At 61.5% G+C, this 56,481-nt stretch carries 57 protein-coding genes (1 of these 57 running past the window's edge); 39 read left to right on the plus strand and 18 right to left on the minus strand.

The features are described from left to right. Positions 1–641: 641 nt before the first annotated feature. Together dnaA and HGO38_RS03630 are read left to right on the plus strand one after the other, a co-directional pair. Complete coding sequence (gene dnaA / locus HGO38_RS03625; protein WP_250954574.1) at positions 642–2,198, plus strand: chromosomal replication initiator protein DnaA; 1,557 nt, start codon at positions 642–644, stop codon at positions 2,196–2,198. Between the two features lie 62 nt (positions 2,199–2,260). Next, positions 2,261–2,854 carry a class I SAM-dependent methyltransferase gene (locus HGO38_RS03630; RefSeq protein ID WP_250954575.1) on the plus strand — a complete coding sequence of 198 codons (594 nt, stop codon included), beginning with the start codon at positions 2,261–2,263 and terminating at the stop codon, positions 2,852–2,854. A gap of 6 nt (positions 2,855–2,860) precedes the next feature. Here HGO38_RS03630 and HGO38_RS03635 read toward each other — a convergent pair whose 3' ends face one another. The 5 genes from HGO38_RS03635 to rph are packed head-to-tail and all read right to left on the minus strand — an operon-like array spanning position 2,861 to position 6,631. Continuing rightward, positions 2,861–3,598 carry a class I SAM-dependent methyltransferase gene (locus HGO38_RS03635; protein ID WP_250954973.1) on the minus strand — a complete coding sequence of 246 codons (738 nt, stop codon included), beginning with the start codon at positions 3,596–3,598 and terminating at the stop codon, positions 2,861–2,863. A gap of 34 nt (positions 3,599–3,632) precedes the next feature. Then, entirely contained in the window at positions 3,633–4,814 is a 1,182-nt protein-coding gene (hemW, locus tag HGO38_RS03640; protein ID WP_250954576.1) for a radical SAM family heme chaperone HemW, read from the minus strand. Between the two features lie 6 nt (positions 4,815–4,820). Next, positions 4,821–5,465: an RdgB/HAM1 family non-canonical purine NTP pyrophosphatase gene (gene rdgB / locus HGO38_RS03645; RefSeq protein ID WP_250954577.1), complete on the minus strand. Its 645-nt coding sequence runs from the start codon at positions 5,463–5,465 to the stop codon at positions 4,821–4,823. A 12-nt stretch (positions 5,466–5,477) separates the two neighbouring features. Then, positions 5,478–5,891 carry a VOC family protein gene (locus HGO38_RS03650; protein WP_250954578.1) on the minus strand — a complete coding sequence of 138 codons (414 nt, stop codon included), beginning with the start codon at positions 5,889–5,891 and terminating at the stop codon, positions 5,478–5,480. Positions 5,892–5,914: 23 nt separating this feature from the next. Continuing rightward, positions 5,915–6,631, minus strand: a complete 717-nt coding sequence (rph, locus tag HGO38_RS03655; protein ID WP_250954579.1) for a ribonuclease PH — start codon at positions 6,629–6,631, stop codon at positions 5,915–5,917. Positions 6,632–6,800: 169 nt separating this feature from the next. Here rph and hrcA point away from each other — a divergent pair, with 169 nt between their 5' ends. Next, positions 6,801–7,886, plus strand: coding sequence for a heat-inducible transcriptional repressor HrcA (gene hrcA / locus HGO38_RS03660; RefSeq protein ID WP_250954580.1), 1,086 nt, complete (start codon positions 6,801–6,803; stop codon positions 7,884–7,886). A gap of 160 nt (positions 7,887–8,046) precedes the next feature. Next, positions 8,047–8,679, plus strand: coding sequence for a nucleotide exchange factor GrpE (gene grpE / locus HGO38_RS03665; protein ID WP_250954581.1), 633 nt, complete (start codon positions 8,047–8,049; stop codon positions 8,677–8,679). 34 nt (positions 8,680–8,713) lie between these two features. On the opposite strand, the gene ptsN is transcribed toward grpE, so the two are convergent. From ptsN to lptC, 6 genes are all read right to left on the minus strand, one after another. After that, positions 8,714–9,178 carry a PTS IIA-like nitrogen regulatory protein PtsN gene (ptsN, locus tag HGO38_RS03670; protein ID WP_250954582.1) on the minus strand — a complete coding sequence of 155 codons (465 nt, stop codon included), beginning with the start codon at positions 9,176–9,178 and terminating at the stop codon, positions 8,714–8,716. A gap of 66 nt (positions 9,179–9,244) precedes the next feature. Beyond that, a complete protein-coding gene (gene hpf / locus HGO38_RS03675) occupies positions 9,245–9,817 on the minus strand; it encodes a ribosome hibernation-promoting factor, HPF/YfiA family (protein ID WP_250954583.1) in 573 nt (190 codons plus the stop codon). A gap of 226 nt (positions 9,818–10,043) precedes the next feature. Further along, positions 10,044–11,606, minus strand: a complete 1,563-nt coding sequence (gene rpoN / locus HGO38_RS03680) for an RNA polymerase factor sigma-54 (protein ID WP_250954584.1) — start codon at positions 11,604–11,606, stop codon at positions 10,044–10,046. 155 nt (positions 11,607–11,761) lie between these two features. Next, positions 11,762–12,535 (minus strand): LPS export ABC transporter ATP-binding protein, encoded by a 774-nt coding sequence (gene lptB, locus HGO38_RS03685; protein WP_250954974.1) that lies wholly within the window; start codon positions 12,533–12,535, stop codon positions 11,762–11,764. A 54-nt stretch (positions 12,536–12,589) separates the two neighbouring features. Next, complete coding sequence (locus HGO38_RS03690) at positions 12,590–13,150, minus strand: LptA/OstA family protein (RefSeq protein ID WP_250954585.1); 561 nt, start codon at positions 13,148–13,150, stop codon at positions 12,590–12,592. 14 nt (positions 13,151–13,164) lie between these two features. Then, positions 13,165–13,830, minus strand: a complete 666-nt coding sequence (lptC, locus tag HGO38_RS03695) for an LPS export ABC transporter periplasmic protein LptC (RefSeq protein ID WP_250954586.1) — start codon at positions 13,828–13,830, stop codon at positions 13,165–13,167. Between the two features lie 61 nt (positions 13,831–13,891). Between lptC and HGO38_RS03700 the strand changes: the two genes are divergently transcribed. The 8 genes from HGO38_RS03700 (at position 13,892) to olsB (ending at position 20,341) form a co-directional block, all read left to right on the plus strand. Continuing rightward, a complete protein-coding gene (locus HGO38_RS03700; RefSeq protein WP_250954587.1) occupies positions 13,892–14,047 on the plus strand; it encodes a hypothetical protein in 156 nt (51 codons plus the stop codon). Between the two features lie 129 nt (positions 14,048–14,176). Next, positions 14,177–14,479: an integration host factor subunit beta gene (locus HGO38_RS03705; RefSeq protein WP_250954588.1), complete on the plus strand. Its 303-nt coding sequence runs from the start codon at positions 14,177–14,179 to the stop codon at positions 14,477–14,479. Between the two features lie 148 nt (positions 14,480–14,627). Continuing rightward, positions 14,628–14,972 (plus strand): lipopolysaccharide assembly protein LapA domain-containing protein, encoded by a 345-nt coding sequence (locus HGO38_RS03710; RefSeq protein WP_250954589.1) that lies wholly within the window; start codon positions 14,628–14,630, stop codon positions 14,970–14,972. A 104-nt stretch (positions 14,973–15,076) separates the two neighbouring features. Beyond that, entirely contained in the window at positions 15,077–16,246 is a 1,170-nt protein-coding gene (locus HGO38_RS03715) for a class I SAM-dependent methyltransferase (RefSeq protein ID WP_250954590.1), read from the plus strand. Continuing rightward, on the plus strand, positions 16,243–17,103 hold the full coding sequence (locus tag HGO38_RS03720) for a TrmH family RNA methyltransferase (RefSeq protein WP_250954591.1): 861 nt from the start codon (positions 16,243–16,245) through the stop codon (positions 17,101–17,103). The genes HGO38_RS03715 and HGO38_RS03720 overlap by 4 nt, the downstream gene beginning before the upstream one ends. Then, the gene (gene lspA, locus HGO38_RS03725) at positions 17,100–17,591 is read left to right on the plus strand and encodes a signal peptidase II (RefSeq protein WP_250954592.1); all 492 of its coding nucleotides are present in this window, start codon (positions 17,100–17,102) and stop codon (positions 17,589–17,591) included. The genes HGO38_RS03720 and lspA overlap by 4 nt, the downstream gene beginning before the upstream one ends. A 121-nt stretch (positions 17,592–17,712) precedes the next feature. After that, positions 17,713–19,359, plus strand: a complete 1,647-nt coding sequence (locus HGO38_RS03730; RefSeq protein WP_250954593.1) for a hybrid sensor histidine kinase/response regulator — start codon at positions 17,713–17,715, stop codon at positions 19,357–19,359. Positions 19,360–19,462: 103 nt separating this feature from the next. Then, positions 19,463–20,341 (plus strand): l-ornithine N(alpha)-acyltransferase, encoded by an 879-nt coding sequence (olsB, locus tag HGO38_RS03735; RefSeq protein ID WP_250954594.1) that lies wholly within the window; start codon positions 19,463–19,465, stop codon positions 20,339–20,341. Positions 20,342–20,359: 18 nt separating this feature from the next. Here the strand turns inward: olsB and HGO38_RS03740 are convergent, their stop codons facing one another. After that, a complete protein-coding gene (locus HGO38_RS03740) occupies positions 20,360–20,581 on the minus strand; it encodes a hypothetical protein (RefSeq protein WP_250954595.1) in 222 nt (73 codons plus the stop codon). A gap of 126 nt (positions 20,582–20,707) precedes the next feature. On the opposite strand from HGO38_RS03740, the gene HGO38_RS03745 reads away from it, so the two are divergent. Next, positions 20,708–21,655 (plus strand): LysR substrate-binding domain-containing protein, encoded by a 948-nt coding sequence (locus HGO38_RS03745; RefSeq protein ID WP_250954596.1) that lies wholly within the window; start codon positions 20,708–20,710, stop codon positions 21,653–21,655. Between the two features lies 1 nt (position 21,656). Here the strand turns inward: HGO38_RS03745 and HGO38_RS03750 are convergent, their stop codons facing one another. Then, positions 21,657–23,942: an NADP-dependent malic enzyme gene (locus tag HGO38_RS03750; protein WP_250954597.1), complete on the minus strand. Its 2,286-nt coding sequence runs from the start codon at positions 23,940–23,942 to the stop codon at positions 21,657–21,659. Between the two features lie 199 nt (positions 23,943–24,141). On the opposite strand from HGO38_RS03750, the gene mutS reads away from it, so the two are divergent. The 3 genes from mutS (at position 24,142) to murJ (ending at position 31,294) form a co-directional block, all read left to right on the plus strand. Beyond that, positions 24,142–26,793 carry a DNA mismatch repair protein MutS gene (gene mutS, locus HGO38_RS03755; RefSeq protein ID WP_502941500.1) on the plus strand — a complete coding sequence of 884 codons (2,652 nt, stop codon included), beginning with the start codon at positions 24,142–24,144 and terminating at the stop codon, positions 26,791–26,793. Positions 26,794–26,893: 100 nt separating this feature from the next. After that, the gene (locus tag HGO38_RS03760) at positions 26,894–29,722 is read left to right on the plus strand and encodes a [protein-PII] uridylyltransferase (RefSeq protein ID WP_250954975.1); all 2,829 of its coding nucleotides are present in this window, start codon (positions 26,894–26,896) and stop codon (positions 29,720–29,722) included. 3 nt (positions 29,723–29,725) lie between these two features. Further along, complete coding sequence (gene murJ, locus HGO38_RS03765) at positions 29,726–31,294, plus strand: murein biosynthesis integral membrane protein MurJ (RefSeq protein ID WP_250954599.1); 1,569 nt, start codon at positions 29,726–29,728, stop codon at positions 31,292–31,294. Positions 31,295–31,309: 15 nt separating this feature from the next. Here the strand turns inward: murJ and HGO38_RS03770 are convergent, their stop codons facing one another. Beyond that, a complete protein-coding gene (locus HGO38_RS03770; RefSeq protein ID WP_250954600.1) occupies positions 31,310–31,735 on the minus strand; it encodes a YcbK family protein in 426 nt (141 codons plus the stop codon). 383 nt (positions 31,736–32,118) lie between these two features. On the opposite strand from HGO38_RS03770, the gene trpS reads away from it, so the two are divergent. From trpS to trmB, 15 genes are all read left to right on the plus strand, one after another. After that, positions 32,119–33,183: a tryptophan--tRNA ligase gene (gene trpS, locus HGO38_RS03775; protein ID WP_250954601.1), complete on the plus strand. Its 1,065-nt coding sequence runs from the start codon at positions 32,119–32,121 to the stop codon at positions 33,181–33,183. 92 nt (positions 33,184–33,275) lie between these two features. After that, positions 33,276–33,767, plus strand: a complete 492-nt coding sequence (locus tag HGO38_RS03780; RefSeq protein ID WP_168471481.1) for a universal stress protein — start codon at positions 33,276–33,278, stop codon at positions 33,765–33,767. A gap of 115 nt (positions 33,768–33,882) precedes the next feature. Then, entirely contained in the window at positions 33,883–34,443 is a 561-nt protein-coding gene (locus HGO38_RS03785; protein WP_250954602.1) for a NifU family protein, read from the plus strand. Positions 34,444–34,462: 19 nt separating this feature from the next. Beyond that, positions 34,463–35,119: a tRNA (adenosine(37)-N6)-threonylcarbamoyltransferase complex dimerization subunit type 1 TsaB gene (gene tsaB, locus HGO38_RS03790; RefSeq protein WP_250954603.1), complete on the plus strand. Its 657-nt coding sequence runs from the start codon at positions 34,463–34,465 to the stop codon at positions 35,117–35,119. Between the two features lie 7 nt (positions 35,120–35,126). After that, the gene (locus HGO38_RS03795) at positions 35,127–35,624 is read left to right on the plus strand and encodes a GNAT family N-acetyltransferase (RefSeq protein WP_250954604.1); all 498 of its coding nucleotides are present in this window, start codon (positions 35,127–35,129) and stop codon (positions 35,622–35,624) included. Positions 35,625–35,664: 40 nt separating this feature from the next. Further along, entirely contained in the window at positions 35,665–36,093 is a 429-nt protein-coding gene (locus tag HGO38_RS03800; protein WP_168471477.1) for a Fur family transcriptional regulator, read from the plus strand. A gap of 30 nt (positions 36,094–36,123) precedes the next feature. Then, on the plus strand, positions 36,124–36,921 hold the full coding sequence (olsA, locus tag HGO38_RS03805; protein ID WP_250954605.1) for a lyso-ornithine lipid O-acyltransferase: 798 nt from the start codon (positions 36,124–36,126) through the stop codon (positions 36,919–36,921). A gap of 60 nt (positions 36,922–36,981) precedes the next feature. After that, a complete protein-coding gene (gene miaB / locus HGO38_RS03810) occupies positions 36,982–38,382 on the plus strand; it encodes a tRNA (N6-isopentenyl adenosine(37)-C2)-methylthiotransferase MiaB (protein ID WP_250954606.1) in 1,401 nt (466 codons plus the stop codon). Positions 38,383–38,424: 42 nt separating this feature from the next. Further along, positions 38,425–39,480 (plus strand): PhoH family protein, encoded by a 1,056-nt coding sequence (locus tag HGO38_RS03815; protein WP_250954607.1) that lies wholly within the window; start codon positions 38,425–38,427, stop codon positions 39,478–39,480. 18 nt (positions 39,481–39,498) lie between these two features. Beyond that, a complete protein-coding gene (ybeY, locus tag HGO38_RS03820) occupies positions 39,499–40,002 on the plus strand; it encodes an rRNA maturation RNase YbeY (protein WP_250954608.1) in 504 nt (167 codons plus the stop codon). A 12-nt stretch (positions 40,003–40,014) separates the two neighbouring features. Continuing rightward, positions 40,015–41,187 (plus strand): hemolysin family protein, encoded by a 1,173-nt coding sequence (locus HGO38_RS03825; protein WP_250954609.1) that lies wholly within the window; start codon positions 40,015–40,017, stop codon positions 41,185–41,187. 110 nt (positions 41,188–41,297) lie between these two features. Continuing rightward, positions 41,298–42,893, plus strand: coding sequence for an apolipoprotein N-acyltransferase (gene lnt, locus HGO38_RS03830; protein ID WP_250954610.1), 1,596 nt, complete (start codon positions 41,298–41,300; stop codon positions 42,891–42,893). Between the two features lie 153 nt (positions 42,894–43,046). Next, the gene (locus HGO38_RS03835) at positions 43,047–43,466 is read left to right on the plus strand and encodes a helix-turn-helix domain-containing protein (protein ID WP_250954611.1); all 420 of its coding nucleotides are present in this window, start codon (positions 43,047–43,049) and stop codon (positions 43,464–43,466) included. A gap of 181 nt (positions 43,467–43,647) precedes the next feature. Then, a complete protein-coding gene (gene metK / locus HGO38_RS03840) occupies positions 43,648–44,886 on the plus strand; it encodes a methionine adenosyltransferase (RefSeq protein WP_250954612.1) in 1,239 nt (412 codons plus the stop codon). A gap of 99 nt (positions 44,887–44,985) precedes the next feature. Then, positions 44,986–45,696, plus strand: coding sequence for a tRNA (guanine(46)-N(7))-methyltransferase TrmB (trmB, locus tag HGO38_RS03845; RefSeq protein ID WP_250954613.1), 711 nt, complete (start codon positions 44,986–44,988; stop codon positions 45,694–45,696). Positions 45,697–45,772: 76 nt separating this feature from the next. Here trmB and HGO38_RS03850 read toward each other — a convergent pair whose 3' ends face one another. Further along, positions 45,773–46,030 carry a BQ00720 family protein gene (locus tag HGO38_RS03850; protein ID WP_250954614.1) on the minus strand — a complete coding sequence of 86 codons (258 nt, stop codon included), beginning with the start codon at positions 46,028–46,030 and terminating at the stop codon, positions 45,773–45,775. 47 nt (positions 46,031–46,077) lie between these two features. After that, positions 46,078–46,506, minus strand: coding sequence for an Hsp20 family protein (locus HGO38_RS03855; RefSeq protein ID WP_250954615.1), 429 nt, complete (start codon positions 46,504–46,506; stop codon positions 46,078–46,080). Between the two features lie 164 nt (positions 46,507–46,670). Here HGO38_RS03855 and HGO38_RS03860 point away from each other — a divergent pair, with 164 nt between their 5' ends. After that, positions 46,671–47,615, plus strand: coding sequence for a nucleoside hydrolase (locus HGO38_RS03860; protein ID WP_250954616.1), 945 nt, complete (start codon positions 46,671–46,673; stop codon positions 47,613–47,615). Between the two features lie 99 nt (positions 47,616–47,714). On the opposite strand, the gene HGO38_RS03865 is transcribed toward HGO38_RS03860, so the two are convergent. Beyond that, on the minus strand, positions 47,715–48,614 hold the full coding sequence (locus tag HGO38_RS03865; protein WP_250954617.1) for a ribokinase: 900 nt from the start codon (positions 48,612–48,614) through the stop codon (positions 47,715–47,717). A gap of 46 nt (positions 48,615–48,660) precedes the next feature. Continuing rightward, a complete protein-coding gene (locus HGO38_RS03870) occupies positions 48,661–49,896 on the minus strand; it encodes a DNA recombination protein RmuC (protein WP_502941493.1) in 1,236 nt (411 codons plus the stop codon). 286 nt (positions 49,897–50,182) lie between these two features. Between HGO38_RS03870 and HGO38_RS03875 the strand changes: the two genes are divergently transcribed. The 7 genes from HGO38_RS03875 to arsH all read left to right on the plus strand — a co-directional run. Beyond that, positions 50,183–51,715 carry a methyl-accepting chemotaxis protein gene (locus tag HGO38_RS03875; RefSeq protein WP_250954619.1) on the plus strand — a complete coding sequence of 511 codons (1,533 nt, stop codon included), beginning with the start codon at positions 50,183–50,185 and terminating at the stop codon, positions 51,713–51,715. Positions 51,716–51,864: 149 nt separating this feature from the next. Beyond that, positions 51,865–53,370, plus strand: a complete 1,506-nt coding sequence (locus HGO38_RS03880; protein ID WP_250954620.1) for a globin-coupled sensor protein — start codon at positions 51,865–51,867, stop codon at positions 53,368–53,370. Positions 53,371–53,462: 92 nt separating this feature from the next. Beyond that, positions 53,463–53,981, plus strand: a complete 519-nt coding sequence (gene def / locus HGO38_RS03885; protein WP_250954621.1) for a peptide deformylase — start codon at positions 53,463–53,465, stop codon at positions 53,979–53,981. 68 nt (positions 53,982–54,049) lie between these two features. Next, positions 54,050–54,985: a methionyl-tRNA formyltransferase gene (gene fmt / locus HGO38_RS03890; RefSeq protein WP_250954622.1), complete on the plus strand. Its 936-nt coding sequence runs from the start codon at positions 54,050–54,052 to the stop codon at positions 54,983–54,985. Beyond that, positions 54,985–55,758, plus strand: coding sequence for a tRNA pseudouridine(38-40) synthase TruA (gene truA, locus HGO38_RS03895; protein ID WP_250954623.1), 774 nt, complete (start codon positions 54,985–54,987; stop codon positions 55,756–55,758). Before fmt ends, truA begins: the two co-directional genes overlap by 1 nt. Before the next feature lie 81 nt (positions 55,759–55,839). Continuing rightward, positions 55,840–56,265: an arsenate reductase (glutaredoxin) gene (gene arsC / locus HGO38_RS03900; RefSeq protein ID WP_250954624.1), complete on the plus strand. Its 426-nt coding sequence runs from the start codon at positions 55,840–55,842 to the stop codon at positions 56,263–56,265. After that, positions 56,262–56,481: the start of an arsenical resistance protein ArsH gene (gene arsH / locus HGO38_RS03905; protein WP_250954625.1), read on the plus strand. It continues 491 nt past the right edge of the window; only the first 220 of its 711 coding nucleotides appear in the window; it begins with the start codon at positions 56,262–56,264; its stop codon lies off the right edge, out of view. Before arsC ends, arsH begins: the two co-directional genes overlap by 4 nt.

Here is a 56,481-nt window from a genome sequence, read left to right on the forward strand (position 1 = left end):
GTGATTTTTTTCTTTTTTTCTTTTCGAGCCTGCCTCCGGGCGGCAAAAAGCCAAACTCCTTGATTCAAAAGCGATTCTTTTTTTGGCCTCTGTGACAGTCAAAAATGGGCGCCCGAGTCAATGGCCACTTCTTAATTTTGCGTAAAATTCACTGTTGATCTTGCCATTTGATCCTGCCTTAATGGCCTTCAACAAGAGGCGCGGGAAACATCCCCGGGGCGGTCTGTAACTGGCTACCAGACATCAGCGAGCCTTCACGTCTCTTGGGGCGGAGCATTCACTGTTCCGTTTTTTCTGACAGCGATTGCCGTTGTGCCGGAATCTTTGCGCGATTCCGGAGGGTGGAACAATGGGCCAATTTGTGCCGTGTAAGGCCAGTCGGAAACTGAAGCATTGGGGGGCGAGGCCGTATCTTTCATGACGAGGATGAAAGATGCGGTGGTGCGGAGAAATCCGCACGATGATCGGGTAACGGCCGATCGATAGCGTGTGGCGGCGACCCATTTGGCTTGGGATCTCTGCTGTACGCGAAGGGTATTGCATGGGCGACATTATGTGGCCGGTGTAGTGCGAAGCATTTTTAGGTGACGGGCAGCAATGAATGGCTGGCCGGCACAGGGACAATTTTGGAAGGCGGCGATATGCAAGTGACGACAGTGACGGCCGGTGCATTGGCTGACGGGGACCATGCACAAGCGGCGGTAAGTGCCGTTTTCTCCGAAGCGGCGGGAGACAATTCTGAAATGAGGCATAATGCTCTCTTTGAGCGCTTCAGCATCCGGCTGAAGGCTCAAGTCGGACAGGATGTGTTCGCGAGCTGGTTTGGTCGACTGAAATTGCATTCAGCATCGAAGAGCGTCGTACGTCTCACCGTCCCGACCACGTTTCTGAAATCGTGGATCAACAATCGTTATCTGGATTTGATCACCAGTATTTTCCAAGCCGAAGATCCCGACATTTTGAAGGTCGAGATCCTGGTGCGCACCGCCAGCCGCAATACGCGTACCCCGCAGGCGGATGAGCGTCAGCCGGCCGCCGAAACGCCATCTGCTTCCCCTGTGCGCAAGCTGGCCGCCCAGTCGATCGGCCAGATCGCCGCGTCGTCCGGCAGCGTCACCGCTGTGCGTCCGGCGACGTTCGGCCCCCTGTTCGGCTCTCCGCTCGATTCCCGCTACACATTCGATGCCTTCATCGAGGGCTCGTCCAATCGGGTCGCGGTGGCTGCGGCCAAGACGATCGCCGAAGCCGGTGCCGGTGCCGTGCGGTTCAACCCGCTGTTCATCCATTCCTCCGTCGGCCTTGGCAAGACCCATCTCCTGCAGGCCATCGCCAATGCGGCCATCCAGAGCCCGCGGGCGCCGCGCGTCGTCTATCTGACCGCCGAATATTTCATGTGGCGCTTTGCCACCGCGATCCGCGACAATGATGCCCTGACGCTCAAGGACACCCTGCGCAATATCGATCTGCTGATCATCGACGACATGCAGTTCCTGCAGGGCAAGACCATCCAGCACGAGTTCTGCCATTTGCTGAACATGCTGCTCGACAGCGCCAAGCAGGTGGTCGTTGCCGCCGACCGTGCCCCATGGGAGCTGGAATCGCTGGATCCGCGCGTGCGGTCCCGTCTGCAGGGTGGCGTGGCCATCGAGATGGAATCGCCCGATTACGAGATGCGGTTCGAGATGCTGAAGATCCGCCTGGCCGCTGCCCGCAAGGACGATGCCAGCCTGGATATTCCGGTCGAGATTCTCTCCCATGTGGCCCGCAACGTGGCCAGCAGCGGTCGTGATCTGGAAGGCGCCTTCAACCAGCTGCTGTTCCGCCGCTCGTTTGAGCCGAACCTGTCGATCGAGCGGGTCGATGAGCTTCTCGCCCACCTGGTGGGTGCCGCCGAGCAGAGGCGCGTCCGCATCGAGGATATCCAGCGGGTCGTGGCACGGCATTACAACGTGTCGCGCCAGGAACTGGTGTCCAACCGCCGCACCCGGGTGATCGTCAAGCCCCGTCAAATCGCTATGTATCTCGCCAAGACGCTGACGCCGCGCTCCTTCCCTGAAATCGGCCGTCGCTTCGGCGGTCGCGATCACACCACGGTTCTCCATGCCGTGCGCAAGATCGAGGAATTGATCGGCGGCGATACCAAGCTCAGCCACGAGATCGAGCTGCTGAAGCGGCTGATCAACGAAAACAACGCATGAAGCAAAGCGGCCGGCAGATTTGCCGGCCTCTTTCGTTTTAGATGTCAGGAGTGCCAATCCAAATGGCTGATGATCCGTCCGTGGCTTTCTATGCAGCCAATGCCGTGGACTATGCGGCGCGCGACCGGAAAATCCCGACCGTGCGCCTGGAGGCTTTCCTCGATCGGCTTGTCCCCGGCGCCCGTATTCTGGAACTCGGCTGCGGTGCGGGCGAGGACAGCGCCATGATGCTGGCGCGCGGTTTCGACGTGACGCCGACCGACGGCACAGCCGAAATGGCGGCCGAGGCCGCGCGGCGGCTGCAACGGCCCGTTCAGGTCCTGCGGTTTGACGAGATCGATGCGCTGGAGCTCTATGACGGCATCTGGGCCAATGCCTGCCTGTTGCATGTGCCGCAGGCCGATCTCCAGGCGGTTCTGGCGCGGATTTTCAAGGCGGCGGCTCCAGGCTGCGTGTTTTATGCCAGCTACAAAACAGGCGGCTCGCCCGGCACGGATCGGTTTGGCCGCTATTACAACCGGCCAACCGCCGCATGGCTGTCGGAAATCTATCGCGCTGCCGGCTGGCTCGACCCCGAGATCGAAAACGCCGCCGGTGGCGGCTATGACGGCGAGCCGACGGACTGGCTGTATGTTATGGCGCTGAAGAGCGCATAGGAAGGGTCAAGCCCGCGCCACGGTGATGATCTCTAAGCTTTCGGGGTAAAATGGGCCGCCGTCCCAGTCGCCAAGCCACTCGACCTGTGAAAAGCCAGCCTCTGCGAGTTGGCGTGCAATTGTTTGCCGGCTCGCAAAGCGCAGAGTGCTGGGGCTGGCCTTGGTCTCAGCCGTTGCCTTGAGCGTAAAGATCGCGTCGAACGTCACGAATTCGCCCGAGACATTGCGGACCTCATAGAAGACCTCGACCGGTCCAATCCCAGCAATCTCAGTTTGCTCAAGGGTTTGGTCTTTGGTCCAGCCTTCCCAGGCCTGGGCCAGCGGGTTGCGGCTCTCGAACACCAGCCGTCCGCCGGTCGCCAGATGCCGACGGGCATTGGCCAGCACCGCGATCGTTTCGGCATCGTCCAAAAACACCTGAAAGACATGACCGGTCATAATGATCAGGTCGAACCTTGTCCCAAGGGAAAAGTCGTGGCCTTGTCCTTCCACCCATGTCACGCTGTTCGGATTCGGCTTGGCGCGCGCCACGGCCAGCATGCCCGGCGCCGGGTCGACGCCTGTGACAGAATGACCGTTCTCGGCAAATCGCAGCGCCATGGACCCGGTGCCGCAGCCTATGTCGAGAATACGACAGGGTGTCCCCGCCAGACGCAGGTAGAAATCGCCGTCGGCGCCATGACGATTGAAGCTGTCATAAAGAAGTGCGAAGTCGTGGTGGGCAAAGGCTATATCGACCGGCATCACAATCTCCGTTCTGGAATGCTCGACAACAGTGTCAGCAGGCGAGATCCGCGACCACGGCATCCAGGATCAGCATGCCCGATGGCGTGCAGCGCAGGCGGGAATTGCCGATGCGCTCGATGAAACCGTGCTCCAGCAAGGTCGCCTCGCGTTTGGGATCGGGATCGCGGCCCGACAATTGCTGCCAGCGCGCGAGATCGACGCCCTCGCGCAGGCGAAGGCCCATCAGCAGCAGTTCGTCGGCCTGTTCCTCATAGCCCAGCATCTCCTGGTCCACCATGCCGTGACCATCGCGCTCGACCAGTTCCAGCCATCGCTCCGGATTGCGCTCCGTGGCGGTGGCGAGTTTGTCATGACCGCGGGTCAGGCGACCGTGGGCTCCGGGTCCAATGCCGGCATAGTCGCCATAACGCCAATAGGTGAGGTTATGGCGGCTTTCGGCGCCGGGCCGGGCATGGTTGGATACTTCATAGGCCGGCATGCCCTCTCGGGCCATGATGTCCTGGGTGGCTTCATAAAGTGTGGCGGATTGATCGCCGTCCGGCACGATCAGCTTGCCGGCCTTGTGCAGGCCGAAGAACGGCGTGCCTTCCTCGATCGTCAGCTGGTAGAGCGACAGATGGTCGACCGCATAGGAAATCGCCTGCTTCAGTTCCTGCTCCCAGGCGCTCACCTCCTGGCGCGGGCGGGCATAGATCAGGTCGAAGGACATGCGCGGAAAAATCTCGCGCGCCAGGCGGATGGCCTTCAGCGCGTCCTCGACATTGTGCAGCCGGCCGAGGAATTTCAGATCCGCATCGTTCAGCGCCTGAACGCCCAGCGAAACGCGGTTGACGCCCGCCGCCCGGTAGCCACGGAAGCGTTCCGCCTCAACGCTGGACGGATTGGCCTCCATGGTGATCTCGATGCCGTTGGGCATGTGCCAATGGCGGGATATGCCGTCGAGGATGGCCGCCACCGTCGCCGGGTCCATAAGCGACGGCGTACCGCCGCCGAGAAACACGCTGGTGACCGTCTTCGGGCCGCTCAGCGCCCGCATCTTGGCCATTTCGGTTAGGAAGGCGGCCGTAAAGCGCGGCTGATCGACCGGCTGATGGCGGACATGGCTGTTGAAATCGCAATAGGGGCACTTGGCCGCGCAGAACGGCCAATGCACATAGACGCCGAAACCCGGTTCACCCGTATCGGGAAGCAGAAGGGAAGAGGGCTCGGCCATCGGGGTTCAGGCTTCCAGGCAGGTTTCGACAAAGATCTTGAAGGCACGGGCCCGGTGCGACAAAGCTTGCGGATCGCCCGGCTTCCAGCCGTGCTTTTCCTCAGCGCTCATCTCGCCGAACGTCACGTCATACCCTTCCGGCTGGAAGATCGGGTCGTAGCCAAAGCCCTGGGCGCCGCGCGGCGGCCAGGCGACGGTGCCCTCCACTTCGCCGCGGAACAGTTCGGTATGGCCATCCGGCCAGGCAAGGCAGAGAACGCTGACGAAACGGGCGCTGCGCTGCGCTGCTTCAGTCGCGCCCTTGTCGGCCAAAGCCTTTTCGACCTTTTCCATCGCCATGACGAAGTCGCGGCTGCCATCCTCCCGTTCGGCCCAATTGGCGGTATAGACGCCGGGCGCGCCGTCCAGCGCATCGATGACGATGCCGGAATCGTCGGACAGTGACGGCAGGCCGGACGCCTTGGCAGAGGCAAGCGCCTTGATCGCCGCATTTTCCTCGAATGTGGTTCCGGTCTCGTCCGGCTCCTCGAAGCGCAGTTCGGCAGCCGACTTGGCCGAAAAGCCGAAAGGTCCGATCAGGTCGGCAATCTCGGCGATCTTGCCGGCATTGTGGCTCGCCACCACGATCGTCTTGGTCTCAAGCTTGCGCATGCATCATCCTCATCAAAGACCCCAGAGAGCGGGTTCGGCACATTCCAGGCTGTTGCCGGCCGGATCGCGGAAATAGATCGACCGCGCTCCGTTTGGCCAGCGGAAGTCCGCCTCCAGCGGTACGCCCGCAGCGGCCAAACGCTCGACCATCCGGTCCAGATTGTCGGCCGAGACGCGGAAGCACATGTGTCCCGCACCGCGGCTGCCGTGGCTCGGCACAGGCAAGGCACCGGCCGCGGCCGGCTTTTCGGTTTCCTGCGCATTGAAAAGCAGCAGAATGCCGGCCCCGCAGCGAAAGAACACGTGCCGGTCGCCGGCGCGCGACAGTGTTTCGAGGCCCAGGATACCCTCGTAGAAGGCCTGCGCTGCGTCGAGGTCGTCGACGTAGAGCGCAGTTTCCAGAATGCCTTCGATCGGGCGCGTCATGGTGGGCCTCGCTAGGGTCTCCGTCAGGCGATCGCCTGCTTCTGCAGGGCAACCAGTTCGGCAATGCCATGGGTGGCAAGGCCGAGCAGGGTCAGCAATTCGTCCTGGCTGAACGGCTTGCCTTCGGCCGTGCCCTGAACCTCGACGATACCGCCTGTGCCGGTCATCACGAAATTGGCGTCGGTCTCGGCGGCCGAATCCTCGAGATAGTCGAGGTCGATGACAGGCTGGTTGGCAAAGATGCCGCAGGAGATCGCCGCGACATGATCCTTCAGGACCCGGTCCGGCTTGATCATGCTGCGTGCTTCCATCCATTTCAGGCAGTCGTGCAAGGCAAGCCAGGCGCCGGTGATCGACGCCGTGCGGGTGCCGCCATCGGCCTGGATGACATCGCAGTCGATCGAGATCTGGCGTTCGCCCAGTGCTTCCAGATCGACGACGGCGCGCAGCGACCGGCCGATCAGGCGCTGGATTTCCTGGGTCCGACCGCCCTGCTTGCCGGCCGAGGCCTCGCGGCGCATGCGCTCGCCGGTGGCGCGCGGCAGCATGCCGTATTCGGCCGTGACCCAGCCCTTGCCGCTGTTGCGCAACCACGGCGGCGATTTTTCCTCAAGGCTTGCCGTGCAGAGCACATGGGTGTCACCGAACTTGACGAGACAGGAACCTTCCGCGTGCTTGGAAAAATTGCGCTCGAACGACACCTTGCGCATTTGGTCGGTTTTTCTGCCGGATGGCCGCATTGTTCTCTCCTCGAAATTGTTACCGCCTTCTAAGGTCGGTCGGCGTGATTTGCAAAGGAAAACCATGGAATGCAGGCGCCGCCGGGCGTTATTGACGAATTTCCCGTTTGTGATCGGCCGGCGAGTGATTATATTCATCTGATCCGAAATCCAACCACCAGTGCGCGCAATGAGTTTTCCGACTATACCGGTCAAAGAGGTCTCGACGGCGCTGGACGATCGCTCGAAGGAGATATTCAGGCGCATCGTTGAGACATATCTGGAATCGGGCGAACCGCTCGGCTCCAGAAACCTGTCGCGCATTCTGCCCATGTCGCTGTCGCCGGCATCGGTGCGCAATGTCATGAGCGACCTCGAAGATCTCGGGCTGATCTATTCTCCCCATATCAGCGCCGGACGCCTGCCGACGCAGCTCGGCCTGCGCTTCTTCGTCGATGCCTTCATGCAGGTCGGCGATCTCTCGGAGGAGGAACGCGGCACGATCGACCGGCATATGCGCGCCGGGCCGGATCAGCCGATGGAAAGCCTGCTGACCGAGGCAAGCCGCATGCTGTCCGGCATGTCGCGTGGCGCGGGGCTGGTGATTGCCGCCAAATCCGATCCGGTCTTGAAACATGTGGAATTCATTCGCCTGGAACCGACCAAGGCGCTGGCCGTTCTGGTCGGCGACCAGAACCAGATCGAAAACCGCATCATCGAGCTGCCGATCGGCATCACCGCCTCGCAATTGACGGAAGCGGCCAACTTCCTCAACGCGCATCTGGCCGGACAGACATTGACCGAAGTGCGCGGCCAGCTTGTGACGCTGCGCCAGCAGGTCGCCGGCGAATTGGACATTCTGTCCCAGGATCTGGTGGAACGCGGTCTGGCCGTCTGGTCGGGCGGTCGCGACGAGGAAAAGCCGACCCGGCTGATCGTCCGGGGCCGGGCGAACCTGCTGGAGGGGCTGGCCGGCGTCGAAGACATTGACCGGCTGCGGCTGCTGTTTGATGATCTGGAACGCAAGGAAAGCCTGATCGAGATATTGAGCCTTGCCGAGAGCGGGCCGGGGGTGCGGATTTTCATCGGTTCGGAGAACAAGCTGTTTTCCCTGTCCGGCTCGTCGCTGATCGTGGCGCCTTACCGGGATGGTGAAGATCGCATCGTCGGCGCCGTCGGCGTGATCGGACCGACCCGCTTGAATTACTCTCGGATCGTGCCGATGGTCGACTATACGGCCCAGTTGATGGCCCGCCTGTCGCGCAATTCCCACTGAGCCACCGGAGCGGCTGTCCCACCCGCATGGAGGCCGTCCGATACGACGGGGAATCGCTGTTCGGGCCTGATCGGTACTGTTCTTTCCACTCAAGCCTTGATTTTTCCACGCCAAACCCTGATATCGGGCTCGGATTGAAACCTTTATTCCGGAGAACGTCATGACCGACGAAACACACAAGAACGGACCTGACGCGGCGGGCTCTGAGAGCCAATCGGCCGACGGGCAGACCATGGACCAGAACGGCGAGACAGCACGGGAGCCGGATCCCCTGGAGGCGATCCAGGCCGAAAACAACGAATTGCGTGACCGCTTTCTGCGGCTGGCTGCGGAGATGGACAATCTGCGTCGTCGTACGGAACGAGAGGTCAAGGACGCCAAGTCCTATGCGGTCACCAATTTCGCCCGTGATATGCTCGCGGTCTCCGATAATCTGCGCCGCGCCATCGATGCCATTCCAGAAGACATGCGGGCGGCAGCCGAGGCCGGTCTCGCCGTGCTGATCGAAGGCGTGGAAATGACCGAGCGCGGCATGCTGTCGACGCTTGAGCGCCATGGCGTGAAGAAGATCGAGCCGGTCGGGCAGAAGTTCGACCCGAATTTCCATCAGGCGATGTTTGAAATTCCAAACCCCGATGTCGCCAACAACACGGTCGTCCAGGTTGTGCAGGCCGGCTACACCATTGGCGATCGGGTTTTGCGGCCCGCCATGGTGGGTGTGGCCAAGGGCGGCCAGAAAAGCGAAGCCAGCGCCGAGCCTGGCACAGTACCGGTCAATGAAAAGGACGCCTGAGGCGTCCTTCTCTAAATCTTTATGAAACGGACGATCAGGCGGCGTTGGACGCCTGGTCTTCATTCAGAAACGCGTAGATTGCCGAAGCCGCGTCGGTCGCTCTGAGCTTGGCAACCAGATCTTGATCCCGCAAGACACGGGCGATCCGCGACAGGGCCTTCAAATGGTCCGCTCCAGCCCCTTCCGGCGCCAGCAGCAGAAACACCAGATCGACCGGTTGCTCGTCAAGCGCTTCGAAATCCACAGGCGTTTCCAGCCGCGCAAAGACGCCGACAATCTTGGCAATGCTGTTGAGCTTGCCATGCGGAATGGCAATGCCGTTGCCCACGCCGGTCGAGCCAAGCCGCTCGCGCTGCAAAATGACGTCGAAAATCTCCCGCTCCGCAATGCCGGTCAGTTTGGAGGCCTTGGCCGCCAACTCCTGCAGCAGTTGCTTTTTGGAGTTTACCCTCAGGGCGGGTACAATCGCGTCTTGCTGCAGCAAATCTGCCAAGGCCATCTTCAAATCCTTCGTGCCGCCGAAACAAGGTTCTGGGGAGCGGCGCTATCGCCGCTCCCCATCATCTCAGCTTTTGATATTGGCGGAATCGATCCAGCCGATATTGCCGTCGTTGCGGCGGTAGACAATGTTCAGCTCTTCATTGCCCGGGCTCCGGAACAGGAGAACGGGCTCGTCGGTCATGTCCAGCGCCATCACGGCGGTCGCCACAGACATGGTCTTTAGCTTCTTCGAGCTTTCCGCCACGATGGTGGGCGCGAAATCCTCGGCAATTTCCTCGTCTTCGTCGGGAACGGCATCCATTACCGTGTAGAAGATCTCGGTATTGTTCGGCAGCGCATTGGCATGATGGTCCTTCAGCTTGCGCTTGTAGCGGCGCAGCCGCTTCTCGACCCTCTCCGCAGCCATGTCGAACGCGGCCTGCGGATCGTTTGCCTCACCGGCAGCGTGCAGATTGACGCCTGTGTCCAGGTGAACCATGCAATCGGCGCCGAAACGCGACGTCGACTTGGTCACGGTCACCTGACTGGAATACCCTCCGTCAAAATACTTGGTGACAGCTGCTTCTATCTGCTCTTCGATCCGCACGCGGAACGAATCGCCGATTTCCATATGTTTGCCGGATACACGCACACTCATGGAGTTTTCCCTTCTTATCGTGATTTGCGAGTATCAGTTTACGTCAAGCGCTGCGCGCATCCAAGCGTTTCAAGCAGCAATGTCTACAAGACCCGAATCCGTCGGTCGGATGTTGGGGATAAGCGGTTTCCATCGAAACCTTCCTGCATAGGTCGCGGCGGGCTTCTAACTCTGGCATGGCCAAAAGTCAACGGCGCGGCTTCGATGTCTGACGTCCGTCTGATGTCTATCCGTCGAAAGCGCGGGCATGGGCCCGCTTTTCCCGCCGCCGCTGCACAGAAGAGGGGATATTCATCGCCTCCCGGTATTTGGCGACGGTACGACGGGCAAGGTCGACCCCGCCACTCTTCAGGCTGTTGACGATGTCGTCGTCGGACAGCACCTCTTCCGGGCTTTCCTGGGCAATCAGCATGCGGATGCGATGACGAACGGCCTCGGCGGAGTGATTGTCGCCGCCTTCGGCCGAGCCGATGGAGACGCTGAAGAAATATTTGAGCTCGAACAGGCCGCGCGGCGTCAGCATGTATTTGTTCGACGTGACGCGGCTGACCGTCGATTCGTGCATCTTGATCGCGTCGGCGACCGTTTTGAGATTGAGTGGCCGCAGATGATCGACGCCATGCAGCAGGAAGGCGTCCTGCTGGCGAATGATCTCGCTGGCCACCTTCATGATCGTCCGGGCCCGCTGGTCGAGGCTGCGGGTCAGCCAGTTGGCGGTCTGCAGGCATTCCGACATGAAGGCTTGGTCGTCGTTACCGCCGGTGCCGCGTTTGGCAATGGCGGCAAAATAGGTCTGATTGACCAGCACGCGCGGCAGGGTTTCGGGGTTCAGCTCGACCAGCCAGCCGCCTTCGGTGGAGGGTCGCACGATAATGTCCGGCACGACGGATTCCAGCACGCTGCTCTCATAGCCGCTGCCCGGCTTCGGATTGAGCTTGCGGATCTCCGAAAGCATGTCGAGCAGGTCTTCTTCATCGACGCCGCAAAGCTTCTTCAGCGTCGCGAAATCGCGTTTGGCGAGCAGTTCCAGGTTGGCGACCAGCGCCGCCATGGCAGGGTCGAGGCGATCCTTCTGTTTCAGCTGGATCGCCAGACATTCGCTGAGGCTGCGGGCAAACACGCCGGCCGGCTCGAAGGTCTGCAACTTGGCCAGCACGCCTTCGACCTCGCCCAGCGTCGTGCCCATGCGCTCGGCCATGTCGGCAAGGTCGGCGCGCAGATAGCCGGCATCGTCCAGCTGATCGATCAGCGCCAGGGCAAGCAGGCGGTCGCGCGGCGTGGTGACCGCAAAGGGCAGCTGCTGATTCAACTGGTCGCGAAGGGTGATCTGGCCGGCGACGAAATCGTCGAGATCGTAGCTGTCTCCGCTTTCGGAAGAACTGCCCGGCATCGATTTCCACTGACCGAGCAGCTCCGGTGCATCGAGGCGCTGGGGCGAACCGTCGTCGGCAAAGGCATTGTCGAAATTGGTGTCGAGGCGATCGTTCAGCGTCCCGCCGTTACCGGACTCGTACCAGTCGCTGTCGAGGCTCTCCCCGCGCCCTTCGAAACCGTCGCCATCGCCGCTCTCCGCCTGAGACGCCTGTTCCGCGTCGGCGCGGCTGTTGTCATTGCCCGTTTCCCCATCATCTGGCGCAATTTCGAGCAGCGGGTTCTTCTCCACTTCCTGCGAAATGAAATGGACAAGCTCGATATGCGTCATCTGCAGCAGCTGGATGGATTGCATCAGCTGCGGAGTCATGACCAAGGACTGGTTCTGGCGTAGGAAAAGATTGGCTGAAAGTGCCATGGCGGACGAGAAACTCCCCTACAATTCCTCTTTGGACCTCTTTTGTTCCGTTTCGTGAAACGCAGAAATCCTAACTGGCCCAAAAATTGCTTTTTTATTTGGTTTGGTCAAGCGGGACTAGAGGAGCGGGCAGATTTTGTTGCGCTGCAAGCGCGTCAGAGGCTGAATTTATCGCCGAGATACAGACGGCGCACATCCGGGTTGTTGACGATGTCATTGGCCCGACCATGGGTCAGAACTTCACCCGCATGGATGATATAGGCCCTGTCGATCAACCCGAGAGTTTCGCGGACATTGTGGTCCGTAATCAAAACCCCGATACCGCGCGCCGTCAAGTGCCGAACCAGATTCTGGATATCGGAAACTGAAATGGGATCGACGCCGGCAAACGGTTCGTCGAGCAGCATGAAGGTCGGATCGGTCGCCAGCGCCCGGGCAATTTCCAGGCGCCGCCGCTCGCCGCCCGAAAGCGCAACGGCCGGCGACTTGCGCAGCTTCTCGATATTGAACTCGTTCAACAACTCGTTCAGCTTGTGTTCGCGCTTGGTCTTGTCACGTTCATGCAGTTCCAGCACAGCGCGAATATTCGCCTCGACCGTCAGCCCGCGGAAGATTGACGCTTCCTGCGGCAGATAGCCAACGCCCAGCCGCGCCCGCCGGTACATCGGCATGGAAGTGACGTCATTGCCATTGATGGCAATCGTCCCGGCATCGACCGGCACCAGGCCGGTGATCATGTAAAAGCAGGTGGTCTTGCCGGCACCGTTCGGCCCGAGCAGTCCAACGGCCTCGCCGCGTCGGACCACCAGCGAAACGCCGTTCACCACGCGCCGCGTATTATAGCTTTTGGTCAGCCCGTGGGCGATCAGCGTGCCCTCGTAGCGGCTCTTGTCGCGCACGGGCTCAGTCAGCGCAGGTTGGCGCGCCAATGACTTCGGGATGATGGATTTGAGAGAGGATATTTTCACGATCTGTTCGGAAACCTATGGTTTCTTGGCGGATTTGGGATCCAGCTGAATCTGCACGCGTCCGCCGCAGCTATCGAGCTTCGCCTCACCGGTGGTCATTTTAACCGTCAGCTTACAGCCGATAAACACATTCTGCCCTTCCGACAGGACGACGCGGTCGCCCTGGAGCGTAAAGACCTGGGCCGCCAGGTTGAATTCGCCGCTGTCGGCGGTGGCCTGTTGCGTTCCGGACGACAGGAACACCTTCTGCGACACGTCGATCTTCTCGATATCCGCATCGCCATTGGTGACCGAGGTGCCTTCACCGCGATAGTAGACCGTCATCAGTCCGGCCTGCAGCGTGGTCGTGCCCTGAACAACCTTCACATTGCCGGTGAAGACCGCAACTTTGTCCTGCTCGCGGATCTCCAGCTGGTCGCTTTCGATCTGGATCGGCTGGTCGTTGGACAGCTTCATGCCGTCCATGTTTTTGCTGGTTGCCTGGGCCATGACCGTTGATGCCAGCCCAAGCGCCAGCCCGCTTGCCGCAAGCAGCGAGAAAGCCCTGTAAAACGATGAACGGCAGATGGTTTTCATGGCGGGCCGGCTCTTCAGTTGTCCGTGTTGCGAATAGCGGATGGTTCGATATTGACGCGAACGGCACCCGCAAAGGTGATGATGCGTCCCTTATCCGTCATCTTGAGAGACTGTGCAACAATCGAAGCTTCTTTGGCGGTAATTGCGATGGGGTCGGTCGTATTCATGGTTCCGCCCTTGATGTCGAGATGGGCGGACTGGAAATGCGCCTCAAGGCCGGTGCTCAATTTGATGACGAAAGGTTCTTCCATGTCGAGCCGATCATTGGCGCGATCGAAGATGCCGCTGGTTGCCTCGATCCGGGCAATGATCTTGTCGTTGACCGGCACGGCAGCCTTGATGGTTTCAAGAGTGATGATGTTGGGGTTCTTGATATCCTGCAGCGCCCGCAGCGCACTCATCGAATAGCTGATACCGTCGGCATTGCGCCCGGAGACGGCCGGCTTCTCCATGACGACCTTGCCGTTTTCGATCCGGGCCGATTCAAGCTTCAGGTTTTCCGGCAGATAGGCGCGGACCACGGAAACCCCGACGAAGGCCAGCGAAATCAGCAGCGCGGCCAAAGGCAAAAGCACTTTCAGCCGGCGCACTCGTCCCGAATGCTCCATGGCCCGCCGGTAAAGATCGCCGGCAGGCGCCGCAATGGCTCCTGCCTTGCTATTGTCCAGGCGGTTCAGCATTCGTTTGGCCTGTTTGAAGTCGGTCCGATCACACTAAGGGTCCGTAAAGAGGAGGCTTCCCATGGTGGGACGTTTCGCATTATTGCCTTGGCTTGCCAATATGGATTTTTTTAGCCGCGATACAAGACGAGGTCGAAAAGAGGCCTTGGCCTGCGTTTATCCCGACTGCCCGGCCGCTACGGCATATTTGATGCGGCGGATTGGCTTAAGCGATTGATTCATTCAAGTGTTTGTGATGTTTTACGCCATGTCGCCGGGCTTGGTCCGGGTCGGGACCTGTTCTTGACGACCTTTTTGGGGTTTGGCACTTTCTACCATCCGACGACAAAGTTTTCAGGGGGCGACCGTGATTAAATCGGAACTGGTGCAGATTGTTGCGGCAAGGAACCCGCACCTCTATCACCGTGACGTTGAAAATATCGTCAATGCCGTTCTCGATGAAATCACCGATGCGCTTGCAGGGGGCAATCGTGTCGAACTGAGAGGTTTTGGTGCCTTCTCGGTCAAGAACCGCCCATCGCGATCGGGGCGCAATCCTCGAACCGGCGAAACCGTCTTCGTCGAGGAAAAATGGGTGCCGTTCTTCAAGACCGGCAAGGAATTGCGCGAGCGCCTGAACCCCGGAATGGATGACGAGGCGGACGAATAAGCCCTGTTTTGACCTGATCCGCGCCACCAGGCATGCGGATGATGATCCGGGCGCGGCAATCCTGCCCTTGATTGCCATGCATTTGCTCCTATTCTGAGGGACAGCAAAGCATGAAGGCGGCCGCTGCGGCCGCGAAGGAGAATGCACGATGATGAAAAAGATCGTCAACCTGGTCATTCTGGTGCCGCTCGGAATTGTCTTGATCGTCCTTTCCGTCGCCAACCGGCAGACCGTCAGCCTGGCGCTCAATCCGTTTCAACCGGGCGACCAGGTTCTTTCGGTCGCAGCACCGTTCTTCGTCTTTCTGTTTCTGGCCTTCCTGCTCGGACTCTTTGCCGGCTCTCTGGCGACCTGGTGGTCGCAGGGCAAATACCGCAAGCGCGCCAAGCGCGAATCGCGCTCCGCCATGCGCTGGCAGGCCGAAGCCGACCAGCACAAGAAGCGTGCCGAACAGATCGCAGGGCAGGGCCTGGCACAACTGCCGTCGAAGTAATTTAGTCTGCCGCGTCCGGATCGCCTGCCGGAAAGCGCTTTTCGCGCTGGCCCGGCAATGCTAAGGGCTGACATCGACGAAAGCCATGGAAAGCCGATCAAGCCGTGAAGAACAAGATACGCCGGTCTCCGCCAAAGGTGACCGAACCCGGAGCCTTAAAGCCGCGCCGCCCTGAAAAGCGTGTCTTTGCGGGCAAGCCCGATGGCGCGCAGCGGCCAGATGGCGCAGAGCGGCCCGATGGTGCAGAGCGGGTTGAGCGCGCTTCGGGGCGAGCCGTCGGTGGGCGTGATGAGCCGGTGAGATCCGCCAAGGCGGAAGCATCCGCGCCGCCACCGGAGCGCCTTGAACTGCGTGCCGGCGAGCGCCCCGGCGAACGGGTGCCGCTCATTCTGGAATCGGCCGGTGCCGGCGATTTCCATCTGATCGACAGCGGTCACGGGCTCAAGCTCGAACAATATGGTCCCTATCGCATCATCCGGCCGGAAGCCCAGGCGCTCTGGCCGCCGGCTTTGCCCGCCCATGTATGGGAGCGGGCCGATGCGGTATTTTCCGGCGATACGGATGAGGAAGGCATGGGCCGCTGGCGCTTTCCGCGCGAGGCGCTGGGCGAAACCTGGCCGCTTGCTCTGCTCGGCGTCGATTTCCTCGGCCGTTTCACCGCCTTTCGCCATGTCGGCGTCTTTCCCGAGCAGATCGCCCATTGGACCTGGATGAAGGAGCGCATAGAAGCGTCCAAGACGCCGCTGAAAGTCCTCAACCTGTTCGGCTATACCGGCGTCGCCTCGTTGATCGCCGCTCGGGCCGGCGCGGAAGTCACCCATGTCGATGCGTCCAAGAAGGCCATCGGCTGGGCCCGCGAAAATCAGGCGCTGAGCCGCATGGACAAGGCGCCGATCCGCTGGATCTGCGACGACGCCATGAAGTTCATCCAGCGTGAGCAGCGCCGCGGCAGCCACTACGACATCATCCTCACCGATCCGCCGAAATTCGGCCGCGGACCGAATGGCGAGGTCTGGCAACTGTTCGACCATCTGCCGGCCATGCTCGACATTTGCCGCGATATCCTGTCACCGAGGGCCGAAGGCCTGGTGCTGACGGCCTATTCCATTCGTGCGAGCTTCTATTCGATCCACGAACTGATGCGCGAGACCATGCGCGGCAAGCGCGGCACCGTGGAATCCGGCGAACTGGTGATCCGGGAGACCGGAGTGGATGGCAAAACGCCCGGCCGGGCGCTTTCGACCTCTCTTTTCAGCCGCTGGGTGCCAAAATGACGGACGATTATCGCGACCACGGACCCCGCCGGGTCGGCCAGGTCAAGGAAGTGACCAGCCTTGCCAATCCGATTGTCAAGGATATCAAGGCGCTGTCGCAGAAAAAGACGCGCGATGAGACCAGAACCTTCATGGCGGAAGGGCTGAAACTGGTCATCGATGCCCTGGAACTCGGCTGGACCATTCGCACCCTGATCTATTCGAAAGCCGCCAAAGGCAAGCCGCTGGTCGAGAAGATCGCCGCCAAGACGGTGGCGTCCGGCGGCCTGGTGCTGGAAGTCAGCGAAAAGGTCATGGCATCGATCACCCGCCGGGAAAATCCGCAGATGGTGGCCGGCGTTTTCGATCAGCGCTGGATGCCGCTGCGTGACGTCAAACTGTCGACCGGCCAGACCTGGATCGCGCTCGATCGGGTGCGTGATCCCGGCAATCTCGGCACGATCATCCGCACCGCCGATGCTGCCGGCGCCTCCGGTGTGATGCTGCTCGGCGACTGTACCGATCCGTTTTCCATGGAAACCGTGCGCGCCACCATGGGCTCGATGTTTGCCCTGCCGCTGGTGAAGGCCACCGTCGCCGAGTTCCTGGCGTGGAAGGCTTCGAGCGGTGCACAGGTGGTCGCCACCCATCTGGCCGGCGCCATTGACTATCGGACAGTCGATTATCGCCGCAAGCCGGTGGTCCTGATGATGGGCAATGAGCAGTCCGGCCTCCCGGAGGAGCTTGCCCGCCAGGCCGATGTGCTGGCCCGCATTCCGCAGTCCGGCCGCGCCGACTCGCTCAATCTGGCGATTGCCACGGGCGTGATGCTGTTCGAGGCGCGCCGCGACCTTTTGAAACTCGACGAGCCGACATGACCGACAGACCTGCGCTTTTCTCCCGCCCCCTGCCGGCCGTGCTGCTGATCCTGGCGGCTCTTCTCGTCGATCAGGCGGTCAAGACGGCGGTGGAAGCCTATCTGCCGATGCACGAGGCCGTGCCGGTGATGCCGATGCTCGCCCTCTACCGCACCCACAATCTCGGCGTGGCCTTTTCCATGCTCTCCGGCATGGATGGCTGGTTCATCGTCGGCATGCGGCTGCTCATCGTCGCCTTCGTGCTCTGGCTCTGGAGTCAGACGGACGCCACCCATCGTTTTGCCCATCTGGGCTATGCGATGATCATTGCCGGGGCGATCGGCAATCTGGTCGACCGTTTCGTTTACGGACATGTGATCGACTACGTGCTGTTCTACACTCAGACATGGTCTTTTGCCGTGTTCAATCTCGCCGATAGCCTGATCACCCTGGGTGCAGGCCTCATTCTCCTCAACGAGATCCTCGGGAAGAGACAGCCAAAACCGTAAAACTTGAGCATTTTGGCACACGTTCTCGAAATCAGCTGTCTGATACTGTCCACCAATGGCTACGCGTGCGCGACTGCAGAAATGGCTGAGATTTGTCCCCGGCCTTGCGTTCGGATGGGACATGATGGCCGCTGCGCGGCCGCCGGCACAGCGCGGCGGCGGTGAGGATGCGGTTGAACTTCTAGCCCGCGCCGAACGGGTCAATGCCGCCAAGACTCGCCTGCTGGCGACCGTCAGTCACGAGATGCGCACGCCGCTGAACGGTATTCTCGGCATGAGCCACCTGCTGGAGCGAACCAGCCTGACCGCCGAGCAGAAGAACTATCTGGCCGGTATCGTGCAATCGGGCGAAGCCCTGCAGCAGCTGGTGGCCGATCTGCTCGATTTTTCCACCCTCGATGCCGGGCGTTTTTCCCTTCACAAGGAAATCGTCAGCCCAAGGCGGCTGGTGGAGAGCGTCATCGAGATGCTGGCGCATCGCGCCCATGAAAAAGGCGTGGAGATTGCCGCAACGATCAGTGCCGATGTTCCTGATATGCTCGATGTCGATGCGGCCCGCCTTCGCCAGGTTCTGTTCAATGTCATCGGCAATGCGGTCAAGTTCACGGCAAAGGGCGGCGTGCTTGTTAGTGCCTGCCTGGATGGCGATGCGCTTCTCATCCAGATCCGCGACAGCGGGCCTGGCATGGACAGCGAAGAGCAGTCGCGCCTGTTTCTCGAATTCTCCCAGTCCGGCGATTCCACGCAGAAGAGCGGCGGCACGGGTCTCGGCCTGGCGATCTCCGAACGGCTGATGCGCGCCCAGGGCGGATCGCTCTCTCTGGCTCACAGCCGCCGGGGCGAGGGCAGTATCTTCGAGATCCGCTTGCCGACCGGCAAGCATGACGACGGCGGATTTTTCGAACGCTGCATGGCCTTGACGCGCTCTGCCGTCCTGCTGCTGGCCCCGGATGGACCTTCCGCCGAAGCAACGGCGGCCACCATCCGTGCACTCGGCGGCGTATGCCGCCACGCCATGGATGCCGGCTCAGTGCTGGCCGCCATCGACAGGGCAGCCGATGAAGCGCGGCCGTTTACCGACATCATCGTCGATCACCGTTGCGTCGGCGAATTCAGCAGGGATGTCGCGGCGCGGCTGGACCGCTACGGGCCGGTTCGCAAGATCTATCTGGTCAGCCCCGAGGAACGCTCGGGACGGCCGCATCCGGGCTTTGATGCCTGGCTTATCCGGCCGCTGCGGGAGCAGACCCTTGTCGATGTTCTGCTGGGTGTCATGCGGGGCGTAGAAGTTCGCGAACCGCCTCAGGCGCCGTCTGTGCAATCCGACGAGCCAGCCCCGACGGAGGGCCTGCATGGCAAGGCGCTTCGTGTTCTGATGGCCGAGGATGACCCCATCAATGCGACGCTGCTGCTGGCCGTGCTGAGCAAGGCCGGCCACAAGGTCGTGGCGGTCACCGATTTCGATGCCCTGCGCCGCGCGGTCTCGGCGGAGGACGGCGTCAGTTTCGATCTTGTTATCACCGATCTCGGCATGCCGGGCGGTGATGGGCCGGCCGTTATCCGCTATATCCGCATGGTCGAGCAATTGCGGCGCCAGAGCCGCACGCCGGTCATCGTTCTGACCGGCGACAGCCGCGACCATATCCGCACCGAGGTGCTTGCCAACGGCGCCGACCTCGTGCTGGAAAAGCCGGTCAAGCCCAATCGCTTGCTGAAGGAGGTCCAGACTTTGGCGTCCTTTCAGTCGAAAGCGTCACAAACCGGCTGATCTGGGCTGGCAAGTGCTGCCCGGATGTGACAAATGCTGTCACGATCCTGTCGTACATCCATGGTTTATGGCCTTAACCTGAACAGGTTCCGGACGAATCGCCATGACACTTGAATTGTTAGAACGCTCTGGCCTGCTTGACGGCAATAAGGCCTCGCCGCGCGCTCCGAGCGCGGAGAACAGCGACATCCTCGGCCGGATCGGCACACTGGAAACCCGGCTTGCCCGCACCCAAAGCGAAGTTGATGCGGCCCAGTCGGTGCGGTTTCGGGTCTTCGTCGAAGAGATGAAGGCCCAGCTGGCGCCGGACGCCATGCGTTGTAAGCGCGATATCGATGGCTGGGATGCGATCTGCGATCATCTTCTCGTACTCGACCGCGCCATCGAGGGCGATCCGGAAGACCAGATCGTCGGCACCTATCGCCTGCTGCGCCATGATGTGGCGCTGGCCAATGGCGGTTATTACTCGTCTTCGGAATTCGCGATCGGTGATCTGCTCGCCCGCCACCCCGACAAGCGCTTCATGGAACTCGGTCGCTCCTGCGTGCTGCCGGAATATCGCACCAAGCGGACCCTGGAACTGTTGTGGCAGGGCAATTGGGCCTATGCGCTGCGGCACGGTGTCGATGCCATGTTCGGCTGCGGCTCGTTTCCCGGCGTTCGCCCGGAGGCCCATGCCCTGGCGCTGTCTTTCCTGCACAACAATTCCCTGGCGCAGGGTGACTGGGCCGTCGAGGCCCGCCCCGAACTGTTCCGCACCATGGATCTGATGCCGGAGGAAGCGATCAGCGCCCGCAAGGCACTGTCGGCCATGCCGCCGCTGATCAAGGGCTATCTGCGCGTCGGCGCCATGGTCGGCTCCGGGGCCGTCGTCGATCATGCCTTCAACACCACCGACGTGCTGATCATCCTGCCGATCACCAGCATTTCGGATCGCTATCTCAACTATTACGGCGCTGACGCCGGCCGCTTCGCCAGCTGATTTTCTTCCGTCCAGTCCTCAGCCCGCCCTCTGTTCGTGAGTTGGCGGGTTCTTTTTGACGGGTACCTCCCGTTCGGGCTCGGCGAGGAAACAGCGCGGCTCCATCGGCAGATCGGCCAGCTCGCGCTCCGTCATCACCCTCAAGGCCGGATGGCTGAGCGGATCCCGTCGCCAGACGTCGTCGCCTTGCGAAATACGGTCACCCCGATGGCGAGCCTTGCTCCAGAAAAACTTGAACATGGATCCGTGCCTTTCTCGTGACGGATGCTATCCTGCCGTTTGCAGAGATTAATCCTTGGCGCACGGTCGCTCTTCCGGGACCAGTCTTCAATTGAGATGTGCACGCATTTGCTATAGAGAAACTATATGCAAAACCTCAATCTCGTGCATCTGAACGGCCTGCGCGCCGTCGAAGCGGTGGGCCGGCTTGGATCGCTCCAGGCCGCTGCCGCAGAGCTGGGCGTGTCGATCGGCGCCGTCAGCCAACAGGTCATCAAGTCGGAACAGCAGCTTGGCCGCCAGCTGTTCGAGCGCACGCCGAAGGGCATGGTGGCAACCGAGGTCGGGCAGGTCATTCTCACCCGGCTTGGCGAAGGCTTCCGGCTCGTGTCGAGCGCGGTGGCCGCGGCCCATCGGCGCGACGAGAATGTGCTGACCATTTCGGTGGCCCCTGTCTTCGCCGCCCGCTGGCTGGTCAACCGTCTTGGCAGTTTCTCCGAACGCTGCCCGGATATCAGCCTCCGGATCGACGCATCCTCCAACCTGACCGATCCGGCAACATCGGATGTCGATCTGTGCATTCGTGTCGGACGGGGTAAATGGCCGGGCGTTCGCTCCGAACTTCTGCTGGAACAGTTGGTCTTTCCGGTCTGCACGCCGGCGCTTGCCGCGCGACTGAAAGAGCCGGCCGATCTCTTGGACCTGCCGGTCATCCGCGACGGCAGGGCGATGTTCTCCTGGGATGTCTGGCTGCGGGACGTGGGCCTTGCCGGCCGGCCGGTGGAAAGCCGGCACGTCTTCAACGAGGCATCGCTTTGCCTGGATGCCGCAATCTCCGGTCAGGGTGTCATGCTCGCCTGGCAGACATTGGCCTCCCATGCCATCCAGGCCGGACAATTGGTCGTGCCCTTCGGCCCCTGGGCAGAGACCGGCGACGGACATTATTTCGTCACGGCCGAAAATGCCCGCCGCAGCGAGCGCATCGACGCGTTCAAGCGCTGGCTGCGCGAAGAGCTTAGCGCCGACATGGCCAAGTTGAAGCAGGTGGTGGCGACCGGATGCGAGCAGCCGCCGTGGCAGCCCGCATCCGACTGAGCTATTCGCCGGCGTTATAGGCGGCAATCGTCGCCATGTTGACGATATCGGTATCCTTGGCGCCCATCTGGGCGATCTGCACCGACTTGTCGAGGCCGACCAGCAGGGGACCGATCACGGTCGAGCCGCCGAGTTCCTGCAGCATCTTGGTGGAAATCGAGGCCGAGTGGAAGGCCGGCATGACCAGCACATTGGCCGTGCCCGACAGGCGGCAGAACGGATATTGCTCCATGCGATGCACGTTGAGCGCCACATCCGCGCCCATCTCGCCGTCATATTCGAAATCGACCTGGCGGTTGTCGAGGATCTTCACCGCCTCGCGTAGCCGCTCGGAGCGCTCTCCCGTCGGATGACCGAAGGTCGAATAGGCCAGGAGCGCCACGCGCGGCTCATAGCCCATGCGCCGGGCAAGACCGGCAGCGCCCTCGGCAATATCGGCCAGTTCTTCCGCCGTCGGCATGTCGTGCACGGCCGTATCGGCCACCAGCACGGTGCGGCCGCGCGACAGCACCAGCGATACGCCGATCACCCGATGGCCGGGTTTTGCGTCGATGCAGCGGCGCACGTCTTCCAGAGCGGTGGAATAATTGCGCGTTGTGCCCGTCACCATGGCATCGGCATCGCCGAGCGCCACCATGCAGGCCGCGAAATGGTTGCGGTCTGTGTTGATCAGCCGCTGGCAGTCGCGATGCAGGTAACCCTTGCGCTGCAGACGGGCGTAGAGATAGTCCGTATAGGCCTCGACACGGGTCGACACGCGGGCATTGACCAGTTCGATGCCGGGACGGTCGAGGTCGATTCCGGCGCGCTCGGCGGTCGCCTTCAGCGGTTCGTCGCGACCCAGCAGAATGGCGGTGCCAAGCCCCTGGGTGGCAAACGAGATGGCCGCCCGCATCACCTGTTCTTCCTCGCCCTCGGCAAAGACCACGCGCTTGGGATGGGTCTTGACCCGCTCATAGAGCCGCTGCGTCGTCGCCGCGATCGGGTCGCGCCGGGCAGACAACTCGCGGGCATAGGCGTCGAGATCGGGGATCGCCTTGCGGGCCACGCCGCTCTCCATGGCAGCCTTGGCCACGGCCACCGGAATGGCCGAGATCAGCCTGGGATCGAAGGGTACGGGAATGATGTATTGCGGCCCGAAGCGCGGCCGGTTGCCCTGATAGGCCGCCACCACGTCGTCCGGCACGTCTTCGCGGGCAAGGCTTGCCAGCGCCTGCGCCGCAGCGCTCTTCATCGCCTCGTTGATCGACGAGGCCCGCACGTCGAGAGCGCCACGGAAGATATAGGGAAAGCCCAGCACATTGTTGACCTGGTTCGGATAATCCGACCGCCCGGTTGCCATGATCGCATCGCTGCGGATCTGCGCGACCTCTTCCGGCGTGATTTCCGGGTCGGGATTGGCCATCGCGAAGATGATCGGATTGGGCGCCAGCGAGCGGATCATCTCGGCGCTGAAGGCGCCTTTCTGCGACAGGCCGAGCACGACGTCTGCTCCGGCCATGGCCTCCGCCAGGCTGCGGCGGTCGGTCCTGGCCGCATGCGCCGATTTCCACTGGTTCATGCCCTCGGTGCGGCCCTGGTAGATGACGCCCTTGGTGTCGCAGAGAATGATGTTCTCATGGGGAAAACCCATGCTCTTGATCAGTTCGATGCAGGCGATCGCCGCAGCACCGGCGCCGTTGCAGACCAGCTTGGTGGTCTTGAAATCGCGCCCGGTCAGTTCAAGCGCATTGATCAATCCGGCGGCGGCAATGATCGCGGTGCCATGCTGGTCGTCGTGGAAGACCGGAATGTCCATCAGTTCGCGCAGGCGCTGCTCGATGATGAAGCAGTCCGGCGCCTTGATGTCTTCCAGATTGATGCCGCCGAACGAGGGGCCGAGATAGCGCACGCAATTGATGAATTCCTCGACATTCTCGGTATCGACTTCAAGGTCGATGCTGTCCACGTCGGCAAAGCGCTTGAAGAGCACAGCCTTGCCCTCCATCACGGGCTTGGAGGCCAGCGCGCCCAAGTTGCCGAGGCCGAGAATCGCCGTGCCGTTGGAGATGACGGCCACCATGTTGCCGCGCGTCGTGTAGTCGTAGGCCGTGGCCGGATCGGCGGCGATCGCCTTGACCGGCACCGCGACGCCGGGCGAATAGGCAAGCGACAGGTCGCGCTGCGTGGCCATGGCCTTGGTGGGGGTGATCTCCAGCTTGCCGGGGCGTCCCTGCGAATGGAAATCGAGCGCTTCCTGCTCGGTGACGGACGTGCGCGTCCGCTCGGCTTTGTCCTTGATCGGCATGTTTCCTCAAACCTAGTTGTGGGCAGCCATGCGTGTGGCAGCCCTTTGTTATTGTCTTTGGCGCGTTGACGTCGTTAGTGTTGCACGACTTTTCGCCCAAGAAAATATGAGGATCGTGACAATCGAAAACGCGCCTGCTGCCGAGGTTTTGAACGTCGCCGAACTCGCGTCGGAGGAGAGCCGTGCCTCCGCCACGCCGATGATGGAGCAGTATATCGAGATCAAGGCGAACAATCCCGGTTCGCTGCTGTTCTATCGCATGGGTGATTTCTACGAGCTGTTCTTCGAGGATGCCGTCGAGGCGTCGCGCGCGCTCGGCATCACGCTGACCAAGCGGGGCCAGCATATGGGCCAGGAAATCCCCATGTGCGGCGTGCCGGTGCATGCCTCCGACGACTATTTGCAGCGGCTGATCGGGCTCGGTTTCCGCGTCGCCGTGTGCGAGCAGATCGAGGACCCGGCGGAAGCCAAGCGGCGCGGCTCCAAATCGGTGGTCAAGCGCGATGTCGTGCGGCTGGTGACGCCCGGCACAATCACCGAGGAAAAGCTGCTTTCGCCATCCGAATCCAACTATCTGATGGCGCTGGCCCGCGTGCGTGGCGGTTCAGAGCCGCAGCTGGCGCTGGCCTGGATCGACATTTCCACCGGCGTTTTCCGGCTGGCCGAGACGGATGCCGCGCGGCTGCTCGCCGATATTTCGCGCATCGAGCCGAGCGAACTGATCGTCGCCGACGCGCTGTTCCAGGATCCCGAGATTCGCCCGGTCTTTGACGTGCTAGGCCGTGTCGTCGTGCCGCAGCCGGCCGTGCTGTTCGACAGTGCCGCGGCGGAAGGCCGGATCACCCGCTATTTCGGCGTGAAGACGCTCGACGGTTTCGGAAGCTTTTCCCGCGCCGAAATGGCCGCGGCCGCCGCCGCCGTCGCCTATGTCGAAAAGACCCAGTTCGCCGAGCGCCCACCGCTTGGCCTTCCCGAGCGCCAGTCGGCGTCCTCGACTCTCTTCATCGATGCGGCGACGCGGGCCAATCTGGAACTGGTCAAGACATTGTCGGGCAGCCGCGACGGCGCGCTGCTGAAAGTCATCGACCGCACCGTGACCGGCGGCGGCGCGCGGCTGCTCGCCGAGCGGCTGATGTCACCGCTGACCGATCCGGAGGCGATCGCCGACCGGCAGGATGCCATCGCCTTTCTGCTGTCGGAACCGTCGTTGGCCGATCGTCTGCGTGCAGTCCTGAAGCGCGCGCCTGACATGCCGCGGGCCTTGTCGCGGCTGGCGCTCGACCGTGGTGGCCCGCGCGACTTGCTTGCCATCCGCCAGGGACTGGCGACAGCCAGGGATATCGGTGTGCTGTTCCAGAATGTCGATCTGCCGGCAGAGTTGCGCGCCGCCGCGTCGGAGCTCCAGGCCTTGCCAGATCCGCTGGAGGCCATGCTGACAAACCTGCTGGCCGACGAATTGCCCTTGCTGAAGCGCGACGGCGGTTTTCTGCGCGATGGTGCGGATGCGGATCTGGACGAGGTACGGGCGCTGCGCGACCAGTCGCGCCGCGTCATTGCCGGCCTGCAGCTGCAATATTGCGAAGAGACCGGCATCAAGTCGCTGAAGATCAAGCACAACAATGTGCTCGGCTATTTCATCGAGGTGACGGCCAGCAATGCCGGGCCGATGATTGACACCGACGCCGCCAAGGCCCGCTACATCCATCGCCAGTCCATGGCCAATGCCATGCGCTTCACCACCACCGAGCTGGCCGATCTCGAAAGCCGCATCGCCAATGCGGCGGCCCGGGCGCTTGAAATCGAGCTGAAGGCCTTCGCGCGCATGGTGGAAGCTGTCGTGACGGAGGCTGAGGCGATCAAGGCCGCCGCGCGGGCGCTGGCCGCCATCGATGTCGCGGTGGGTCTCGCAACGCTTGCCGAAGAGCAGGGCTATTGCCGGCCGATCGTCGACGACAGCCGTATGTTTTCGATTGTCGCCGGCCGCCATCCGGTCGTCGAGCAGGCACTGCGCCGCCAGTCCTCCGGTCCGTTCATCGCCAACAATTGCGATCTGTCGCCAACCGATGGGGCGGCCGACGGGGCGATCTGGCTGCTGACCGGCCCCAACATGGGCGGTAAATCGACCTTTCTGCGACAGAATGCGCTGATCGCCATTCTCGCCCAGATGGGTTCCTTCGTGCCGGCCGGATCGGCCCATATCGGCATTGTCGACCGGCTGTTCTCGCGCGTCGGCGCATCCGACGACCTGGCCCGCGGCCGCTCCACCTTCATGGTCGAGATGGTCGAAACGGCGGCAATCCTCAACCAGGCCGGCGACCGCTCCCTGGTCATCCTCGACGAAATCGGCCGCGGCACGGCAACCTTCGACGGCCTGTCGATCGCCTGGGCCACGGTCGAGCACCTGCATCAGGTCAATCGCTGCCGCTCGCTGTTTGCCACCCATTTCCACGAGCTGACCGTCCTGTCGGAAAAGCTCGATCGCCTTTCCAATGTCACAATGCGGGTCAAGGAATGGGACAATGACGTGATCTTTCTGCACGAGGTAGGCCCCGGCGCTGCCGACCGGTCCTACGGCATCCAGGTGGCGCGTCTGGCCGGGCTGCCGTCTTCGGTTGTCCTGCGCGCCAAGGATGTGCTGTCGCGACTGGAAGATGCTGACCGGAAGAACCCGGCAAGCCAGCTGATCGACGACCTGCCGCTGTTCCAGATCGCGGTGCGTCGGGAAGAAGCCCGCAAGGCCGGCCCGTCGAAGGTCGAGGAAGCGGTTCGGGCATTGGACCTTGACGATCTGACGCCGCGTCAGGCGCTTGATGCGCTCTATGACCTGAAGAAACAACTTGGCAAGTCTTGATGGCTAAGATGGTTGTCGAGCGCGCTTGAAACGCGTTATAGCGCGCCAAACCGTCAACGCCTTCGACAGCAGGCCAGACAAGGGAATATCCGTAAAGACCATGGCCAAGCTCGATGACGACTATCGCGACGTTCTGGATGTCGCGGACCTGAAGGCGCAATGCGAGGCCGCGGCCAGAAGCAATAACGGCAACCTGCTGGATACGCGCGCCGCCCTGCTGCCTATCCTCAAGAAAGCCAGTGCCGAGGGCCGAGAAGTGGCGCATCGACGCCTGTTTCAGGACGGCAGCGGGCTCAATTGCGCCCGGACGATTTCCTGGCTTCAGGATCAACTGATCGGCATTCTGCATGGAGTGATCGTTGATCAAATCTATCGCGACCGAAGCGGTGAAGTGGCCGTGGCGGCCGTCGGCGGCTACGGCCGCGGAACGCTGGCGCCGGGCTCCGATATCGATCTTCTGTTCCTGTTGCCGCCGAAATCCGAAGGCGATGGGCGCAAGGCCGTCGAGGCCATGCTTTACGTGCTGTGGGATCTCGGCTTCAAGGTTGGCCACGCCACCCGCACCGTGGAGGAATGCCTTCGTCTCTCGAAGACCGACATGACCATCCGCACGTCCATTCTCGAGATGCGCTACATCTGCGGCAACGGCGCATTGGTCAGCGAACTGGAGAAGCGCTTCGATACGGAAGTGGCGGAAAAGACGGCGCCGGAATTCATTGCCGCCAAGCTTGCCGAGCGCGACGAGCGCCACCGCAAGGCCGGCGACACGCGCTATCTGGTCGAGCCGAATGTCAAGGAAGGCAAAGGCGGCCTGCGCGACCTGCACACGCTGTTCTGGATTGCCAAATACAATTACCACATTCGCGATTCCGCCGAACTGGTAAAGCTCGGCGTTCTGTCGCGTCAGGAATGGCGCCTGTTCGAAAAGTCCGACGATTTTCTCTGGGCCGTGCGCTGCCATATGCATTTCCTGACCGGCAAACCGGAGGAGCGGCTGTCCTTCGATATCCAGCCGGACATCGCCCAAAGCCTCGGCTACCAGCCCCGTCCGGGTCTGTCGGCCGTCGAGCGCTTCATGAAGCACTATTTTCTTGTCGCCAAGAATGTCGGCGACCTGACGCGGATCATCTGCGCCACTCTGGAAGAGCAGCAGGCGAAAGCAGCACCCGGCCTCTCCGGCGTTTTGGGGCGTTTCGCCAATCGTCCGCGCAAGATCCCCGGCACCATTGAATTCATCGATGACCGCGGCCGCATCGCGCTTTCCAATCCCGACGTGTTCAAGAACGACCCGATGAGCATCATGCGTCTGTTCCATGTTGCCGATATCCATGGCCTGGAATTCCATCCGGATGCGGTCAAGCGGGTCAACCGGTCGCTCTCGTCGATCGACAATGATTTTCGCGAAAGTGCAGAGGCCAACCGCCTCTTTCTGTCGATCCTGACCTCCAGGCGCGATCCGGCGCACATCCTGCGCCGCATGAACGAGGCCGGGGTTCTCGGCAAGTTCATCCCCGATTTCGGGCGCATCGTCTCGATGATGCAGTTCAACATGTACCATCACTATACGGTCGACGAGCACCTGATCCGCACGCTGGAAGTGTTGTCGGATATCGACAAGGGCAAGACGGAGGAGATCCATCCGCTGGCTGCCAAGCTGATGCCGGGCATCGAGGACCGGCAGGCGCTCTATGTCGCCGTGCTGCTGCACGATATCGCCAAGGGCCGGCAGGAAGACCATTCGATCGCCGGCGCCAAGGTGGCACGCAAGCTTTGCCCGCGGCTTGGCCTCTCGCCGAAACAGACGGAACTGGTCGCCTGGCTGATCGAGCAGCATCTGCTGATGTCGATGGTCGCCCAGACCCGCGACCTGCATGACCGCAAGACGATCACCGACTTTGCCGAAAAGGTGCAGTCGCTGGAGCGGCTGAAAATGCTGCTGGTGCTCACCGTCTGCGATATCCGCGCAGTCGGCCCGGGTGTGTGGAACGGCTGGAAAGGCCAGCTGCTGCGCACGCTCTACTATGAGACGGAGCTGCTTCTGTCCGGTGGCTTTTCGGAAGTATCGCGCAAGGAGCGCGCCAAGCATGCCGGCGAGCAACTCGGCAAGGCTTTGGCCGACTGGAGCCAGAAGGACCAGAAGACCTACACGAAGCTGCACTACGAGCCCTATCTCCTGTCGGTCGCCCTTGAGGACCAGGTTCGCCACGCCCATTTCATTCGCCAGGCCGACAAGGCGGGCCAGGCGCTGGCGACCATGGTCCGGACCCATTCCTTCCATGCCATTACCGAGATCACGGTGCTGTCGCCCGACCATCCGCGCCTGCTGTCGATCATCGCCGGCGCCTGTGCCGCGGCCGGCGCCAACATTGCCGATGCGCAGATCTTCACCACCTCCGACGGTCGGGCGCTCGATACCATTCTCGTCAACCGGGAGTTTCCGATTGACGAGGACGAGATGCGCCGCGCCGCGACCATCGGCAAGATGATCGAGGACGTGCTGTCGGGCAAGAAGCGCCTGCCGGAAGTCATCGCCACCCGCAGCAAGGGGCGCCGCAAGAACAAGAATTTCCCCGTCACTCCGTATGTCACCTTCTCCAACAGCCTGTCCAACAAGTTCTCGGTCGTCGAAGTCGAATGCCTCGACCGCATCGGCCTGCTGGCGGAAGTGACCGCGGTGTTGTCGGATCTGTCGCTGGACATTCATTCGGCCCGCATCACCACGTTCGGCGAAAAGGTCATCGATACCTTCTATGTGACCGATCTGGTCGGGCAGAAAATCATCAATGAGAACCGCCAGGTCAGCGTCATGGCACGGCTGAAAGCGGTCATGAGCGAGCAGAGCGACGAATTGCGCGACCGGATGCCGTCCGGCATGATCGCGCCATCGCCGCAACGAACGGTCTCACCGCCGAAGAAAGCCAGGGCCTGAACCATGAGCCTGGTCAAGAAGTTCATGACGGTCGGCGGTGCGACGCTCGGCAGCCGCATCTTCGGGTTCGCCCGCGAAACGCTGATGGCGGCGGCCCTTGGCACCGGGCCGATGGCCGACGTCTTTTATGCCGCCTTCCGCTTCCCGAACTTGTTCCGCCGGCTGTTTGCCGAAGGCGCCTTTAACGCCGCCTTCGTCCCGCTGTTTTCCAAGGAGATCGAGGCGCACGGCATCGACGGCGCCAAGCGCTTCTCCGAGGAAGTGTTCGGCGTGCTGTTCTCGGTGCTGCTGCTGATCACCATCGCCATGGAACTCGGCATGCCCTGGCTGGTCGCCTGGGTCATCGCACCGGGTTTTGCCGACGACCCGGAAAAGCTGTCGATGACGGTGAAGCTGGCCGTTGTGATGTTTCCCTATCTGATGTGCATGTCGCTGACGGCGATGATGAGCGGCATGCTCAATTCGCTGCACCATTTCTTCGCGGCGGCCATTGCCCCTGTCTTCCTCAACGTCGTGATGATCGGTGCCCTGTTCTACGCGATGTATATCGGCGCCGATCCGGCATTGACGGCATGGTACCTGTCCTGGTCCGTGCTGGTGGCGGGCGTCCTGCAATTGGCGGTCGTCTATGCCGGTGTGCGCCATGCCGGCATGAGCATCGGTCTGAAACTTCCGCGTATCACGCCCAATGTGAAGCGCCTGTTGATCCTGGCCGTGCCGGCTGCCGTCACCGGCGGCATCACCCAGATCAACCAGCTCATCGGCCAGGCGATCGCCTCCAGCAAGGAGGGCGCGATCGCCGCCCTGCAATATGCCGACCGGATCTACCAGCTGCCGCTCGGTGTCGTCGGCGTGGCCGTCGGCGTCGTCCTGCTGCCGGAACTGTCGCGGGCGCTGAAAGGCGGGCAGATGAAGGAAGCGGCGACGATCCAGAACCGCTCCATCGAATTCGTGCTGTTCCTGACCCTGCCGGCGGCAGCCGCCCTCTGGGTGCTGTCGGACGAAATCATCCGCGTCCTTTATGAGCGCGGTGCCTTCTCCGCCGCCAATACCGAAGTTGTCGCCTCGATTCTCGCCCTTTACGGCATAGGCCTGCCGGGCTTCGTGCTGATCAAGGCGCTGCAGCCAGCTTTCTATGCGCGCGAAGACACCAAGACGCCGATGCGCTTTACCGGCGTGTCGGTCGTGGTCAACTCGGCGCTGGCAATCTCGCTCTTTCCGCTGCTGGCCGAGCGCGGCATCGCGATTGCCGAAGCGACGGCCGGATGGATCAACACCGTTCTGCTGTTTTCCACGCTGCTGTGGCGTGGCGACCTGAAATGGGAATGGGCCATGGCCGGCCGCACCGCGCGGCTGTTGATCGCATCCGCCGCCATGGCCGGCGTGCTGGTCTATCTCTCAGGGCTCTGGAGTTCATGGCTGTCTCCGGCAACGCCGCTCCTGCAGCAGATCGGTGCGCTCGGTGCGCTGGTGGGCGTCGCTATGATCGTCTATTTCGCCATCGCCTTTGCCATCGGCGGCGCGGATCTCGGCATGCTGCGGCGAAATCTCAAGCGCAAGCCCAAAGCCTGAGCCAGGCAAAGCCCGCTATTGGCAATGGGACCATTTGCGCCTCGGACCGATATCGACATGCACGATGCCGTTACAATAGCGGCCGATGCCGCCGATTCCGGGCGCTGTGGCCGCTGCCGCGAGGATGGTCTTTTCCGATACGCCGGGAACACGGATATCGGCAGCATAGCAATGGCTGTGCTGCGATCCGCCGGACCGCGGCCGGTGGCCTGACGTTACCATGGGCTTTCGCCCGGTCTCGCTGGCGATATGGGCCAGGATCGCCTTCAGCTTGGTCGGAAAGCAGCCGGCCTTCACGCTGACCCGTTGCAGCGTGTAAGCCGCGGTGTAGTCGTGCTTGAAGCTGGTGGTCCGGCGTTTCTGGCTGTCGCCGGCATGGGCGGTGGCGTGAAGGCTGAGCGTCAAAAAGCAGGTGAGCGCGACGCGAAAAAGTTGGCGCATGGTATCCCCCGAACAGGGCCTTATCATCATGAAAGGCCTTCGTCGTTTCGATGGGGTATTTCATTCCGAAAAGTGGGGTGAATAAGGAGCAAATTGCTCAAAACTATGATTTCTGCTGCCTCAATTGCTAAGATCCGTTAACACCCGTGGTCCCGTTCGGCTGGTTCGAGCCAATGCGAAGGCCGTTTCCGCCGACGCAAGGCAACGGGGGGAATCGGCGGCCCATCTCAACAAGACCGGTGCCCACGGAGGGAAATCGGAGCTGTTGCGGCCGGCCGGCGGCCCACCCCCTTGATTGCCGCTTGGCGGCGGTGCATAAGCCGCCGCGTTAGCTACATGGCCCGTTCGGGCCTGGGGCCCTCCACCAGCCTATTGAGGACGATATGAACACGTTCAAACCGCTTGTCTTTTCCGGCGTCCAGCCGACCGGCAACCTCCATCTCGGCAACTATCTCGGCGCCATCCGCAAATTCGTGGCGCTGCAGGAAAACAACGATTGCATCTATTGCGTCGTCGACCTGCACGCGCTGACCGCCCAGCTCGTCCATGACGACATGGCGAGCCAGATCCGCTCGATCACCGCGGCTTTTCTCGCCAGCGGCATCGATCCCAAGAGCCATATCGTCTTCAACCAATCGGCCGTGCCGCAGCATGCGGAACTCGCCTGGATCTTCAATTGCGTGGCGCGCATCGGCTGGATGAACCGCATGACGCAGTTCAAGGACAAGGCCGGCAAGGACCGTGAGAATGCCTCGCTCGGTCTGTTCGCCTATCCGAGCCTGATGGCCGCCGACATTCTCGTCTACCGCGCCACCCATGTACCGGTCGGCGACGACCAGAAGCAGCATCTGGAACTGGCGCGCGACATCGCCATGAAATTCAACATGGACTTCATGGAAAAGATCCGCGCCTCGGGCTACGGCGTCGACATCACGGTTGGCGAAGAGCCGGTGCATGCCTATTTCCCGATGGTCGAGCCGCTGATCGATGGCCCGGCGCCGCGCGTCATGAGTCTCAAGGACGGCACCAAGAAGATGTCGAAGTCGGATCCCTCCGATCTGTCGCGCATCAACCTGATGGACGATGCCGAGACGATCGCCCGCAAGATCCGCAAGGCCAAGACCGATCCCGACGCGCTGCCAAGCGAGGTCGACGGCCTGAAGGGCCGGCCGGAAGCGGACAATCTGGTCGGCATCTTTGCCGCCCTGGCCGACAAGACCAAGGCCGAGGTTCTCGGCGAGTTCGGAGGACAGCAGTTCTCGGTGTTCAAGCCGGCGCTGATCGAACTGGCCGTTGACGTGCTGGCACCGGTAAACGCTGAAATGCGCAGGCTGATGGCGGATCCGGGCCACATCGATGCGGTCTTGCGCGACGGTGGACAGCGGGCCCGCGAAAGGGCAGAAAAAACCATGAAGGAAGTCCGCGACATTATCGGTTTCGTGCAGTAAAGTTGCCCCTCCTGGGGAGGAACCCAGTCCCCCGCTCGATTCGGGCGGAGGGCTGACATGGACGGCAATATAATCTGGCGGCGGGCTATCGAATGGTTTCTAAACGTCTATCGCGTCTGGAAGGTCACCGGCGGAAATTCATGGCGGTGATCGATGGCACACCGGAATGCTATCGTGCTGTTCATTATGCCGGACGGCGTGCCAAGAATTCCAACGGCGGCCTTGTCCTTCTTTACGTCATCCCCGAAGGGGATTTCCAGCAATGGCTGGGCGTAGAGGAAATCATGCGGGCCGAGGCGCGCGAAGAGGCGGAAGCGGCTCTGGCCAAGGCGGCCCAGACCGTGCGGGAAACCATCGGCACGGAGCCGGAAATCGTCATCCGCGAGGGAAGTGCGGCGACCCAGATCCACGCGCTGATCGAGGAAGATCGCGACATCGCCATCCTGGTGCTGGCCGCCGGCTCGACCAAGGAAGGGCCAGGTCCTCTGGTCTCGATGATCGCCGGACGAACGGCGGCCTTTCCTATTCCCGTCACGGTTCTGCCCGACAGCCTGACCAATGAAGAGATCGACGCACTGTGCTAAAGGCTGCCGCCGGATGACAATCATCATTTCGTGACTTGTCGGCGGGAGCCAATGCTCCTATTTTGGAAATATTCTAAAAAACCGATGCGCGCCTCAGCGCCGCAAGGAGAGATCAATGTTCATTCAGACCGAATCCACGCCGAACCCGGCAACGCTGAAGTTCCTGCCCGGCAAGGTGGTCATGGCGACCGGAACCGCCGATTTCCGCGGCGCCGAGGGCGCAGCGGACTCGCCTCTGGCCCAGCGCCTGTTTGCCATTCCCGGCGTCAGCGCCGTGTTTTTCGGCTATGACTTCATCACGGTCACCAAGGATGGCCCGGAATGGGCACATCTGAAGCCGGCCATCCTCGGCACGATCATGGAGCATTTCATGACCGGCGCGCCTGTCCTGCAATCGGCTGTCGCCAATGACGAGGAATCCGACGAGGAATTCTTCGATGCCGGCGACGAGACCATCGTCCAGACCATCAAGGAGCTGCTGGAGACGCGGGTCCGGCCTGCCGTCGCCCAGGATGGCGGCGACATCACCTTCCGCGGTTTCCGCAACGGCAAGGTCTTCCTCAACATGAAGGGCGCCTGCGCCGGTTGCCCGTCTTCGACAGCGACCTTGAAGCACGGCGTGCAGAATCTGCTTCGTCATTTCGTGCCGGAAGTGCAGGAAGTCGAAGCAGTCTGAGCAAAGGCGGGTTGGGGGGATGATCGTTCTGGCGATCGATACGGCCGGCGTCGATTGCGCCGCCGCACTTTACGATAGCGACAAAGATAGCCTGCTGGCCAAGGTCAGCGAGACGATCGGCCGTGGCCATGCGGAAAAGCTGATGGCGATGATCGATCAGGTGCTGGACGCCGCCGATTTGTCCATGCAGGCCGTGCAGCGCGTCGGCGTCACCATCGGCCCTGGGTCGTTTACCGGCATAAGGGTCGGGTTGGCAGCAGCCCGCGGCCTCGCCCTCGGGCTCGACGTGGACATTGTTGGGATCTCGACGCTGCAGGTGATGGCAGCCGCCTATCGCCAAACGGCAGGTGCCAACGCCGTCCTGTCGGCGATCGATGCCAAGCGCGGTGAAGTCTATGCCCAGGCCTTCGGCGGCGATGGCGTGCCGATCAGCGAACCACAGCTTCTGAAGGCCGATTTTGCCGCGGATCTGGTGCGACAGGATGGTCTCGCCGTGACGGGATCGGCAGCCTCGCTTCTGCTGTCCGGCGAACCGGACGACCGTCCCGTTCATTTCCCGATCGACATCGTCGCAAGGCTTGCAGCGAAGGCGATTGTCGGCGACAAGCCCAAACCGCTCTATCTCCGCGGCCCGGATGCCAAGCCGCAAACCGGCTTTGCCGTCGCAAGAATGTGAACTATCGATGCGTGATACGATCTTTAGCCGAAAGCCCGAATTCGAAATCTTGCCGATGACCGCCGACGATTGCGCCGAGGTATCGCAACTGCACGGCCTGCGCTTTGCGCGGCCTTGGAACGATGGCGAATTCCTGAGCCTGCTGCTGCAGCCCAATTCCTACGGCTTCGTCGCCCGCCAGACCAATGCGCTGATCTTCAAGCCGCCGCTCAGCGGCTTCGCGCTGGCCCGTGAAGTGGCCGGCGAGGCGGAAATCCTCACGATCGCCGTTCATGACAAGGTTGGTCGCGCCGGGCTCGGCTGGCGCCTGATGCAGGCGGCGATGCGGGAAGCCCACGCGCGGGGTGGCGAGGCGATGTTCCTTGAGGTCGACGATGGCAATGCCGCGGCGATCGGCCTCTACAGGAAGCTCGGATTCGAGAAGGCGGGCGAACGCCCGGCTTATTATGCGGACAACCAGGGCCGCAAATCCGCAGCGCTTGTCATGAAGCGCGTTCTTCGGTAACTGCCTGTAGTGAAACGAACGGCATTGAACCCGGATTGCCATGAACGAGATCGTCAAATCGCTGGAGGAATTGTGCGCCGAGCGCGGCATGCGCATGACCGAGCAGCGTCGTATCATCGCGCGCATTCTGGAAGAATCGGATGATCACCCCGATGTCGAGGAATTGTATCGCCGTTCGGTGAAGATTGATGCCCGCATTTCGATCTCCACCGTCTATCGCACGGTAAAGCTTTTCGAGGATGCCGGCATTATCGAGCGCCACGATTTCCGGGATGGCCGCTCGCGCTACGAGACGGTGCCCGAAGAACACCACGATCACCTGATCGACCTGAAGACCGGCGTGGTGATCGAATTTCATTCGCCTGAAATCGAGGCCCTGCAGGAGCGCATCGCCCGCGAGCATGGATTCCGCCTGGTGGATCATCGGCTTGAACTCTATGGCGTTCCCCTCAAGAAGGACGATCGCTGAGTCGATGGGCAGCGTCCGGGAAAGACACGATTGATCACCTGGATAAGGATCGTTCTGGTTCTGTCGGCCATCGCCCTGATGACCTTCGTGCTGGCGCCGCTGCAGATTGTCGGCCTTGTCTTCGATCTCAAGCTGCGCCGCCGGCTGCCGCGCCTCTGGCACAGGATGGCCTGCTGGCTGCTCGGCATTCGCATTCATGTCCACGGCGAGCTTGATCGTCGCCGCCCGCTGATGATTGCCGCCAATCACGCCTCCTGGAAGGATATTCTGGTGCTGGGCGCGTTGGCCGATGTCGTCTACATCGCCAAGGCGGAAGTGGCGGATTGGCCGGTCTTCGGCACACTCTCCAAGCTGCAGAAGACGATCTACGTGGTGCGCGAGCAGAAGCGCACGACCGGCGACCAGGTCGGCGAGATCGCCCGGCGCATGGCCGATGGCGAGATCGTCGTGCTGTTTCCCGAGGGAACCACCTCCGACGGCAATCGCATGCTGGAGGTCAAGTCGTCGCTGTTTGGTGCCGCTGCCGCCGCCCTGCCGCTGGCCCCGGATGGCATCGTCTATGTCCAGCCGGTGGCCATCGCCTATATGCGCGTTCAGGGCATGCCGATGGGGCGCTATCACCGGCCGATCGCCGGCTGGCCGGGTGACGTCGCACTGCTGCCGCATCTGCTCGGCGTGCTGAAGGCCGGCGCGCTGGACGTCGATGTGACCTTCGGCCGTTCGATCGAATATGACAAGACCAGCAAGCGCAAGGAGGTCAGTTCGCGCATCGAGGTGATGATCCGTCATATGCTTCTCGAGCGGTTGCGCGGCCGCCACAAGCGGTAACGACGGCGCTTGCTTAATTTTTTGATTTTATATCCGGCAGAAACCCACTAAATAGCCGCCATGACCCAGGATATCCTCACTCTTCCCGAGACTGTTGTGCCCCTTAGCGCCAAGTCGAACAGCCGCAAGGTCTTTATCAAGACCTATGGCTGCCAGATGAACGTCTATGACTCCGGCCGCATGTCCGATGCGCTGGCCGGCGAAGGCTATGAGTCGACAGACGATATGCAGCAGGCCGATCTGGTTCTGCTCAATACCTGTCACATTCGCGAGAAGGCCGCCGACAAGGTCTATTCGGCGCTTGGCCGCCTGCGCGACATGAAGAAGGCCCGCGAAGCCGAAGGCCGCGAGTTCATGATCGGCGTTGCGGGCTGCGTGGCCCAGGCCGAGGGCGAAGAAATCCTGCGCCGCGCCCCGGATGTCGACGTGGTGATCGGGCCGCAAACCTATCATCGCCTGCCACAGGCGCTGCGCAAGGCGCGCGGCGGCGAGCGGGTCGTCGATACCGACTATGCGGTCGAGGACAAGTTCGAGCACCTGCCGGATGCTCCCAAGCGCAGCGGACCGCCCATCGTCACCGCCTTCCTCACGGTCCAGGAAGGCTGCGACAAGTTCTGCACCTTCTGCGTGGTGCCCTATACGCGCGGCTCCGAAGTGTCGCGTCCGCTGGCACAGATCGTGACGGAGGCCGAAAAGCTGGTCCAGGCCGGCGCCCGCGAAATCACCCTGCTCGGGCAGAATGTCAACGCCTGGCACGGCGCCGGCCCGACGGGCGAGGATCTCGGCCTGGGTGACCTGCTCTACCGGTTGTCGGAGATACCGGGGCTCGCCCGGCTGCGCTACACGACAAGCCATCCGCGCGACATGGACGACCGCCTGATCGACGCCCATCGCGACCTGCGCACCCTGATGCCCTATCTGCATCTGCCGGTGCAGTCAGGCTCCGACCGCATCCTCAAGGCCATGAACCGCCGCCACAAGGCAGCCGAATATGTGGCCCTCGTCGAGCGCATCCGCACGGCCCGGCCGGATATCGCCCTGTCGGGCGATTTCATCGTCGGCTTTCCCGGCGAGACGGATGAGGATTTCGAGGCCACCATGGCGCTGGTTGAGACCGTTCGATATGCACAGGCCTATTCGTTCAAATATTCGACCCGGCCGGGAACGCCGGGAGCCGATCTTGAGGATCAGGTGCCGGAAGGCGTAAAGGCCGAACGGCTGGCACGGCTTCAGGATTTGCTGCTGAAACAACAGCGCGAATTCGCCGAATCCTGCATCGGCAAGACCATCGATCTGCTCTTGGAAAAGCCGGGACGCATGCCCGGACAGCTGATTGGCCGCTCGCCTTGGCTGCAATCTGTGAATGTTGATGCAAAAACATCGCAAATCGGTGACATTATCAATGTACGAATCACCGCAGCCGGCCCAAACAGCTTGTTTGCCGAGGTGGCAGAGAGCTAGAGTAGGGGCCGGACCACTGATTGAAACAGGAGCCTGACCCGCTTGAACGCACAAGAATTGGTTTCTTCATCCTCGCGCACCGCCAAAACCGCCGCGACCGACGCCAATCATTTTATACTGACGTTCGAGAACAACAGGTTTGCCAGTGAGCTTTTTGGCCAATTCGACCAGAATTTGAAGCTTCTCGAAGAACGACTGCAGATCCATGCGCGCGCGCGCGGCAATTCTGTTTCCATTTCCGGAGACTTGCTGGCGACCAACCAGGCCCGCCGCGCGCTCGATTTCCTCTATGCCCGGCTGCAAAGCGGCGGCACGGTCGAGACTTCGGATGTCGAAGGCGCGATCCGCATGGCGGTTGCCGCCGATGACCAGTTGACCCTGCCGACGCTGGAGCGCAAGGCCAAGCTGACCATGGCGCAGATTTCCACCCGCAAAAAGACCATCGTCGCCCGCACGCCGACCCAGGACGCCTATATGCGGGCGCTGGAGCGCTCCGAACTCGTGTTCGGCGTTGGCCCGGCCGGCACAGGCAAGACCTATCTGGCGGTGGCCCATGCCGCGCAATTGCTGGAGCGCGGCGTTGTCGACCGCATCGTCCTGTCGCGGCCGGCCGTTGAGGCGGGCGAGCGGCTCGGCTTCCTGCCGGGCGACATGAAGGAAAAGGTCGATCCTTATCTGCGGCCGCTCTATGACGCGCTCTATGACATGATGCCGGGCGACAAGGTCGAACGCGCCATCACCGCCGGCGTCATCGAAATTGCGCCGCTGGCTTTCATGCGCGGCCGTACGCTCGCCAATGCGGTCGTCATTCTCGACGAAGCGCAGAATACCACGACCATGCAGATGAAGATGTTCCTGACCCGCCTTGGCGAGAACGGCCGCATGATCGTTACCGGTGACCCGAGCCAGGTGGACTTGCCGCGCGGCGTCAAATCCGGCCTTGTCGAGGCGCTGCAGATCCTGCACGACATCGAAGGCGTTTCGGTGACCCGTTTCAAGGACGTCGACGTGGTGCGCCATCCGATGGTAGCGCGGATCGTTCGAGCCTATGAAGCGCAGACCGCCGTTCCGGATGAAAGCGAGCATATCGGTCGCTAAGGCCGGCGCATAAAAGCCATGCAGACACTGGATATACAGATCGCGGTCGAAGACGAGGAATGGCCGGCAGAAGACAAGCTTCAGGCCATGGCGGAGCGCGTGTTGGGCGAGGCCGTTGGTCACTTGTCGAAACTCGGCCAGCCATTTCCCAAGCAGGCGCCTGAACTCTCCCTGGTCTTCACCGACGATGATGACATCCGCACCATCAATGCCGAATGGCGCGACCAGGACAAGCCGACCAATGTGCTGTCCTTTCCAGCCTATCCTTTGGCGCCGGGCGATCCTCCGGGGCCGATGCTGGGCGACATCATCATTGCCAGGCAGACCGTCGAGCGCGAAGCGATCGATCTCGGCAAGAGTTTTGACGATCACCTGACCCATCTGATGGTCCACGGTTTCCTGCATCTTTTCGGCTACGATCACCAGCAGGCGGACGAAGCTGAAATTATGGAAGGCCTGGAGACTGGCATTTTGGCTTCACTTGGCTTATCTGATCCCTATGCGGGCAGCGACCCGGTATAACAGTTTGGAAAAATGACCGACTTTACGACACATACGGCCGCAGAGGCCAAGGAGGGCTCGGAGAGTTCCTCATCGGAGGAGGGCTCTAGTCCCTTGCGGCAGGCGGTGTCCGCCAGGCCGCAGTTTTCTCTCTGGTCGCGCGCTGCGCGCATTCTGCGACCCGGAAACGGATCGAGTCTCCGCGAAAACCTCACCGACGCCCTGATGGCTGCCGATGCTGGCGGCAGTGAAGCCTTCTCGCCCGAAGAGCGGGCCATGCTCAACAATATCTTGAGTTTTCGCGAGGTTCGCGTCGAAGACATCATGGTGCCGCGTGCCGATATCGAGGCGGTCGATCAGACAATCAGCATTGGCGAATTGATGACCGTGTTCGAGGAATCGGGCCGCTCGCGCATGCCGGTCTACAGCGAAACGCTCGACGATCCCCGCGGCATGGTACACATTCGTGATCTTCTGTCCTATGTGGCCAAGCAGGCGCGCAACAAGCGCCGGACCGGCACGAAGGCCGTGGCAGACGGAACGACGACGAGCGACAAGCCCGAAAAGCAGAGCCGCGCCGCCAAGGCAAATTTCGATCTTGGCCGTGTCGATCTCGACAAGACGGTCGCCGAGGCCGGCATCACCCGCTCGATCCTGTTCGTGCCACCCTCCATGCATGCCTCCGATCTGTTGAGCCGCATGCAGGCGGCCCGCACCCAGATGGCGCTGGTGATCGATGAATACGGCGGCACCGATGGACTGGTATCCCATGAGGACATCGTCGAGATGGTCATCGGCAATATCGATGACGAGCACGACGACGAGGAGGTCATGTTCAGCCGCACCTCCGACGACATTTTCCTGGCCGATGCCCGCATCGAGCTTGAGGAAATTGCCGCGGCCATCGGCTCGGATTTCGATGTGCGCGACCAGCTCGATGATGTCGATACGCTGGGCGGTCTGATCTTCTCGGCCCTTGGACGGATTCCGGTGCGCGGCGAAGTGGTGCAGGCTCTGGCCGGGTTTGAATTCCATATCCTCGATGCCGACCCACGACGCATCAAGCGGGTGCGCATCATACGAAAGCGCCCCGCCGCTCGCCGCCGCCCCGCCAAGGGCGAAGTGGAGGGTGTGCCGGTTGTTGCCAAGCGCAGCGGCCCCGCCGCGAACGGCCGGCATGATCCGGCCGAATCCGTCGGCGATTGATCGCGTCAGCTAGATCTCGTCGCCGGGGGGCTTGCAACCGCAGGGGACAAAGCCGGCATTTTTTGAAAAGCTAGCCCATCTGATTCGATCGGCATGGGAAAGGACGACGCATGGAGCGCCTTGCGGGCAGGATAATTCTGGTCTGGGGCGCGCGTCGCGCCGCATTGGCCGTTCTTGCCGGTGCATTTGGGGCGTTGGCGCTTCCACCGGTCGGCTTCTTCGCCGCCCTTTTCGTCTCTTTCACGATATTGGTCTGGTTGCTTGACGGGGTTAGCGGCAATCCGGACAACAGCTATTCGCGCGGTTTGCGCGGCGCGTTCCTGACCGGTTGGCTGTTCGGCTTTGGTTACTTCGTCGCCGGGCTCTGGTGGCTCGGCAATGCGCTGCTGGTCGAAGGTGACGAGTTCGCCTGGGCGCTGCCTCTGGCAATCCTCGGCCTTCCGGCCGTCCTGGCGATTTTCTATGGGCTGGCAGCGATGCTGGCCAAGTTTCTCTGGTCCGACGGCGCGGGCCGAATTGCCGCGCTCAGTGCCGCCTTCGGTCTGGTGGAATGGTTGCGCAGCGTCGTTGCGACCGGTTTTCCCTGGAATGCCATCGGCTACGGGGCCATGCCGATGCCCTTGATGATGCAGTCAGCCCATGTCATCGGGCTATTCGGCGTGACGACGCTGGCCGTCTTCGTCTTCGCCTCGCCGGCCCTTATCGGCACGCGCCGCGGCGCATTGCCGGGCCTTGCCGTGGCTGCCTTGCTTTTCGTCGCCCATATCGGCTACGGCGCTTATGTGCTGCTACTGCCCGAAACACCGCAGGACAATGCCAAGCCGGTGTCGGTTCGGCTGGTCCAGCCCGTCATCGACCAGGCCGCCAAACTGGAGAATTCGGATCGGGCGGCGATCTTCGAAAAGCACCTTTCCCTGTCGGCGCTACCGCCCCGACCTGACGAAAAACGGCCCGACGTGATCGTCTGGCCGGAAACATCGGTGCCCTTCATTCTGACGGAAAATCCCGATGCGCTGCTGCGGATCGCCGATCTCCTTGAGGAAGGACAGGTGCTTATCGCCGGTGCCGTCCGTTCCGAGGAGCAGGGGGCCGGTGCGGCGCCGCGCTTCTACAATTCCGTCTACGTCATTGACGACAAGGGGCAGATCATCGCGGCGTCCGACAAGGTGCATCTGACGCCCTTCGGCGAATATGTGCCCTACGAAGACGTGCTGCGGCGGTTCGGGGTCGAGAATCTGGTCAACCTGCCCGGCGGATTTTCGGCGGCGGCCGATCGGTCGCTGCTGCCTTTGCCAAATGGTGTCAAGCTCTATCCTCTGATCTGCTACGAGATCATCTTTCCCGACGAAATGACGCCGGTGCTCGCGCAGGCCGGTGCCATCCTCAATGTGACCAATGATGCCTGGTTCGGCTATTCTCCGGGCCCCTATCAGCATCTGCTGCAGGCCCGTGTTCGCGCTGTCGAAAACGCTCTGCCGGTGATCCGCAACGCCAATAGTGGGATTTCGGCGGTCATCGATAGCAAGGGGCGAATTATTTCAGGGCTTGATTTTAACGTCGAAGGGATTGTTGATTCAACCCTCACGCTAGAACCTGTTCCGAAACGACACAGTTACCCGCTCAATTTAAACTTTTGGTTGATCTTAGCGACAGTCATGGGCTGCGCTGCAATTTCCCGCCTAGGTTTTATTATAGCGAAGAATTGACCGAAAACCCCTAAAATTGCATAGTGGTTTCAGCCATATGTCTATGAGTATGCTTCCGTTTGGATGGAGGTTTGCACAACGCCACGTTATTGACGGCTTGCACCCAGCAAGGGCATTGGACTGAATTCGCTAACCATGTGTCAGGACCACATCATGATCGAAAATAAGAAAAAGCCGAATCCGATTGATATTCATGTCGGCAGTCGGGTTCGTCTTCGCCGGACAATGCTCGGAATGAGCCAGGAAAAGCTCGGAGAGAGCCTTGGCATCACCTTCCAGCAGATCCAGAAGTATGAAAAGGGTACCAACCGGGTTGGCGCCAGCCGCCTGCAGAACATTTCCAGCATCCTCAACGTGCCGGTCTCGTTCTTTTTCGAAGATGCGCCGGGCGATCACGCCAACGGCCCGAGCGGCATGGCGGAAGCCAACAGCTCCAACTATGTCGTCGACTTCCTGTCGTCGTCGGAGGGCCTGCAGCTCAATCGCGCTTTCGTGAAAATCTCTGATCCGAAAGTGCGTCGCAAACTCGTCGACCTGGTCAAGGCCTTGGCTGCCGAGGCAGAGACCGAGTAATTCCGCAGTCTGGCGAACCGTCAACCTTGAAGAGAGCGGCCGCAGGGCCGCTTTTTTTTGCCTTGTTGTCAAAAATGCAAGGAATGCTGACATAAAGATATATTTATGTCGTTGTGCGCTTGTTTTTCAGGCGCGAACTGACTAACACAATTCGAAACTGGTTCTTCGAGGGGAATCCCGCATGCGTGCCAATTATCTGTTTACCAGCGAATCCGTAGCTGAGGGTCACCCGGACAAAGTCTGCGACCGTATCTCCGATGAAATCGTCGATCTGGTGTATCGCGAAGCGGCCAAGACGAATGTCGACCCCTGGACCGTGCGCATTGCCTGCGAGACCCTGGCGACCACCAACAGGGTGGTGATTGCCGGCGAGGTTCGCCTGCCGCCGAGCCTGATGAAGAAGGACAAGGATGGCAAGGACGTCATCAATCCTTCGAAGTTCAAGGCCGCAGCCCGCAAGGCCATCCGCGACATCGGCTACGAACAGGCCGGTTTTCACTGGAAGACCGCCAAGATCGACGTGCTGCTGCATTCCCAATCCGCCGATATTGCCCAGGGTGTGGACAATGCCGCAGACAAGCAGGGCGACGAGGGGGCCGGCGACCAGGGCATCATGTTCGGTTATGCCTGCCGCGAAACCCCGGATCTTATGCCGGCACCGATCTACTATTCCCACAAGATCCTGCATATTCTGGCGGCTGCCCGCAAGAAGGGCGAGGGCGATGTCGGCAAACTTGGCCCGGACGCCAAGAGCCAGGTGACCGTGCGCTACGTCAATGGCAAGCCTTTCGAAGTGGCGTCGATCGTCCTGTCGACCCAGCATCTCGATGAGACCTGGGATTCGGCCAAGGTCCGCTCGGTCGTCGAGCCTTATATCCGCGAGGCACTGGACGGTCTGCCGATCGCCGACGACTGCAACTGGTACATCAACCCGACCGGCAAATTCGTCATCGGCGGCCCTGATGGCGACGCCGGCCTGACCGGCCGCAAGATCATCGTCGACACCTATGGCGGTGCTGCACCCCATGGCGGCGGCGCCTTCTCGGGCAAGGACACCACCAAGGTCGACCGTTCGGCCGCCTATGCGGCGCGTTACCTTGCCAAGAATATCGTGGCTGCCGGTTTTGCCGACCGCTGCACCATTCAGCTCGCCTACGCCATCGGCGTAGCGCAGCCGCTGTCGGTCTATGTCGATCTGCATGGAACGGGTAAAGTCGATGAAGACAAGGTCGAGGATGCCGTCCGCAAGGTCATGGACCTGTCGCCATCGGGCATTCGCCGTCATCTCGATCTGAATAAGCCGATCTATGCAAAGACCTCGGCCTACGGCCATTTCGGCCGCAAGCCTGGCCGGGACGGTTCCTTCTCCTGGGAACGTCTCGATCTCGCCAAGGCCCTGAAGGACGCGGTCAAGGCTTGACGGCGCAGCCAAGGACGGTCAGAGAACGGTCTGTTTGAAGCTTTTGAAGCGGATGTTCCTGAATGGAGCATCCGCTTTCATCGTTGAAGGATTGACGACATGACTGAGGAACGCCGAGGCCGCGGCACGGAAGCCTTTTTCGGACGCCGCAAGGGCAAGCCTCTGCGCCATCTGCAGGCCGAGCATCTCGAGACCGTCCTGCCGGCCTTCAAGCTGGACCTGTCGACCCCCGCACCGGCCGATCTTCGCGAACTCTTTCCGGGAAGGGTTGAGCGCACGCGGATGGAAATTGGCTTCGGTGGCGGAGAACATCTCATTCATCGCGCCGTTGAGAACCCCTCGACCGGCTTTATCGGCGTCGAACCCTTCGTCAATTCCATGGCAAAGCTTGTCGGCCAGATCGTCGAAAAGGGGGCCGGTAATATTCGTCTCTATGATGACGATGCCACGCAGGTGCTCGACTGGCTGCCGGACAATTGCCTGGACCAGATCGATCTGCTCTATCCCGATCCCTGGCCGAAGAGGAAACACTGGAAGCGCCGCTTCGTCTCCGAGGTCAATCTCAAGCGGTTCCATCGTGTGCTGAAGCCGGGCGCGCTGTTCTGCTTCGCCTCCGACATCGACACCTATGTCAACTGGACGCTCTCCCACTGCCGCGCCCATGGCGGCTTCGAATGGACAGCCCGCAATGACAGTGATTGGAAGACGCCCTATGCGGGCTGGCCGGGAACGCGATATGAGGCCAAGGCCAAGCGCGAAGGCCGATCAACCGCCTATCTGACCTTCGTGCGTAGCAACCTTACGGCCTGACGTCAGGCGCTCGGCTCGCATTGGTGGCAACGGGTCGAGAAAGGCGGCGCAGGTCAGGCGCAAAATGTTTGGCTGATCAATGCAGGCTGACGGTCTTCAGATCGTCTTCCGCTGCCTTGTAGAACGTGCTGGATCGGTTGTCCGTCAACAGGATCGGCGTGCCGTCAGCGCCAAACAAAGCCCAGAGATCCAAGGTCGGATCAATGTCGGGCGCATCCGGGAAACAGCGAGACACCTCTTCTGAGCGTATCTTGCGGATGTAGCCCACTTCCCCGGCACCCAGATGGGCGAGTTGGGATTTGGTCAGGTGGGTGTTGGCTTCTTTCAGTAACATTCCGATCTCCGTCGATGAGGGAGCAACGGCAGACAGGGCCGTTAACCCTACTTTGAAGTCGAAATGTTAATTTTTCTCACCCTCTGGGCCGCATCGGGACGAATAAGATCGATGGCCAGCAATCCATGGCTGAGCCGAGCGCTGAGCACGTCCATGCCGTCGGCCAGCACGAAGACCCGTTGGAACTGCCGGGCGGCAATGCCGCGAAACAGGAAATCCCCCTCCGGCCGCTCGGCCTGCCGACCGCGGATGACCAATTGGCTGGCATCGACCGAGACATCCAGCTCGTCGAGTGAAAAACCGGCCACGGCAAGGGTGATGCGCAGGCGGTCAGCCCCGTCCGGCTCCGCTCGGCGCAGCAACTCGATATTGTAGGGCGGGTAACCGTCATTGGTGCGGGCGATCTGGGAAAGCACGGTTTCCGTGGCATCAAAACCCAGCAGCAAAGGATTGGCGAGAGACTTTATCCGGCTCATTCATGGTCCTTAAGTCGGTCAAATCAGCCTCGACCAGGATCCAGGCAGATTATTAGCCCAATATGGGAACGATGGCCGTATCCTGCAAGCGCTCGCCCGCTTGACAACTGGCAATGTCAGCCGCCATCAAGCGATCCATTGCAACACGCATTTGGACGGATGGAATGGACAAGCCCAGGAAGATCATTATCGATACCGATCCCGGTCAGGATGACGCAGCGGCAATCCTGCTGGCACTGGCAAGCCCGGGCCAACTGGATGTCCTTGGACTGACGATCGTCGCCGGCAATGTTCCGCTGTCCTATACCAGCCGCAATGCGCGCATCGTCTGCGAACTGGCGGGCAGAAGCGATATTGCCGTCTATGAAGGCGCGCTGAAGCCCCTGGAGCGCCCGCAGGTGACGGCCGAGCATGTTCACGGCACGACCGGCCTTGATGGAGCGATCCTGCCCGAACCGACCATGCCGGTCCAGCCCCTGCATGCCGTCGACTTCCTCATCGACACCTTGCGCCGCGAAGAGCCGGGCACGGTGACGGTCTGCACGCTCGGACCGCTGACCAATCTGGCACTGGCCCTGCAGAAAGCGCCTGATATCGCTTCGCGGGTCCAGGAACTGGTCATGATGGGTGGCGGCTTCTTTGAAGGTGGCAACATCACGCCCGCCGCCGAATTCAACATCTATGTCGACCCGCAGGCTGCCGATATCGTCTTCCGGTCCGGCATGCCGATCACCATGCTGCCGCTCGACGTGACCCACCAACTGCTGACCACCAAGGCCCGGGTGGCGCGGATTGCGGCGCTGGGAAGCGATGTGTCGAGAGCTGTGACCGGCTGGCTGGAATTCTTCGAGCGCTTCGACGAGGAGAAATACGGCTCCGATGGCGGTCCATTGCATGACCCCTCGGTGATTGCCTATCTGCTGAAGCCGGATCTCTTTTCCGGTCGCCACTGCAATGTCGAGATCGAGACCCGCTCCGACCTGACGGTCGGCATGACGGTCGTCGACTGGTGGCGTGTCTCCGGCCGTAAGGCCAATGCGACTGTGTTGCGCCATGTCGACGCCGATGGCTTTTTCGACCTGCTGATCGATCGGCTCGGGCGTCTCTGATCAAATATCGAAATCGCCGCCGGACAATCATCCGGCGGCGCCAGGGCAGGCTCTTGCATGGGCGCCTGCCGGCAGTTCCGTCAGATGGGTGAAGCGCTTTTAGAGAGCGGACGCAACCGCGTCGGCGGTCGGGATCGCGGGTTGCGCTCCGGGCTGCAGGCAGGCCAGCGAACCGGCGACAGCGGCGCGCCGCAGGGCGGTGGCAAAGTCGAGCCCCTGGTCGAGCCCCGCCGCAAAGTACCCGCAAAATGTATCGCCCGCCCCGACAGTGTCGATCGGAACGATTTTAAGGCCCTTGGCCTGGTGTTCGATGCCCTCATGGATGGCAATCACGCCCTCGGCGCCAAGCGTCACGATCAGCGTCTGCCCGGTCTCGTCATAAAGCCGGCGTAGCGCCTGACGCCGCTGGTCGGGTCCCATTGCTTCCTGGCCAGCCAGCCGCTCGAATTCGGTCTCGTTGGCAATGACGATATCCGCCATCCGCCCCAGCCGGGCCGCCTCGCTGGTCAGCGGCGCAATGTTGATGACGGTCTTCACGCCACGGGCCCGTGCCTCTGTCAGGGCATGCTCGACGGCTGCGGCCGGGATTTCCAGCTGCAGCATCAGGATGTCGCCGGCCTGCATGGCGGCGACGGCGTCGGCAGCCTCGGTCTCCGTCAGAGTGCCATTCGCCCCGGCAACGACGGCGATCATGTTCTCGCCATCGCCGCCAACCAGGATCAATGCCGTGCCGGTCGATATCGGATTGCGGGCCACGCAGGAAAGATCCGTGCCGGCGGCCTCCAGCAGCGCCAGCGCGGGCTCGGCAAAGCCGTCATGGCCGACTGCACCGACCATGCGCACCTGAGAACCGGCCCGGCGGGCCGCCAGCGCTTGGTTGGCCCCTTTGCCGCCGGCTGCCGTTGAGAATGTGTCGCCCGCAACCGTCTCGCCCGGCAGCGGCAGGCGCGTCGTCGTGGCGATGAGATCCATGTTGATGGAGCCGAATACGGTGATCATTCTGTCCTGTCCGCCTTTTTCCATTGAGGCCGCCGGCCGACGCTCGTCAGTCGTCGTCCACCACGCGCAGCCGCAAGAGCCCCGTTCTGCTTTCCACCGATGGGGGCGTCTCCGGATGTCCGGGATCGGCCGCGCCGGGACCGGCTTCGAACTCCATCGCTTCTATCCTGGCGCCCCTTTTTGTCAACTTGTCCGCCGACGTCAGGATCATCTCCACGTCTTTCTGAGCTGCCAGGAAATGGCTCTGCAGCTTGCGGGTCCGGTCGTCCAGCCGGGTCAGATCCTCCATGAGATGCAGGACCTCTCCCTGGATCAGATGGGCCTGTTCGCGCATCCGCTGGTCCTTCAGCACAGACTGGATCACCTGGATCGACAGCATCAGCAGGGAGGGAGACACGATGACGATCCGCAGGCGATGCGCCCTTTGTACGATGCTCTCGAAATGCTCATGGATCTCGGCAAAGATGGATTCGGACGGCACGAACAGGAAGGCCATTTCCTGGGTCTCGCCGGGGATCAGGTATTTTTCGGCGATATCGCGGATATGCACATCCAGGTCACGGCGGAACTGCTGGCTGGCGGCTTTTCGCATCTCGGGGCTACCGGCATCCCGGATCGCGTTCCACGCTTCCAGCGGAAATTTAGCGTCGATCACCAGCGGCGGCGAACCGTTCGGCATGCGGATGGTGCAATCCGGCCGCGATCCGTTCGACAGGGTCGGCTGGAACGAATAGGCGCCCATTGGCAGGCCGTCGGCCACGATGGTTTCCATGCGCGCCTGGCCGAAGGCGCCGCGCGTCTGCTTGTTGGACAGAATGGCCTGCAGGCCGACCACGTCCTTCGCCAAATTCTGAATATTGTTCTGGGCAGCATCGATCACGGCCAGGCGCTCCTGCAGGTGCCGCAGGTTCTCATGGGTCGATTTCGTCTGCTCGGTGATGGTCGCGCCGATGCGGTGCGTCATGCCGTCGAGCCGCTGGTTGATGGCGTGATTGAATTCGCTCTGTTTCGTGCCGAACACCTCCGACATCGCCGCAATCCGGCCTTGCATGTCGGCCTGGGCCCGCAGAAGGTCCGCCATGCGCTGCTCGGCCAGCGCCTCCCGGCGGGCCACATCGGCGCGAATGGCGGCGCGCAATGATCGGCCGCGCCATGCAATCAGAACGATTGCCAGCACAAGCGTGCAGGCCGAGACCTGGAGGAAAAGCGCAAGCGAGATCTGCAAATCTCCGATTGCAAAAAGCGTCGCGTCTGATGGGAGTTCAAAACCGTTCATGGACATATGACTACCAGATTCTGATGGCAAATCCAGATCAAAACAAGAACATAGTCATGGCGCCACGGTGATGAGCGACGTATACGACCTTTGTCTGAGCCTGTTTGCAGGCCGAAGGAGTACTCTTGCCCAAAAGATCAAGCCTAACGCGAACCTACGTCGAGGCTGATAAAGAGATATATAATTTAGAATATTTGTATGGAGAAAATTTACCACTCCAGGCGTTTATTATTTCCATCAAGCGTTGCAATCAAGCGCGCCATACGCACTGCCATAAGACCCGAGGGACATAATGATTTCGCAGGACGAGAAGACTGCACTGAACAAACGTCTGGACTTCATCGGCTTTGACGACCAGGCCCGGCAGAAGTTGCGCGCCCTTGGCCCGGTGATCAGAAACAATATGAGTGCGGCTCTCGATGTCTTTTATCAGCGTCTTCGAAAGACGCCGGAGACCGCCGCCTTCTTCCGCAGCGAAGACCATATAAAGGGTGCGAAAAGGCGTCAGGAAGAGCACTGGACGGTCGTCGGCACGGCCCAGTACGACGAGCGCTATGTCGAAGGGGTCCAGGCCGTCGGCCGCGCTCACGCCCGCATCGGCCTTGAGCCGCGCTGGTATATCGGCGGATACGCGGTTCTGCTGGAGCAACTCATTCATGCCATCGTGCGGGAGCGCTGGCCGTCGAGATTCGGCAAGCGCGGTTCGCAGCAACTGGCAGATGAAGTTGCGATCATCGTCAAGGCGGCTCTTCTGGACATGGATTATTCCATCTCGATCTACCTCGATATTCTGGCCGACCAGCGCAACCAGTCGGAAGCGGCCCGGCTTAAGGTCGAGCAGGAGCAAGCCGTCGCCTTGTCTGCCTTGAGCGCCGTTCTGGCGGAGCTGTCCAGGGGAGATCTCGAGTCCAATCTGCCCCGTGACCTGCCGGACAATTTTGTCAGCATGGCCGGCGACTACAACAATTCCGTCGAGAACCTGCGCAACACCATCGGCACCGTGCGAAACGCGGCGGAAGAAATCCTGCGCTCGACGACCGCCATTTCTGAAGCGGCCAATCATCTGGCCCAGCGTACGGAGCAGCAGGCAGCAGGTCTGGAGGAAAGCACAGCTGCTTTGCAAGAATTGACCCAGAGCGTCGCCCAGGCTGCCGATGGCGCCCAGAAGGCAACCGTGGTCGTCAAAATGGCGTTGAACGAGGCCCAGACATCGGGGGAAGTGGTGACCAAGGCTGTTTCAGCAATGGGTGCGATCGAGAAGTCCTCTGACGAAATCTCGAAGATTATCGGGGTGATCGACGAGATTGCCTTCCAGACCAATCTTCTGGCGCTCAACGCCGGTGTCGAAGCAGCCCGCGCCGGCGAGGCCGGTCGCGGGTTCGCGGTCGTTGCCCAGGAAGTCCGCGAACTGGCCCAGCGCTGCGCCAATGCGGCCAAGGAAATCAAGGGGCTGATCTCCCAGAGCTCCGGCCAGGTGCAATCGGGAGTGGGCCTGGTGAACAATGCAGGCGAGGCGCTGGAGAAGATCATCAACCGGATTGGCGAGATCAATACTATTGTCACGGGCATCGCGTCGGCAGCATCGGATCAGTCGGGCGGTCTTAAAGAAGTCAATGTCGCCATCGGCAGTTTGGACACCATAACCCAGCAGAACGCGGCAATGGTCGAAGAAACCTCGGCCCAGACCGTGACCCTGCGTGATGAGGTGGAACGCCTGGTCAATGCGTTGCAAAAATTCAAGACTCGCAACGCCAACGATCAGAAGCATAGTGGCGAGCGACGCCGGGAAGCGGACAGACACGTCAATCAACGGCGCGCGGGTTGAGGTCTGGTCCAGCAGGAATCGACGACGAAGTGTTACTTCCGATACTCCGTGTTTACCGTCCGTTTAGGAAACTCGCGAATTGTTATTGTTTGGCAGAGCCGTTTGCGTATCCCCGCAAACACCGAACGCGGGAAGTGGCACGAGCACCGATGACCAATAAAACCGATACTGCCTTGGTGGAACGTCTTGCCTTTCTGGAACTGGACGAGGCGAGCTGCCAGACCCTCAAGTCGCTTCGACCGACGCTCGCCGAGATCCTGGGCGGTGCGCTCGACAAATTTTACGCCAAGGTCGGCGCCACGGCGCAGATCTCCGGCTTTTTTCGCGACAAGGGCCATATGGCGGCGGCCAAGCAGGCGCAGCAGGGTCATTGGGACAAGGTCTCGGCCGGAAAGTTCGACGATGTCTATGTCAAAGGCGTAACGGCGATCGGCAAGGCCCATGCCCGCATCGGCCTTGAGCCGCGCTGGTACATCGGCGGCTACGCAGTGCTCCTGACCGAACTGGTCAGCGGCGTGCTGCAGAAGCAATGGCCGTTTCCGTTCGGAAAGCGCCATGCATCAGTCCTCGCAGACAAGCTCGGCGTGTTGATCAAGGCCTCCATGCTCGACATGGATTATTCGATCTCGGTTTATCTCGATGCGCTGGATGAAAAGCGGCGCGAACTGGAAAACGAGAAAGAGCGGTTTGCGGCCGATCAGCGCATGGCTATGGAGCATCTGCGCAACGGCCTGGCAGCTCTTGCCAACGGCGACTTCGAATCAAGGATGACGACTGATCTGCCGGGCGATTTCAAGCAGATGGCCGATGATTACAACCAGACTGTCTGCCGCCTGAGCAATTCGTTCGCCGCGATCCGCCGCGCCTCCGAGGAGATCCTCGACGGCACGGAGACCATCGCCAAGGGCTCGGACGAATTGGCGCTGCGCACGGCGAAGCAGGCCGCCGGACTGCAGGAAAGCGCCACGGCACTGCAGCAGCTTTCGGTCAGCGTCAACCAGACCGCGGCCAACGCTGAACGGGCATCGGTAGCGGTCCGCGACACCCAGCAGCAGGCACGTACCTCCGGCGAGGTTGTCAACAAGGCCGTCTCGGCCATGGCGGAAATCGAAAAATCGTCTTCGGAAATCTCCAAGATCATCGGCGTCATCGATGAGATCGCCTTCCAGACCAATCTGCTGGCGCTGAATGCTGGCGTCGAGGCGGCTCGTGCTGGCGATGCCGGCAAGGGTTTCGCCGTGGTTGCCCAGGAGGTCCGCTCGCTTGCCCAGCGCAGTGCCGACGCCGCCAAGGAGATCAAGGGGCTGATTTCCCAGAGCACCAGCCAGGTCAACGAGGGCGTGGGCCTGGTCAGCAACACGGGTGCGGCGCTGGCCGACATGAGCGAGCGTATCAATCAGATCACGGCAATCGTGTCCGACATTGCATGCGCTGCCAAGGACCAGGCAACGGGTCTGCAGGAGATCAATGTTGCAACGCGCGGCATGGATGCCTTGACCCATCAGAATTCCAGCATGGTCGAGCAGACCTCTGCCGAAACCCGCCGGCTGCGCAATGAAGTGGCGGGACTTGTCGGCCTCCTCGGCACGCTCGGCACCGAGTCGCGCCAAGCTGGCGGTCAATTCCGGCCGGGCACGCGCAGCCGCGCCGCCTGACGTCAAGAATTCGCTCCAGTCGGGCAAAAACCGGGGCGAATCGGCACGTTTTTCGATTTCCTCCAGAAAAGAGATGCGTTATGGGAAAAGCCATGACCATCAAGCCTATCATTATCATCCCGGATCCTTTGCTGCGTCAGGTCTCCAAGCCTGTCGAACGGGTCGATTCGGACCTCACACACCTGATCGACGATATGCTCGACACCATGTATGACGCGCCGGGCATCGGCCTGGCCGCGGTACAGGTCGCGGTGCCGCGTCGCCTGCTGGTCATCGACGTGTCCAAGGAAGGCGAAGACAAGCAGCCGCTGGTCTTCATCAATCCGGAAATCATCCGCTCGTCCGAAGACCGTTCGGTCTATGAAGAGGGCTGCCTGTCCATTCCGGACTATTATGCGGAAGTGGAACGCCCGGCCACCGTCACCGTCAAGCATCTCGATCGCCTCGGCAAGGAGCAGCTGACGGAGGCCGATGGCCTGCTGGCCACCTGCCTGCAGCACGAGATCGACCATCTGAACGGCGTTCTCTTCATCGACCATATTTCGCGGCTGAAGCGCGAAATGGTCATCAAGAAGTTCAGCAAGGCGGCCAAGTCCAAGGTGACCGTTTAGGTCATTGGCGCGGCGCGGCATCCGGTTTCGCCGGCCAATCGTTCGAACCCGTATCGTGGAGACCGACTATGGCGCTGCGCATCATTTTCATGGGAACGCCGGAATTCTCGGTTTCGACCTTGCGGGCTCTGGCGGAGGCCGGCCATGACATCGTTGCGGTCTATTCCCAGCCGCCGCGGCCGGCCGGCAGGCGTGGCCTCGATCTGACCAAGTCGCCCGTGCACCAGGCTGCCGAACAGCTCGGCATTCCGGTTCTGACGCCGCTCAATTTTAAGGCCGAGGAGGATCGCCAGGCTTTTCAAGCTTTCGAGGCCGATGTCGCCGTGGTCGTTGCCTACGGGCTGCTGCTGCCGGAGGCGATCCTCAATGGCACGCGGCTCGGCTGCTACAATGGCCATGCCTCGCTCTTGCCGCGCTGGCGCGGTGCAGCACCCATCCAGCGTGCCATCATGGCCGGCGACGCGGAAACCGGCATGATGGTCATGAAGATGGACAAGGGGCTGGACACCGGCCCGGTGGCGCTGACGAGAACGGTGGCCATTGGCCCTGACATGACCGGTGGAGAATTGCACGATGCACTCAAACTGGTGGGCGCCGAGGCCATGCGCGAGGCCATGGCGCGGCTGGAAGCCGGCGACTTGGCCCTGACACCGCAGCCGGCCGAGGGCGTGCTCTATGCGGCCAAGATCGACAAGGCCGAGACTCATATTGATTTCTCGTGGTCTGCCGGCGATGTCCACAACCACATCCGCGCCCTGTCGCCCTTCCCGGGCGCCTGGTTCGAGGCAGAGATCAATGGCCGGGTGGAGCGGATCAAAGTCTTGGCGAGCCAGTTGGCCCAAGGGTCCGGAAAGCCGGGCGAGGTGCTGGACGACGTCCTGACAATTGCCTGCGGCGAGGGGGCCGTGCGGCTGACGCGCTTGCAGAAGGCGGGCGGCAAGCCGCTGCCGGCCGTGGATTTCCTGCGCGGTGCGCCGCTCGGTCCCGGAACGGTGGCACACTGATGCCACGCTTCAGCATGGTGGTCGAATATGACGGCACGCCCTATGTCGGCTGGCAGCGCCAGGACAACGGCCATTCCGCGCAAGGGGCGCTGGAAAAGGCGGTGCTGCTGCTGACCGGAGAGACCGTCAAGGTGCGTGGCGCCGGCCGCACCGATTCCGGCGTTCATGCCAGGGGTCAGGTCGTGCATGTCGATCTGACCCGCGACTGGGTGCCCTACAAGCTGCGCAATGCCCTCAATGCCTATCTGGCGACCGGCCGCGAAAGCATCAGCGTGCTGGAGGTCAAAGCCGTCAGCGAGGCCTTCGATGCCCGGTTTTCGGCCCTGCGCCGGCATTATCTCTACCGCATCATATCAAGGCCTTCGAGGCTGGCGCTGGAGGCCAATCGGGCCTGGTGGGTGTCGAAAGAACTCGACCATGCGGTCATGCACGAAGCGGCGCAGCAATTGGTCGGCAAGCACGACTTCACCACCTTTCGCTCGGTCCATTGCCAGGCCAATAGTCCGGTGCGCACGCTCGACCTCCTCGATGTCAGCCGCCACGGCGACGTGATCGAAATCCGCGCCACGGCGCAGAGCTTCTTGCACAATCAGATCCGCTCCTTTGCCGGCACGCTGAAAATGGCCGGCGAGGGCAAGATGAGCATTGCCGATGTGCGCGCAGCGCTGGACGCCCGCGACCGCTCCGCCTGCGGCCCCGTCGCGCCGCCGGAAGGTCTCTATTTCATGCAGGTCGACTATCCCGACGACAGCCATTTCGCCCGGAGCAGCTGAGACGGGGTTGCGCCGTGTCTCGAATTGACGTATCGATATTTCAAGAATTATGGAAATATTGGACCTGATTGGAGACCCGTCATGACGATCACCATCTATCACAACCCGGCCTGCGGCACGTCGCGCAACACATTGGCGATGATCCGCCAGTCGGGCGAAGAGCCCACGGTTATCGAGTATCTGAAAACCCCGCCCAGCCGCGAGCGCCTGGTGGAACTGATCGCCGCCATCGGTGCGCCGATACGCGACATCATGCGCCAGAAGGGCACGCCCTATGAGGAACTAGGGCTCGACGATGCCGCTGTCACCGATGCGCAGCTGATCGATGCCATGCTGGCCCATCCGATCCTGATCAACCGTCCGATCGTCGAGACGCCGAAGGGAACCCGGCTTTGCCGTCCGTCCGAAGTGGTTCTGGAGATCCTGCCCAATCCGCAGATCGGCGCCTTCACCAAGGAAGATGGCGAAGTGGTCACCTTCGATGGAGGGAAGGGTGCGCAGTCATGACCGATACCCCAAACCTGGACGAGGCGCAGTTCCGGCCGATCGATGATGCCCGCCTGCACCAGCCGGACCGCAAGACCCATCCGCCGCGCATCCTGATGCTCTATGGCTCACTGCGCGCTGTGTCCTATTCCCGGCTGCTGACGGAGGAGGCGGCCCGCATCCTGCGCCGCTATGGCGCCGAGGTGAGGATCTTCGATCCGCATGGTCTGCCCCTTG

It is taken from the genome of Rhizobium sp. CG5 (genome assembly GCF_023701945.1).
Classification (GTDB): domain Bacteria; phylum Pseudomonadota; class Alphaproteobacteria; order Rhizobiales; family Rhizobiaceae; genus Allorhizobium.

Coding starts and splice junctions, on each gene's coding strand:
- HGO38_RS03865 (WP_250954617.1), bottom strand. CDS start 48,614: ATGATCACCGTATTCGGCTCCATCAACATGGATCTCATCGCCACGACG.
- mutS (WP_502941500.1), top strand. CDS start 24,142: ATGATGGAGCAGTATATCGAGATCAAGGCGAACAATCCCGGTTCGCTG.
- HGO38_RS03730 (WP_250954593.1), top strand. CDS start 17,713: ATGATGGCCGCTGCGCGGCCGCCGGCACAGCGCGGCGGCGGTGAGGAT.
- ptsN (WP_250954582.1), bottom strand. CDS start 9,178: ATGGCCTTGGCAGATTTGCTGCAGCAAGACGCGATTGTACCCGCCCTG.
- grpE (WP_250954581.1), top strand. CDS start 8,047: ATGACCGACGAAACACACAAGAACGGACCTGACGCGGCGGGCTCTGAG.
- HGO38_RS03635 (WP_250954973.1), bottom strand. CDS start 3,598: ATGCCGGTCGATATAGCCTTTGCCCACCACGACTTCGCACTTCTTTAT.
- HGO38_RS03835 (WP_250954611.1), top strand. CDS start 43,047: ATGATCGAAAATAAGAAAAAGCCGAATCCGATTGATATTCATGTCGGC.
- HGO38_RS03825 (WP_250954609.1), top strand. CDS start 40,015: ATGACCGACTTTACGACACATACGGCCGCAGAGGCCAAGGAGGGCTCG.
- olsB (WP_250954594.1), top strand. CDS start 19,463: ATGACACTTGAATTGTTAGAACGCTCTGGCCTGCTTGACGGCAATAAG.
- HGO38_RS03745 (WP_250954596.1), top strand. CDS start 20,708: ATGCAAAACCTCAATCTCGTGCATCTGAACGGCCTGCGCGCCGTCGAA.
- def (WP_250954621.1), top strand. CDS start 53,463: ATGACCATCAAGCCTATCATTATCATCCCGGATCCTTTGCTGCGTCAG.
- HGO38_RS03785 (WP_250954602.1), top strand. CDS start 33,883: ATGTTCATTCAGACCGAATCCACGCCGAACCCGGCAACGCTGAAGTTC.
- HGO38_RS03710 (WP_250954589.1), top strand. CDS start 14,628: ATGATGAAAAAGATCGTCAACCTGGTCATTCTGGTGCCGCTCGGAATT.
- metK (WP_250954612.1), top strand. CDS start 43,648: ATGCGTGCCAATTATCTGTTTACCAGCGAATCCGTAGCTGAGGGTCAC.
- HGO38_RS03780 (WP_168471481.1), top strand. CDS start 33,276: ATGGTTTCTAAACGTCTATCGCGTCTGGAAGGTCACCGGCGGAAATTC.
- hrcA (WP_250954580.1), top strand. CDS start 6,801: ATGAGTTTTCCGACTATACCGGTCAAAGAGGTCTCGACGGCGCTGGAC.
- HGO38_RS03870 (WP_502941493.1), bottom strand. CDS start 49,896: ATGTCCATGAACGGTTTTGAACTCCCATCAGACGCGACGCTTTTTGCA.
- HGO38_RS03750 (WP_250954597.1), bottom strand. CDS start 23,942: ATGCCGATCAAGGACAAAGCCGAGCGGACGCGCACGTCCGTCACCGAG.
- ybeY (WP_250954608.1), top strand. CDS start 39,499: ATGCAGACACTGGATATACAGATCGCGGTCGAAGACGAGGAATGGCCG.
- hpf (WP_250954583.1), bottom strand. CDS start 9,817: ATGAGTGTGCGTGTATCCGGCAAACATATGGAAATCGGCGATTCGTTC.
- dnaA (WP_250954574.1), top strand. CDS start 642: ATGCAAGTGACGACAGTGACGGCCGGTGCATTGGCTGACGGGGACCAT.
- HGO38_RS03875 (WP_250954619.1), top strand. CDS start 50,183: ATGATTTCGCAGGACGAGAAGACTGCACTGAACAAACGTCTGGACTTC.
- fmt (WP_250954622.1), top strand. CDS start 54,050: ATGGCGCTGCGCATCATTTTCATGGGAACGCCGGAATTCTCGGTTTCG.
- HGO38_RS03855 (WP_250954615.1), bottom strand. CDS start 46,506: ATGAGCCGGATAAAGTCTCTCGCCAATCCTTTGCTGCTGGGTTTTGAT.
- HGO38_RS03880 (WP_250954620.1), top strand. CDS start 51,865: ATGACCAATAAAACCGATACTGCCTTGGTGGAACGTCTTGCCTTTCTG.
- miaB (WP_250954606.1), top strand. CDS start 36,982: ATGACCCAGGATATCCTCACTCTTCCCGAGACTGTTGTGCCCCTTAGC.
- rpoN (WP_250954584.1), bottom strand. CDS start 11,606: ATGGCACTTTCAGCCAATCTTTTCCTACGCCAGAACCAGTCCTTGGTC.
- HGO38_RS03800 (WP_168471477.1), top strand. CDS start 35,665: ATGAACGAGATCGTCAAATCGCTGGAGGAATTGTGCGCCGAGCGCGGC.
- rph (WP_250954579.1), bottom strand. CDS start 6,631: ATGCGGCCATCCGGCAGAAAAACCGACCAAATGCGCAAGGTGTCGTTC.
- lptC (WP_250954586.1), bottom strand. CDS start 13,830: ATGCTGAACCGCCTGGACAATAGCAAGGCAGGAGCCATTGCGGCGCCT.
- lspA (WP_250954592.1), top strand. CDS start 17,100: ATGACCGACAGACCTGCGCTTTTCTCCCGCCCCCTGCCGGCCGTGCTG.
- trpS (WP_250954601.1), top strand. CDS start 32,119: ATGAACACGTTCAAACCGCTTGTCTTTTCCGGCGTCCAGCCGACCGGC.
- HGO38_RS03650 (WP_250954578.1), bottom strand. CDS start 5,891: ATGACGCGCCCGATCGAAGGCATTCTGGAAACTGCGCTCTACGTCGAC.
- murJ (WP_250954599.1), top strand. CDS start 29,726: ATGAGCCTGGTCAAGAAGTTCATGACGGTCGGCGGTGCGACGCTCGGC.
- tsaB (WP_250954603.1), top strand. CDS start 34,463: ATGATCGTTCTGGCGATCGATACGGCCGGCGTCGATTGCGCCGCCGCA.
- HGO38_RS03630 (WP_250954575.1), top strand. CDS start 2,261: ATGGCTGATGATCCGTCCGTGGCTTTCTATGCAGCCAATGCCGTGGAC.
- hemW (WP_250954576.1), bottom strand. CDS start 4,814: ATGGCCGAGCCCTCTTCCCTTCTGCTTCCCGATACGGGTGAACCGGGT.
- trmB (WP_250954613.1), top strand. CDS start 44,986: ATGACTGAGGAACGCCGAGGCCGCGGCACGGAAGCCTTTTTCGGACGC.
- HGO38_RS03700 (WP_250954587.1), top strand. CDS start 13,892: ATGGTGGGACGTTTCGCATTATTGCCTTGGCTTGCCAATATGGATTTT.
- HGO38_RS03795 (WP_250954604.1), top strand. CDS start 35,127: ATGCGTGATACGATCTTTAGCCGAAAGCCCGAATTCGAAATCTTGCCG.
- HGO38_RS03740 (WP_250954595.1), bottom strand. CDS start 20,581: ATGTTCAAGTTTTTCTGGAGCAAGGCTCGCCATCGGGGTGACCGTATT.
- rdgB (WP_250954577.1), bottom strand. CDS start 5,465: ATGCGCAAGCTTGAGACCAAGACGATCGTGGTGGCGAGCCACAATGCC.
- lnt (WP_250954610.1), top strand. CDS start 41,298: ATGGAGCGCCTTGCGGGCAGGATAATTCTGGTCTGGGGCGCGCGTCGC.
- truA (WP_250954623.1), top strand. CDS start 54,985: ATGCCACGCTTCAGCATGGTGGTCGAATATGACGGCACGCCCTATGTC.
- HGO38_RS03770 (WP_250954600.1), bottom strand. CDS start 31,735: ATGCGCCAACTTTTTCGCGTCGCGCTCACCTGCTTTTTGACGCTCAGC.
- HGO38_RS03690 (WP_250954585.1), bottom strand. CDS start 13,150: ATGAAAACCATCTGCCGTTCATCGTTTTACAGGGCTTTCTCGCTGCTT.
- HGO38_RS03850 (WP_250954614.1), bottom strand. CDS start 46,030: ATGTTACTGAAAGAAGCCAACACCCACCTGACCAAATCCCAACTCGCC.
- HGO38_RS03860 (WP_250954616.1), top strand. CDS start 46,671: ATGGACAAGCCCAGGAAGATCATTATCGATACCGATCCCGGTCAGGAT.
- HGO38_RS03720 (WP_250954591.1), top strand. CDS start 16,243: ATGACGGACGATTATCGCGACCACGGACCCCGCCGGGTCGGCCAGGTC.
- arsC (WP_250954624.1), top strand. CDS start 55,840: ATGACGATCACCATCTATCACAACCCGGCCTGCGGCACGTCGCGCAAC.
- HGO38_RS03760 (WP_250954975.1), top strand. CDS start 26,894: ATGGCCAAGCTCGATGACGACTATCGCGACGTTCTGGATGTCGCGGAC.